This is a genomic window from Paenibacillus alkaliterrae (assembly GCF_021532375.1).
Taxonomy (GTDB): domain Bacteria; phylum Bacillota; class Bacilli; order Paenibacillales; family Paenibacillaceae; genus Pristimantibacillus; species Pristimantibacillus alkaliterrae.
In genome coordinates, this window is sequence record NZ_JAKGAP010000026.1 from 1 (window position 1) to 57,671 (window position 57,671).

Consider the following 57,671-nt stretch of genomic DNA (forward strand, 5'->3'; position numbering starts at 1 on the left):
ATCAGGTGGAGAACAATCTAGCGATTTGAACTGAATACGATTCCCTTGTCCAAGTTTTATAGATTTACACAACCCATGCTAAACTGCGAATAGCCACATTTAAGGCACTTCGCCAAAGTAAGTAAATTAATAATTTTGATCTTTGTGCTGGAGAGAATAAGTCTGGTAACAAAAGAGCTAAGGATCCGAGAAGTATATTATTCTGATGATACTCTACTAACATATGCGGCTTTATTAAATTCTTAAATAAACAAACAACTTCATGTGATAGCCTATGAGGCTTAGACAACTTTACCCAGTAACTTATCACTTTTCCTGCTATCTCAGTTGTTCTATCGGATGTAGGTTTAGTTGGATCGAGGTATTGGTTATAAAACCAAAACATGGCTTCATCACCTGCCATGAACAGGGTGCGAGCGATACATTCAGCTATATATTCGGAATCTTCACCGTAAAAAAATATAGGTCTAAATCCCGCCTTTTTAAATAGACTTAGCGCATGCAGAGCAAGTTCTGAATTCTCTGACTCAACCACTATTAATGAAGCCGCAGCAGTATTTTTATTCTTTTTCATAAGATCAGCTAAATAAGAGTTAAACCAATTCTTTATTTCATTAATTCGATTAATTCTTCTCACATATGTAGCCATAAATGAGACGATACGCCAATGAATGTTATCGCTATTTACATCTTGTTCAGCTGTCGCAAGCCTTTCAATATGATAAACAGCTAACGAACATTCCAACAATGGCTGCACTGGAAAGGAGACAAATCCATTTTCTTCAACTAGAATATGTCTTAATAAAAAAGAAACAACTTGAGAAGCCAAGATTTCGGGATTTGATCTTCTTTGTCTAGTGAATTCTTCACAAAAAAAGTGTTCTAAACTGAATCTTGTAATACAATTATCGCCATTCTCTATTACGCTTGCCGCTTTTGCTATCAGAGATAATCGACTACTCTTTATTGGAAATGTTTTTTCAAAATCTTCTTCAAGGATGTCTTGTGAACTGCGGGATGACCAACCCATTAATCGTTCATCGAGAAGATCAAACAACAGATCGCCTAAAGAATATTTTTCAAAGGTAGCCGTTCGTGATAACCTTGGGTATAGAAGTCTTAGAAATAAGGGAGTTGAGGCAGCAATAGAAAGTTGTTTTCTGCTATTAAGCACCGCTATTGCATTTTGGGAATCAGATTCAGCCTTCTCCTGTGACATACCATTGGCAATGGATTCGTTATAGAATAGCTGGAATATTTCCGATTCATTTAACCTAGCCAAACCCAGCAATTGCCATTGTTCATAATTAAATCCCACCAACTCAATTGGCCTTCCAGTAACTACAATCCGTATTTGAGCCCATTGATTTACAACATCGGATAGTCTCTCCAATATAATTCTAGCTTGCCGCGATTCAAGCTCATCAATTCCATCAACAACAACCGTCACTTCAATCCTTTGGGACATTAATTCTATTAGACTAAACTCTCCCTCAAGAAGTAGTAGGTCCTTAATCAGTTCAGAAATCTTGTTTATGGTTTCTTTAATAGTGCCAAATGTCCCCCCTTTTAATTTAGAGGCTGGCACCAAAAATGCAAGGCTATTTTCTTTTTCAATTAAGGATTGTACTAGCTGAGTCGCTTGTGTACTTTTACCTCCACCTAGCTCAGCAAGAAGAATAGTCTTAGAATTTCTTTTAACTGCAGAAATAAACGGCTCACGAATTTCAATGTGATTGGGTCTAAATTTCCCTTCATCATCGATTATAATTTGCTCCGTTTGAATAAATACAGAAACATCACGCTCTATTAGATGGGGAAGAGCCCCCATTCCTTTTATAGCTCTTGATTTCTTATCTTTCTCCTGTGCTGCATATTTAATGGACTTCTCTTTCATCTCGTTAATTGAAGTCTCTTTTACAGCCCCAGAAGGCTTGTAAAAATCTGGAGGCTTTGGTTTACTTACAAATGCATAGTATGAAGCAGTACCTTTCTGCAACCAATTCTCTCCGTCTGTAATGCTTGGATCAAATTCAAACTGCCGCGATGTAAAACCCTCTCTACTCACTTTCATTAATGAAAAACTATTAAAATGAGCTGAATTATCAAAGGCTGCTCCAGCTGTAACATGCCAGGCAGAATCAACTATTTTATTAGGTTTTTTAAGCTTTGCATGCGTATGTCCCGTAAGTATTATGTCACAACGTGCTGCCAAATAGTCAAAAGTACTAAATCTTGTTGATATTCCGTAGGGGTTGGTCTCATCCTCATGAAGCCATGAATCGGGATGATGGACTAAAGTAACCGTAGTTTCTGTCCTATTCTTTGCTTTAAGAATACCAGATGATTCAAGAGAGATAATATGTGGCCGTCCCATCCAAAGTCTGTTTTTATCTAGTTTTCCGTTGCAGAACCATGATGAGTTTAAAGATACAAAACTTATGCTATTAATAAATCGAGACCCTACTAAATAATTATCCTCCTGTTGTAATTGTAAAGGAGGTATACCAAAAGATTTACAAAATGAGGTATATTCATCAAATCTACTGACAATATGTTTAGGCACAGGTAATTTAAGTGACTCGTCAGCTTCACCCGCAGTAGATGGATAAAGGAAACCTCTCTCACTACGATCTACATCATGATTCCCAGGGCATAGAATTATTTCATTTGGTGTTAGTCCCGTAACATCCAGCAATTCTTTGAGCCATGTTGAAGCTGAATCATAATCGGACTTCTTACCAGAATATCCTATATCTCCAGAAATACAGATAATTTCTGGTTGCCATTCTGAATCTTGTGATTTTATACAATCTAATAGACCAGAAAGAACTATATTTCTATGTTCAAGTCCATAAGCATCGCTGCTTTTCTCAGAACCAAAATGTAAATCGGATAAGTGAAGTATCACCATGTATATTGACTCCCATCAATAATATAAATAAAGTACTTGAAGCCAGTTTCTCAGTAACAGAGATCAATAATATATTTTCACCATATTCAGCAATCTTACTGAAATAGATCAGTATAGCACCCCACAGGCGCTAAGTTATCTTCTCCAGGTACTTGGTAACATCTCAGCAAGTGCTCTGTCAGTAGTTACTAGTATATAATTAGGTAAGACTCTTTCATACAAATCAAGTTCAGAATTGAAGCCATGTTCAGTTTTATACTTGACTCGCCGTGGATGACCCGCTTACCGGCGATCGATTATGATACCGAAGTACTTTACAATCATGTGTTATCCACCGCCGACCATTCCAACTTTTGTCCTATTATTCGACACGAACGTACGATTACCCTGCTTTGAGCAAAAGAAAAGCGCCTCGTGGGCGCTATTCCTTCCTTGTCATCGTTACATTCGATAATGCATCGAAGAATTCCATGCTTCCCCCGTCATCGTCAACGGTAAGCAGAACATTCACACCACCTGCATCTAATTCCAGGTAGTTCTCCTCCTGATAATTTATCTTAAAATCGACACTGGTGGAAATCTGACCATCTTTGAAATAATCGATTATCCCGTTTGAGTCGACACCGAAAAAGAGTTGAATACAGAAGGTACTATTTGCATCGCACCATTTACCCTTAAATCCATCAATCAAGCTTGTTTCAGCCGCTTCATTTGTTACTTGGCTACCACCCGATCTCTCCAGGTTGTAGGTCTGACCGTTCTGTTCATAAGTAAGGCTGTCTCCTCCGAGTACTAACTTCACAGTTGTTCGATTCTGTTCATCATCACCGACTCGTAATATAACGCTATTATCAGCAGATTGAATATAGCCAAAGTTATTCGGATACTCTTGTCCCATACTGTAATGGGTAATAACACCGTTTTTTTTATCGGTAAAGGAGAGGTTGAACGCCAACTCGTCCGAACCTGGCGTACTCCACTTGCCTCCAAATGCATTCAATTCAGAAGTCGGTTTTGCATTCTCCTGAACAGTAGGGGCAAGCTCCTCATCCACCAATGATACGAACCCAAACTTGTCCTGATTGCCAATAATGTGAACCTTTGCGAGTCCTTGATGAAAGGAGCTACTCTTATTGAAGAATTCATAACCTGAAAGCAGCTCGCCCACTCTGTTGATGTAACCGAACATTGCGCCGTCCGTGGATACAAGAGCAACACCCTCAGAGAACTCGTTAGCTGCAGAATATTGAATTGGGATTATTACCTGTCCATTTCGATCAATATAACCCCATTGACCCTCTTTCTTGACTGCAGCCAGTCCATCAGTGAAGTCTAATGCTTCTTCATACTGAAAGTCTATAACAATCGATCCTGCCTGGTTTATATATCCCCATAATCCGTCTCTCATAACTGCTGCTAGCCCGTCTTCCGAGTACACGCCGAAATAACCATTAAACCCAGTATCGACTACTGTATTCCCTTCGTCATCAATGTAGACGAGAGAAAAATCACGAATTCCTCCCGCTAATCCTTTTGAAAAGTTTGTTGGAGCCGTCATGAATTGAGGAGCGATAACAACTTTACCTGACTGATCAATAAAACCATACTTGTCGTCCAACAGTATAGAAGCGCGACCTTCGTGGAATTCACCAGGATTGTCCCAATAATTGTAACCATCAAATTGCAATGGAATCAGGAGTTCAATCATATCACTTTATCTTACCTACCCTAACCTTTTGCTGAATTAACCTGTTCAGAGGAGAGGCAGTATTATGTTGTTCCTTAACATCAGTATTTGACAACTTAACATATCGTTTGGTCATGGTCATATCCACATGACCCAGCATCTGTTGCAATCCAAATGCATTACCGCCGCCGCGTAAAAACACTATAGAGAAGGCATGACGCAACGCATAGGGCCATAAATGCGTCCCCAGCTTCTTGCAGTACATTTCAACTCGGTCGCCCCATGTATGCCTGTTTAGCGACTTACCTTCATTCGTACAGAATATAGGCGCTTTCCCGCTCCACTCCTTAGGACGAACAGACAGCAGTTCTTGAATTGCCTCAACTGTCATTGGAGATAATGGTAAAGTACGAGATACACGAGTTTTAGCTTTAGCTGCATCGACACGCATTTCTCTGGCTCGCGGGTGGAAATCCCCCTCATCTAGGCTGAATGCTTCCTTGGGTCTAATTCCACAATCGAGAAAAAGCAGGAACAATGTATAATCCCTCAATCCAGCGAACGTCTCGCGGTTCGGAAGGGCTATTAGACGGGCAAGCGTGTCTTCATCAACACTAACATGCCGTCCCTCATCCTTTCGCTTCTTGAAGCCATTCAAGGGGTTATCAGATATCATGCCATGCTCCACACACCAGTTAAAGAATGTACGGAGGTACACGAGTCGATTGTTGTAGGTTGCGGGCTTGATCCCTTCTTGTCCTAGATGATCAACGACCGCCTGTTCCAGTTGATCGTAAGACTGCTTTGCATCAGGGTATCGCTTAAATAACAGGTTAACATGTGTCGTGTAGTCCAGTAGGGTCTGATCGCTAATTCCATTCGCTTTCTTCCAGGTAATGAATCGATCCAATGCCTCTTCAATTGTCGCTGGTGCCCTCTTTACCTTGTTCATTCTTACCGCCATAACTAAAAAATCCTCCTTCGCCTTCACCTGTATTTTGGATACAGATAGTGCGAAAAAGAATCTCACGCGATGAGTCCTGTGCGGCTAGCAGAGCCACAATCTGGTACACAGGATTCATCATTTTTTATGGTTTTTAGGATTGCTACTGTCAAAGGAAAACCCTTATGTAAGTAGGTATGCCGAGGACGGGAATCGAACCCGTACGGTGGTCACCCACCGCAGGATTTTAAGTCCTGTGCGTCTGCCAGTTCCGCCACCCCGGCATGTTGTGGAAGCTTTGCAAATGGTGGGCCCTGAGGGACTCGAACCCCCGACCAATCGGTTATGAGCCGACCGCTCTAACCAACTGAGCTAAGGGCCCTCGAAAAACGTATATTTCACGTATTCATCGAAAGGTTGGTTGCGGAGGCAGGATTTGAACCTGCGGCCTTCGGGTTATGAGCCCGACGAGCTACCGGGCTGCTCCACCCCGCGACGTATGTCCATTTGTTTCAAAAGCTTCTTGAAATGGCGACATAAAATAATATACTATATGGGCATGATTTAAGTCAAGCAAAATATTCTAAATTAATTTTTATGACTTCTCATCAAGGAAGATATCGTACGCCGAACCGGCCTTTTCGTGAACGAAATACCTCTACCTCGCGCGGGCACTCATAGCCGTATACCCACCAATCGTTTTCCATTCGCCTAACCAGGCACCCAGCCTGAAACTTCGTTTCGTACAGTCTTACCCAGTACACCCATTTCATTCGAATCCCCCCTAATGAATATAATGACAGCATCGAAGCTTGTTATTTCCGTGCTGCTTATACGTTTAGAATACCCAATTTCGGAAATTACAAGCCTTAATGGTTACAGCTTCTTATAATTAGGGAAAATCGGGTATACTCAAACTAGGCCATTTGAAGGAGCTGATGACAATGTTATTCGGTATCGCCATATTTCCGGAAAAGCATGTACAGGATCTCGCGAACAGCTGGCGAAGACGTCATGATCCGCATTATTGCTTAATACCTGCTCATATGACCGTGCGAGAAGAAGAGGAATGGACGGATGAGCAGCTTCAGCTTGCTGTAGAGCATCTTGAGAAGATTACATCGGCTTTCCCCCCTTTCTCCGTCCATTTTAATCGGGTGTCTTCCTTCTATCCGGTAAACAATGTGCTTTATTTAGCGCTTAAGGAAACAGCAGCCATGCAAAAGCTTCACGGGGATGTTTGCAGCGGCCCATTGACGAACGGCACATCAAAGTATGTCTATACGCCGCATCTCACCATCGGGCAAAATATGTCCGCAGAAGAGCTTCATGATCAATACGGCAATTTACGCATGCAAACCTTTGACATCACATCCAGACTTGACCGTATTCATTTGCTGTACCAGACCGATAACGGCTCTTGGACCGCCTATCAGACCTTCCTCCTTAGAGGATAACCGATATAGGAAAAAAGCTCGTAAGCGACACACGGTCGTTTACGAGCTTTCACTATATTCCTGTTCGTTATCTCGGCATCGGCATAACCTCGATGCCGCCGTTTCCGCCTTCCGGATTCGTCTTCAAGCGCTCAAGTACGGCATTGCCCTTCGTCTCCCACTCTGCGAGTGCCTCACGGGCCGACTTCTTTTCTTCAATGACTTCCTGGAACAGCTGATAGCCGAACTGCTGCGCTTCCCATATACCCGGCTTTTCGCGGTAAACCATATCGGCATCCGAACTTGCCGGAGGCAGAGGCTTGAGCGTAGTGAACGCATCAATGTTATACTGTAAACCGCCGATTGGCTTCAAAAACTCTTTGCGCGCAACCATCTCATATACGCTTCTCGATTTGAGCTTCGCCCAATCCTTGCCGTTTATAAATTTAATGAAATCCCAAGCGTCCTTGTCATTTTGCGCTTTCGCATTGATCCCCATTAACTGGCTCAAATAAATGCTGCCGCCCGTTTCCGGATCATTCGGATTAACGGGCACGGTTACTACATCCCAGTCAACCGGCACAAAATCTTTGATCTTCGATGCATGATCCGATGCTCTCTTCAGCTCGTTGATATAGCCGTAATCGCCGATTGTCATCGCAACCCTGCCTTTTATAAATAAATCGCCGTTGAACGGGTCATGGCCGCCTCCCATTTCGCTTTGCTTTTCATACATGGTCTGCATGTACTGCTGGGTCGGAACGATTTCATCCTTGTAGAAAGATGCAACGGTATTCCATACCTCTTCCCATTGATCGCTGTTCACAAGCATTTTCTCGCCTTTGTCATCCCATATCTTCAACTGCAGCGCCTGGCTGTACACCTGCGTATCGTTGAAGCCATCGGACATCCATCTGTTAAAGGAGAAACCGAAATTGCGGTCCTCTCCTTCCCCTTTAGCGGCTTGGCGGGCAAGATTGAAAACCTCCTGCCATTCCATTTTGTCGGTTGGCGGCGAAATGGCCAAATCGGCAAATATTTTTTTGTTATAAAAAAGGGCGGAGGAGCTAAAGGTTGGCGTCAATGCATACAAATTGCCGTCACCCGCAGATTTGATGCCGTCCATAACGGTCGGCACATAATCGCTTAAATCGAATTTGTCCTGCGTGACAAGCGGATCTAATGGCTGCAGCAGGTTATCCTGCGTAAGGCGGCGAAGCTGATTGTAATCGAAGACGATGACATCGACCGGATTTTGTCCGGTGAGCATTTCTTTCATTTTCTCATAAGGATCCGGTTGTTCAGACGGCTTGCCGGGTTCAGTCTGCTCAAAGCGCTGATCATCATAGTTAATCGCATTAACGATTTCAATTTCAATATTTTGGTTCATAATTTCGTACGTATCTGTGTATTGCTGTCTGTAATAGGACTCCATATCCGCGGAGCCGGATACAAATCCGATCCGCAGCACCCGTTTCTCCGCTGACTCATTTGAACCCCCGCTGCATGCGGCCAGCAAGCTGATAAGCAAGGAAAGCGTAAGGCCAAGCAAAGCAATTTTACGAATTCCCAATCCTGATAAACGTTTACTGTTCATTCGATTTAACCCCCCAATGATTTAGGCGGAGTAATAATAATCCGCTTACCGTCAAACTCCATCGTCGCTTTGTCGTTAATATTAAGAGCCGATAAATTCTCCTTAGGCACTTGCAAACGTCCGGCCCGGTCTACCACAACATAAGCTTCATGAACAGATTGCAGTCCGCCCGCCGCCGGAAGTTCTGCCTCACCTCCATCCGGATTAATATTCGGATTCCGTTTAATAAATTCCGTGCTCGTTAATCCGTCCCGTATCGCAACAACCCGGTCCACCTTGCCGGCAAGCGTCAAATCATGCGTTACGATCACGACCGTAATGCCAATTTCACGGTTAAGCTGACGAAAAATGCCCATTATTAAATCCGAGGTTGCCGTGTCGACAGACCCCGTAGGCTCATCCGCAAGCAGCAGCTTCGGCCGGTTGGATAAGGATATCGCAATGGCGACCCGCTGCTGCTCGCCGCCGGACAGCTGATGCAGCTTGTTATGCATGCGCTCCTTCAAGCCTACCCATTCAAGCAGCTGCTTCGCATAAGCGCGATCCACCTTACCGGAGAGCATCATCGGCATCTCCACATTTTCTAACGCGGATAAATACGGCAGCAGGTTGCGGGCATTATTTTGCCAAATGAAGCCTACCGTTTCACGCTTGTATTTCACGAGCTCCTCTTCGGTAATTTTGAGCAGATCCCAGGGACCAACCTTCACCTGACCGGCAGAAGGGCGGTCAAGACCGCCTAATGTATTGAGAAGCGTCGATTTTCCGCTGCCGCTATTGCCGATGATGGCCATCAGCTCGCCTTCGTCCACCTTCAAATTCAAGCCTTGCAGCGCGACCACCTCAAGGTCATCGGTTTTATAAATTTTCACCAAGCCTTCGCAATCTATCATCGCTGTCATCGCTCTTCTCCCATCTTGACCGCCTGATGCACTCTTAGCCTGCGAATATGCAGGAAGAGCAGCACCGCTCCGATCAGCATCATGAATCCGACAACGAAAAACAACTGGTTCGTATCATTCGAATCGAAAACAACCCGGAACGGCGGTACCGTCTCCGCTGCGTTCTCAGTCGTCTGCAGAAATGGCAGAAACAGCAGGCTAACCGCTTTGCCGATGAGTACACCAAGGCCAATTGCCAAACCTGCAGTGAACAGCTGCTCAAGCAGCAGCATTCCGGTGAGCTGTTTGCGGGATAATCCCATGGCCCGCAATACGCCAAATTGTACGACTCGGCCTGATAGATTGAAAAACCAATACAATACATAACCTGCAAGCGTAATGATAACGGAAACTAAGAAGCCAAGGCTTAATATACCGAATACGCCGCCCCTTGTCGGGTGCTTAGCTTGCGAGATAAGCTCGCTTCTCACATCCTCGACGGATGCCAGCTCAACGCCTGCCTTCTGCAGCTCACCAACAATGGGCGCTACCTTAGCATCAGGCTTCATCTTCAGCCACACCTCATATGGCATGAGCGGAAGCTGATCGTAAATATAATCCAAATTCGCAATGACGAATGGCGATTTGTCCGGATATTGACTAGGCCAATACGGCAATATTCCAACGACGGTGAATTCGAGCATGCCTTCCGGAAGGCCGACCGATACCGGATCGCCCAGCTTCAATTGATATTTTTCCGCCACTTTCGAAGGAATGACCGCTGCATGTTCGTATAACCCCAAATTATTCAAATAATGATGGGGATGAACAGGGTACAAATCATCTCGGAACCAGGCTACTTTAGCGAAATCGACGTTGTCGATTCCCATTATGGTCCCTTGGCCGATCGATTTCCCTGAGATTACGACATTCCCTTTCGATTGCAATACCCGCGCAGCGGCCTCTACTCCTTCAAGTGAACGGAACAGCTCGAAAGGCGGCTCGCTGTACAAAATACGCGTAGGAACGGTTTGGCCGCCTCCGGCTCCGCCGCCGCTGCCCGAGCTTCCTCCTGCTCCTCCGCCCGAGCCTCCGCTGCCAGTTGTCGTCGCCGCTTCCGCCGTGCCTTCCCATACGGATTGAATCGTGACGTCGGTACCGTATTTGTAGAGAATCCGTTCCGTCGAATTCAAATCGATCGTTCTTGCTGCGGAAGCATTGTAAACGCCAAGCCCTAACGTTAACACTAACAAAATCATAAGCGGATAATAGCCTTTGGACGAGCGCGATAGCTGCGTCAGCGTCAAATAAAGCGGCACCGGCAAAAACTTGCGTCCGAGCCAATTGAAAAGCTTAAGCAGCCAAGGAAACAGCCTTAGAAAAAATAATCCAAGCGCAAATATGGAGAGCGCCGGCACAAAAAAGAGAAACGGCTGTACGTTTAGCTGATCGGTTGTCATACCGGTTTGAAAAGTTAGCATCTGCCGCTCATTGAACATGTACCAGCCATAGCCGGCAGCTGCAATTAATAGGACATCGAGATACCAACGCTGCCAGCCCGGCTTTCGGTCGGAACGCGCAAGCTCTTGCTTGTAGTTTACAATGGATGATCTTGCATAAATGATTGCCGGAATGACGGTTGCAAGCAATGCGAGCAATACCGCCGCTCCGCCGGCGATTATCGCTTCCGTCGAGAAGCCGACCGGTATCGACTTTCGATTCACGAATGACAGAAAGCCATTGGCCGAGCCTATGCTCTTTGCCATAAACCAGCCGAGAAACGGTCCGATCGCAAGCGCGAATCCGCCTAGCACAAGGCCTTCAAGCAAGTAAATCCAAATAATTTGGCGCGTGCCGGCTCCCCGGCTTCGCAGCACCGCGATGTCGCTTCGCTGTTTATCCAACGATTGGCGGGCATTCATGGCGATAAAATAGAAGACCATCGCCAGCATTGGAGCAGCCAGCGTGAATAAAAGCGTCTGCAGCTGCAAGCTTTGCTTCTTGAATTCCGTAAGCGTTGACGCGAATGAAATTTCGATTCGCGTATCCTTAAGACGCTGATACAATTCAATATTGAGACGTTCAAGCTTCCGGCCGAGCGGCGTTAATTGGCTCGTTTGAATTTCTGTCAGATCGTAAACATAGTACCAGCTTGCATTGTGCAGCGGAATGCTTTGCTTGCCGAGCAGCGCTTTGCTGAAAGCCTCTTCGCTTATTTGGAAGGTGTTCAGAAGTCCCTCCATTCCTTGATACCAGTAAGAGCTGGTATCGCTTAGCGGCTTTACGGCACCGACGATTTTGACCCGCAATGTAAGATCAAGACCGCCGTATATCGGATATTTAAATACATCGCCGATATGTACATCATTCCGATACATCGCTTCCTCGAACATGACGGCTTCGAGCAAGCTGCCGTCTCCTTCGCTCTTCACAAACCATCGGCCCTGTGTCAGTTCTGTATTCGCTTCGAGCCCGGACATCGCCATAATCGTCAATTGACGATTGCGTCCAGCATCGACCTTCGTCGAATCCTCCGGCACAACCTCGGCGCTTCGGATGGAATAACTATTGACGTACGTATCGAATGGGAACCCGATTTCCTTCGGTATCCCTTCCGAGATGTAACGCTCAAGCCCGGTTAATGCCGCTAAGTCCGTTTTCCCGCCAGCTGGTGTCTGATATCGCATGAGAAGTGAGCCTGCAGGCAATCCGGTGCTCTTCTGCCGCAGCGAATCGGCTACCACTCTCTTGAGCGCCCCGTCCGCATACATCGGTATGCTGGTCGCGAACGCAACCGCCAAGGTCAGACCGGCCAGCGTGTTTAAGGTTAGCCAACGCGTGTTCCACATTTTGCGGAACAAAAAACGAAACAGCGGAATTCCCATCGGCTATCGACCTACAACTTTCTGCCCCGGCTTCAAACCTTGCAGGATCTCGACCTGCGTCGCGGTTTGTTGACCGACCTCTACGTCTACCTCGCGCTTGCCTTCTTCATCTATAACTTGAACATACGTGCGCGAGCCGATCGAACGAAGCGTAGAAGGAGGAATAACGATTGCATTTTCCGTGCGTTTTGTAATGATGTTAATCGATAGAGGCGTGCCCCGATTTAAGTCCTTTGGCAGATCTTTAATTTCGACGATGAGGAAATCCTCAGGACGCTCCGGTTTCGTTTCCCCCGGCTGACCGCCTGTTCCTCCGCCATTGTTTTGCTCGTCTGCCTTATTCGGCAATTGCTTCACTTTCCCCTTATAGGTTCCGGCGCTGCTAAGGTTAGCGACTGCCTCCATACCGACAGCTACCTTCTCCAGTTCGGTTTTGGTCAGCTTCGCGGCAGGTGTAAATAGACTCGTATCCGCCACGATCGCGATCGGAGCGTAAGCTTTGATCAGGTCGCCTTTTTGTACGTTTAAGGTCACGATAGTACCGGCAAAGGGGGCGGTTAAGGTTGCCTTTCCGATTTCCTCCTCCATGTCCGTCAGCTTTTGTCTGCGTTCTTCAAATGCGATCGATTTCTCCTCGAATTCGATCGGATCCATATCGTCACGCCCGCGGAGCGTTTCTTTCATCGCAATTTCTTCTTTCTTGAAAGCAAGCCGCTCCAAGCGAAGAGCCTTGACCATGTCATCCACATCCAGCTCGCCAATCACCTGACCGGCTTTCACCTTATCGCCAGCTTTCACATACAGCTCCTTCAGATGTTTCCCGTCTAACGTAAAAAACAACGTTTCCTCTTCTAATGAAATCAGCTTGCCAATGACCTGCACCTTCGTTTCAAGAGTCGCTGTCGTGACCTCGTATTCCGGCTTTTTCGATATTTGCGGCGGATTGATTTCCGGCAATACCTCTTCCTCTTCCTCTGCCGGGAGCAGCGAGCAGCCGCTTGCAAATACAATTGAAACACTCATAACAACAACCATTGAACGTTTAAATAAATTTCCCGTCCACCATTTCATAGACATGGTCGGCAACCTCCAAAATCGTAGGATCATGTGTTGTCATACATATCGAGACTTGTTCGGTGCGAATTATATTTTGAAAGACCGCCATTATTTGAGCCGACATATTGGAATCAAGCTCAGCCGTTGGTTCATCGGCTAAAAGCAGCATCGGCTTGTGCGCAATCGCTTTCGCGATAGCGACACGCTGCTGTTCACCGCCCGAGAGCTCGAAGGGCCGATGATGCATTCGTTTCTCTAATCCAACCAGCTCCAAGCAATGTGCGACTCTCTCCTTCCACAACGTGCGCGATACGCCCGCCATGCGAAGGGAAAGCTCGACATTCTCCCATGCCGATAACAATGGCATGAGCGCGAATGCCTGGAAAATAAACCCCATATCCTTGCGCCTCACCAAAGTTCGTCCATCATCGCTCATGCTATGAAAAGGTAAGCCGTTGAATAGGATCTCGCCCTTGCTCGGCGTGTCGAGGCCGCCCAAGCAATTGAGCAAGGTCGTCTTGCCGGAGCCCGATCTCCCTCTTAGCATGACAAGCTGGCTTTCCTTGAGCTCCATTCGAATGCCTTTTAATACATGCAGCGGCGAGCCGCCCACATGAAATATACGCTCTACGTTCGTCACGGTAAGCAGGCTGCGTTGCTCCACTGCCGGTTCAAGCTGCTGCTCTTCAGTATGTTTTGCTTCCTGCGGAAAGGCCATGAGCGCTCCCGATCCCTCCTCCATTTTCTTTCATAATTCTCATCTAACATGATAGACGAAGGACATGCTTAAAAGGTTACGCCGATTAGCCGAATGATGAATTCCGCATAAAAAAAGACATGCTCCCCTTTGAAAGGGAACACGCCTTCTCGTCATTCATGCTGTTTCCTATTTACCGAACGATTGCGGATCATTTCTCCACGATTGCAGCGTCGTTACATCCTCCGCCGCAACCTTTCCCAACTCGACCGCCGCTCCGATAAGCGCGCTATAGTTCGACAACGTTGCCAGCGGCATTTGTTCAGCAGCGAATGCCTGAACAGCTGTATCGAATTCATACGTGAAGATAGCAAGTACAGCCGCTACCTCCGCGCCTGCTTCACGAACCGCAAGCGCCGCTTTCAGCGAGCTGCCCCCTGTCGAAATCAGATCCTCGATCACGACCACTTTTTGTCCGGGAAGGACTTTGCCTTCGATCTGGTTCTGTTTGCCGTGGCCTTTCGCTTTGTCTCGAATATAAGCCATCGGAAGATTAAGCTTTTGTGCTACCCATGCTGCATGAGGGATGCCGGCAGTCGATGTTCCCGCAATGACCTCAGCATCCGGATAATTCTCGCGGATGATCGCAGCGAAGCCCTCCGCGATAAGATCGCGGATTTTTGGATAAGCCATCGTAAGGCGATTGTCGCAATAGATAGGCGATTTGATACCCGACGTCCACGTAAACGGCTCATTCGGACGAAGCGCAACCGCTTCGATCTCAAGCAAGTTTTTTGCAATTTCCTTTGGCAATTGTGCCAATGTTAGTTTACTCATAGGAAGTCAGCTCCTCAATAATGGATTCTAACGCGGCTCGAGGCTGAGGTGCAGCCGTAATAGGACGACCGATTACCATGTAATCCGTGCCCTGCTTTAGCGCTTCGCTTGGCGTCATAATGCGTGATTGATCGTTTACATCCGCGCCTTTAGGCCGGATTCCAGGCGTCACGGTTTGGAAAGCGGCTCCACAGGCAGCTTTAATTGCTTCAACCTCAGAAGGGGAAGCGACGACGCCGTCAAGACCGGCCGCCTTTGTCAGCTGCGCATAACGGAGAACCGCCGCTTCGACCGTTCCTTCGATTCCGATTTGCTCGTTTAGCATCAATTGGCTGGTGCTTGTCAGATGCGTCACCGCTATGACTGCCGGCCTTTTCAATCCGCTGCCGGTCATAGCCGCATCCACGCCTTCAAGCGCAGCTTCAAGCATAGCGCCGCCGCCTGCCGCATGGATGTTAAACATGTCAACACCAAGCTTTGTCACGCTATTTGCCCCGCCTTTGACGGTGTTCGGTATATCATGCATTTTCACATCGAGAAAAACGTAGTAGCCCCGCTTCTTTAAGCTTTCCACAAAGGCAGGACCCGCTGCATAAAACAATTGCATCCCAACCTTCATATAGCATGGAATCCCTTGCAGATCGGCGATTAGACGTTCCGCCGCAGCGGCATCGGGGTAATCCAAAGCAACCATAATTTTTCCAGCTGCTTGCTCGTTAGTCAGCTTCATTCGATATCTCCCCTTTTTCTCTGTTGATTTGCATAATAAACGGCCATACGTCCGCTTCGGACTAACTTCGATAAGGTTAACACCTTAGTGGAAGATAGCGGAGCGAGTGACGCTGGCCGTACTTTTTAACTGTGATTAACTTGCATGTTTTTTAGTTCTTCAGCAGCACTGGCATAGAGCGCGAGGAGAAGTTAAGCGTTTCGAGCATGACGAGCAAAGCCCGAACGGTATCAAGCGATGTCATACAAACAACGCCGTTCTCTACCGCTTCACGACGAATGCGGAAGCCGTCGCGCTCAGGAGTCTTGCCTTTTGTCAGCGTATTGACGACAAATTGCGCTTGCCCTTCCCGTACGAGATCGAGAATGTTCGGCGAGCCTTCGCTTAGCTTGTTCACCGTTGTGACGATTAAGCCGGCTTCCTCCAGCACCTTCGCCGTACCGCCTGTTGCAATGATTTTGTAACCGAGATTAAAGAAGCCGCGAAGCAATTCTGTCGCTTCTTCCTTGTCTTTGTCGGCTACCGTAGCAATAATGGCACCCGATGTCGGAATTTTCATTCCAGCGCCGATAAGACCTTTGTACAGCGCTTTTGCATATTGCACGTCGCGTCCCATAACCTCGCCGGTCGATTTCATCTCAGGCGTCAGCGTCGGGTCAACGCGGCGCAGCTTCGCGAAGGAGAATACAGGCACCTTTACGGATACGTACTCATCTTCCGGCCACAGACCGTCCGTGTAGCCCAGTTCGGCAAGCTTCGTGCCCAGTATCGCCTTCGTAGCAAGGTTCGCCATTGGCAGGTTTGTTACTTTGCTCAAGAAAGGAACCGTACGCGACGAACGCGGATTCACTTCAATGACGTACACTTTATCTTGATGGATAACGAACTGGATGTTAACAAGCCCGATTACGTTCAGAGCTTTAGAAATGTTGATCGTAATGTCGACGATTTGCTGCTTGATCTCATCGGACAGCGATTGCGGCGGGTATACCGCGATCGAGTCGCCGGAGTGAACTCCTGCGCGTTCTACGTGCTCCATGATACCCGGAATTAGAACGGTCTCGCCATCGCAAATCGCATCAACCTCTGCTTCTTTGCCAAGCATGTAGCGGTCGATCAAGACCGGATGCTCGGGATTGATCTTCACAGCTACTTCCATATAGCTCAGAAGCTCTTCATCGGAATATACAATTTCCATTGCCCTGCCGCCAAGTACATATGATGGACGAACGAGCACCGGATAGCCAAGTTTTTGAGCCGTCATTACCGCTTCATCAACCGAAATGACCGTTTTGCCTTCAGGCTGCGCAATGTTAAGGCTGCGAAGCAAAGCTTCGAATTTTTTGCGATCTTCCGCTGCATCGATGCTTTCAAGGCTGGATCCAAGAATGCGTACGCCAGCCTTCGAAAGCGGCGCTGCGAGGTTAATCGCGGTTTGGCCGCCGAATTGCACAATAACGCCGATCGGCTTCTCTTGCTCGATTACATTCATGACATCCTCGAAGAACAGCGGCTCGAAATATAGTCTGTCGGAAGTACTGAAGTCAGTCGAAACCGTTTCCGGGTTGTTGTTGATGATGACGGCTTCGTAACCGGCTTTTTGAATCGCCCATACCGCATGTACCGTCGAGTAGTCAAACTCAATCCCCTGACCGATACGAATTGGGCCCGAGCCAAGCACGAGCACCTTTTGTTTGCTCGTTTCAATCACTTCATTCTCAACTTCGTATGTCGAATAGTAATACGGTGTCGATGCTTCAAATTCAGCAGCGCAAGTGTCGACCATTTTGTATACAGGCTTTAGATTATGCTGCAAACGGAACGCGCGAACATCCGCTTCCGTCGTGTGGCTTCCGTTCGGGAAGCCCTCGCGGCGAATCTCGGCGATCGAACGGTCAGAGAAGCCTTTGCGCTTCGCTTCATAGAGCGTTTGTTGCGATAAAGTCGATTCGCTGCGAAGACGGTCCTCAAAAGCGACGATCAGTTGAATTTTATCTAGAAACCACCAGTCGATATTCGTAATATCCTGAATTTCTTGCAGCTTGTAGCCGCGGCGGAATGCTTCCGCAACTAAGAACATCCGCTCGTCGTCCGGCTTCTCAAGACGTGCGCGCAGGACAACATCCTCAAGCGAGGAAGCTTCCTTCAAGTGAAGGCGGTGCGCGCCGATTTCGAGCGAGCGTACCGCTTTATGAATCGATTCCTCGAACGTACGGCCAATTGCCATTACCTCGCCTGTCGCTTTCATTTGCGTACCGAGCTTACGGTTCGCATTGACGAATTTGTCGAAAGGCCAGCGCGGTATTTTCGATACGATGTAATCGAGCGTTGGTTCAAAGCAAGCGTAGGTTTGACCCGTAACCGGATTTACAAGCTCATCTAACGTATAGCCGATTGCAATTTTTGCCGCCATCTTTGCGATTGGGTAGCCCGTCGCTTTGGATGCAAGCGCCGAAGAACGGCTTACGCGAGGATTAACCTCAATGACATAATATTGGTAGCTCTGCGGATCGAGCGCGAACTGTACGTTACAGCCGCCTTCGATGTTCAGGGCGCGAATGATTTTGAGCGATGCCGAACGGAGCATTTGGTACTCGCGGTCGGACAACGTTTGGCTGGGCGCCACAACGATACTATCGCCGGTATGTACGCCAACCGGATCGAAGTTTTCCATGTTGCACACGACAATACAATTATCGTTCGCATCGCGCATAACCTCGTATTCGACTTCCTTCATGCCGGCGATCGATTTCTCGATCAAGCATTGGCCGATTGGGCTGTAACGAATGCCGGAAGCTACGATTTCACGAAGCTCCTCCTCGTTCGCGCATATACCGCCGCCTGTGCCGCCCAGTGTGTATGCTGGACGAACGATAATCGGGTAACCGATTTGGTTTGCGAAGTCTACGGCAGCCTCAACCGTCGTAACGATATCGCTGTCCGGTACCGGCTGCTCCAGCTCACGCATTAGCTCCCGGAACAAATCGCGGTCTTCCGCTTTTTCTATAGCCGTCAGCTGCGTACCCAGCAGCTTCACGTTTTCGCGCTCAAGCACCCCTGCGCGCGCAAGCTCAACGGCCATATTAAGGCCGGTTTGGCCGCCGAGTGTCGGAAGCAAGCCGTCCGGACGTTCTTGACGAATGATTTGTGATACGAATTCAAGGGTAATAGGTTCGATGTAGACCTTATCGGCCATGTTCGTGTCCGTCATAATCGTAGCCGGGTTGCTGTTAATAAGAACAACCTCATAGCCTTCTTCCTTCAGCGCTTGACAAGCCTGCGTTCCGGCATAATCGAATTCAGCCGCTTGTCCGATGACGATCGGACCGGACCCGATTACGAGAATTTTTTTGAGTTCATTATTTTTGGGCATATTGAAGCTCTCCTTTCAACGTCTCCGATAACACAGCTTGACGACGTTTTTGCGGGTTATTAATCTTATGCGTACGGATCATTTGCAGGAACTCATCGAATAAGTAGCTCGAATCGAAAGGACCTGGAGCAGCCTCCGGGTGATATTGAACCGAAAAAGCCGGGAATGTTTTATGTTTTAGACCTTCAATCGTACGGTCGTTGTTATTAATGTGCGTTACTGTCAAAGCTGTATTAGCAACCGATTCCTCGAGCACAGTGTAGCCATGGTTTTGTGATGTAATGTAGCAACGATTAGATGCAAGCTCTTTAACCGGATGGTTACCGCCGCGGTGACCGAACTTCAGCTTCGTCGTATCCGCTCCGCAAGCCAGCGCGAACAGCTGATGGCCTAAGCAAATGCCGAAGATCGGGAATTCGCCGAGCAGCTCGGAAATCATTTTTACAGCGTAAGGAACGTCCTTCGGATCCCCAGGTCCGTTAGACAATTGAATGCCGTCCGGGGCCAGGCGACGAATCTCATCAGCCGTTGTGTTGTGCGGAACGACGACTACGTCACAGCCCCGTTTGGTAAGCTCGCGCAGAATACCGCTCTTTGCACCGAAATCTACAAGCACGATACGCTCCCCTTCTCCAGGACTCGAGAACAGGTTAGGCGTTGAGGTCCGAGCCACTTGATCGGTCATCAGTTTCGAGATGTTCAGACGTTCAGCAAGCTCCTCAACTCTTTCGTTGCCTGTTGTAATAAGACCTTTCATGGTGCCGTAATGACGAAGTTTCCGTGTCAGCATGCGCGTGTCGATTTCGCTAATGCCCGGAATGCCGTATTCTTTAAGCAATTGGCCAAGCGAATATTGCGCGCGCCAGTTGCTTGGCACCTCTTCATGACGTCGAACGACAAATCCGTGTATGAACGGGCGAATGGCTTCAAAGTCATCGCGCGTAATGCCGTAATTGCCAATAAGCGGGTATGTCATCGTAACGATCTGTCCGCAGTAGGACGGGTCTGACAGAACCTCTTGATAACCGGTAATTCCCGTATTAAATACAACTTCACCCATCAATTGAGCTTCAGCGCCGAACGAAAGGCCTGTAAACAATGTACCGTCTTCCAATAATAATCTTGCTTGCATCCGTATCACTCCTCAGGTGTTGATTATTCCCCATCTATTGAATTAAGTAATTTAGCAGTCACTATTCCGACCAGACAACGTTGCCCTCTACAATTGTCGCTACCGGCCAGCCGCTAAGCTTCCAGCCGCCGAATGGCGTATTATTGCTCTTCGATGCAAAGGTGCTTGGATCAACCATACGCTCGCTCTTCAGGTCGACAATGGTAAGATCAGCTGGCGCTCCTTGCTCTAGCCGCCCCTCTGGAAGACGGAAGACGCGAGCAGGGTCTGTAGTCATACGCCGTAAAAGAAAGCCCAATGTCCATTGTCCGGTTTGCACAAACTTGGTGTACAAGAGCGGGAAGGCCGTTTCGAAGCCTACGATTCCGAATGGAGCAAGCTGAACGCCGCGCGCTTTCTCCTCAGCGCTATGCGGTGCATGATCGGTTACGACCATATCGATCGTTCCATCCTCAAGCCCTTCGACAACTGCTTGAACGTCGCGCGGCGTGCGGAGCGGCGGATTCATTTTCCAATTCGCATCATCCAGTCCGGGGATATCCTCGTCAGAAAGCAGCAGATGATGCGGGCAAACCTCAGCGGTTACGCGTACACCAATTTGCTTAGCGAGGCGGATAAGCCGAACCGATTGCTCCGTGCTGACATGGCACACATGATAGTGAACGCCCGTCGCTTCAGCAAGCAAAACATCTCTGCCTACATGAATCGCTTCCGATTCGTTCGGAATACCCTTCAAGACATGCTTGCGGGAAAACTCGCCCTCCGACGCCCAAGCGCCTTCAACCAAGGAGTCATCCTCGCAGTGCGCGATGATCGGCATATCCATTGATTTCGCCAACGTCATCGCATTCTTCATCATTTGAGCGTTCTGCACGCCAACTCCGTCGTCCGTAAAACCGATTGCTCCGGCTTCCTTCAAAGCGGCGAAGTCCGTCAGCTCGCGTCCAAGCTCGTTCTTGGTGATCGCTGCATAAGGAAGCACCTTCACGATGCCAACCTGCTGAGCCTTGTCTGTAATGTAGCGGACCGTTTCCGGCGTATCCGTTACCGGACGAGTATTCGGCATGCAAGCGATGGTTGTGAAGCCGCCCTTAGCCGCCGAGCGAGTGCCTGTAGCGATATCCTCTTTATATTCAAACCCTGGGTCGCGCAAATGCACATGCATATCGATAAAGCCTGCAGATACCAGCTTTCCTTGCGCATCGATGACTTCCGCGCTGCCTGTGTCCGGCGCTTCGGCACCGTCAACGATGGTTTCGATTTTGCCGTTATCGATACGAATATGTTTAGCTTCCAGACTTCCCGAAGCATCATTCCATACATTAGCGTTAATAATCCATAAAGACATTATTTGTTCACCCTCCGAATCTATTCCGTTTATGATAATTAGACTAGCTTAGTGCCCGTTCGATAACTGCCATTCGGATTGGAACTCCATTTTCCATTTGCGGGAAAATGCGTGATTGCGGATGCTCAACAAGCTCATCGTCAATTTCAACGTTCCGATTGATCGGTGCCGGGTGCATGATAATCGCATGCTCGGCTAGCTTGCTTGCACGCTGGACCGTAAGACCATAATGCTCGCGGTAGCTTTCTGCCGAGCTCAGCATGCCGCTCTCATGGCGTTCCAGCTGTACCCGGAGCATCATAACTACATCCGATTTCAAAGCCTCATCGATGGAGACATAGGAAACGTCCAGCTCTGAAGCCTGCAGGTTCGGCGGCGAACAGAAGTTGACGTTCACACCAAACTTTTGCAGCGCCCATAGGTTTGATCGGGCAACCCGGCTGTGAAGAACGTCTCCCACAATCGAAACCGTCAATCCTTTAAGATGTCCAAAATGTTTGCGCATCGTGTACAAATCGAGCAAAGCTTGTGTCGGGTGCTCATTATTGCCGTCTCCGGCATTTACTAACGGAACCTTTATTTTCGTAGCGAGCTCGGCAAGCACGCCAATCGGTTTCAAACGGATGATACCGACGTCGATCCCCATCGATTCCAACGTGCGTACTGTGTCGTAGATGGACTCGCCTTTCTGTACGCTCGATACCGCCGCCGAGAAATTCAATACTTCTGCTCCCAGCCGCTTCTCTGCGACCTCGAAGGAAAAACGCGTTCTTGTACTGTTCTCGAAAAACATGTTCGCGGCAAATTTGCCTTGCATCGCCGCGTGTACCTTAATCTGTTGATTTGCCCAATAAGCTGCGCGGTCAAGAATCGATTCGATCTCTTCTTTGCTTAAATCCTTTAATCCGAGCAAACTCCGTTGTCTGAGCTTCGTCATCGTCATCCGGCATGCCCCCTTTGATTTATAATCGTAACTTGATCGATTTGATCGATTTCCGTCAATTGCACCTCGATTTGCTCCTGCTTGGAGGTTGGTACGTTCTTACCGACGAAGTCCGGCCGAATAGGCAGCTCTCGATGCCCTCGATCTACCAAAACCGCCAGCTGAATGCTCTGCGGTCGTCCGCAGTCCATAATCGCGTCCATCGCCGCACGAATCGTGCGCCCCGTATACAGCACATCATCGAACAAAATAACTTTCTTGTCCTGGACGGTGAATGGAGCTCCTCCGGTCTCGCCCAGCGCCGCCGCAACCTCTGCATCCGCGGATGCGATTGCTTTGCGGTCATCGCGATATTGGGTAATGTCGAGCTCGTTCACAAGCACCGGCTTCCCTTCTATATCCTTGATCCGCTCTGCGATCCGATGCGCCAAATAAATCCCACGCGTTCGAATTCCCACGATCACGCAGTTATCGATGCCCTTGTTCTTCTCCACGATCTCGTGAGCAATTCGCGTTAATGCCCGGCGAATCGCCGTTTCATCCATGATGACCAAATGCTCTTCCTCCGTCATTTCCGCATACTCCTTCCATAGTCATCGAACTGTCAGGTTGCGACAAAAAAAGCTCCTTGCGTCATTCGCAAGGAGCTTGTGATCAGTCACGAAAAGATTAGGTGCACCTTTACAGCTTCCGTCTCAGAAAGCTGTTATAAAGGATGTCCTATTGCTTCTCTTCTATAGACCTGTTATTCACGCTACCTTGCCAGCCTCTCGGGACTGAGTTAAAGGTACTGCTGTTTATCATAGGAATTATCCCACGTTCGACAAAAGATGTCAAGCAAAAACGAATATTTCCGCTTGTACATAGTGTGGTTCAATTCCAATCAGCTATGCAAGGGCAGCGCTGGATACTAAAGACTTAGTTTCCGGATCCGTTCAACCGCCTTTTCGGTATTCTCGCGGCTTCCGAAAGCGGTTAAGCGGAAATAGCCTTGTCCGCTTTGACCGAACCCTACGCCTGGAGTACCAACGATATTCGCTTCAGTCAGAAGCTTATCGAAGAAAGACCAAGAATCCATGCCGTTCGGTGTTTTGAGCCAGATGTAAGGAGCGTTCACGCCCCCAAACACTTCGAGCCCAAGTGAAGCAAGACCGTCACGGATAATCGCTGCATTGGTCATGTAATAGTCAACTAATGATTTGATTTGCTCTTTGCCTTCCGCCGAATAAATGGCAGCTGCGCCGCGTTGCGTTACGTAAGATACGCCATTGAATTTCGTAGTATGACGGCGATTCCACAGGTCATTAATCAAAACTTCATTGCCTGCTGCGTCTAAACCCTTCAACTCGCGGGGGACAACTGTATAAGCACAACGAACGCCTGTGAAACCAGCCGTTTTCGAGAAGCTGCGGAATTCGATGGCAACCTCGCGGGCACCCTCGATTTCATAAATGCTGTGCGGAACATCCTCTTCTTGGATAAACGCCTCATAAGCAGAATCGTACAAAATGATGCAGTTGTTCTTTTTCGCATAATCAACCCATACTTTAAGCTCTTCCTTTGTCAGCGTCATGCCAGTCGGATTGTTCGGGTAGCAAAGGTAGATGATATCAACCTTGCGGTCAGGCAAGCTTGGCTTGAAATCATTTTCGGCCGTGCACTCTAGATAAGCGATATTCTCATAGCGCTTCGTTTCCTGATTGTATTTGCCGGAGCGGCCAGCCATTACGTTCGTATCCACATAGACCGGGTACACGGGATCTTGAACGGCAACGATGCTGTTCTCGCTGAAAATTTCTTGAATATTGCCGACATCGCATTTCGAGCCGTCGCTTACGAACACTTCATTCGTAGCGATGTTGATGCCGCGAGCTTTATAATCATTTTCGATAATCGCGTTGATCAGGAAATCGTAGCCTTGCTCCGGACCATAACCGCGGAATGAGCTTGGAGCGGCCAGCTCGTCAACCGCGCTGTGCATAGCCTTCAACACCGCATCCGGCAATCCGCGCGTAACGTCGCCGATTCCCAGGCTAATAATTTCTGCGTTCGGGTTTTCTTGAATAAACTTTGTACGGCGCTTGGCAATTTCCGAAAACAAGTAGCTGCCTTGCAGCTCCAAATAATTTTGATTAATGGAAGTCATTTGGTGTCACCTATCCTTATTTTATCATTAATTTCTGTTGTTAATGTTTAGAATAACTCACTTCTTGGCTCTAAATAATGAATAAAGTGGTGAAAAGTTTGCACTTTTACACGCCTGGGTTTACCTTATCCGCAAGCTGTTCAGAACATGCTCAAAGTCGGCCGGCAGCGGCACTTCAAATTGCAATCGTTCTCCGCTTCTCGGATGAGTAAAGCCAAGAACTGCGGCATGAAGGGCTTGTCCGTTTAAAGCGACTGTCTTGTTTCTTCCATAGACCGGATCTCCCGCAAGCGGATGGCCGATATATTTCATATGCACGCGAATTTGATGGGTACGGCCTGTTTCCAGCTGCAATTCTACAATCGTATAGTCATCTAGACGCTCTAAAACGACAAAATGAGTAACGGCATGCCGGCTATTCCGGTCCGTTACCGTGAACAGCTTGCGGTCGTTCGCATCGCGGCCGATTGGCGCATCAATCGTCCCTTGGTCATGCGGGAGATTGCCGTGCACGAGCGCAATATATTTGCGCGTCACCGTATGGTCCTTTAATTGCTCGGCTAACGAAATATGCGCAAGATCGTTTTTGGCAGCCATTAAGAGTCCCGTCGTATCTTTGTCGATACGATGAACGATCCCGGGACGAATCATTCCATTTATGCCGGAAAGATCCTTGCAGTGATGCATCAGCGCATTGACTAATGTTCCGGATGAATGTCCCGGTGCCGGGTGTACGACCATGCCCCTCGGTTTATTAATGACAATGAGGTCAGAATCCTCATAGATGACCTCCAGCGGAATCGCTTCCGGAAGGATGGCTGCATCCGCGGGCTCCGGAATTTGCAGGACGATCCGATTGCCTTCGGCCACTTTATAGTTTGCTTTTCCTATTTTTCCATCAACCTCGACGGCGCCTGATTTTATCCAATCCTGTACCTGCGTGCGTGACACGGCTGCATCATCTATGCTGTCCGTGATGAACTTATCCAACCGTTCTCCGGATTGTTCCGCAAGGGCGATCCACTCCAAAGCTTCTTCATTATACGGGTTGCTGCTCATGATTGTTAGGTTCCTTGTCCTCTCCGTTTTCCAAACGTTTTTTTTCATCCTTCGCGGACAAAAGGGTGTCGATTAAAATTAGCGCTACTCCGCAGACGATAGCGGAATCAGCTACGTTAAATATCGGGAATTGATAGCTGCCGAAGTTGAATTGAAGAAAATCGACAACCTCGCCAAAGCGCGCTCGATCCAGAAAATTGCCAAGCGCTCCGCCTAGTACAAGGCCTAATCCAATCAAGAGCCATGGCTTGGCCGATTTGCGCACAGCCTGTATGTACCATATAATACCCGTTACGATAACGATCGTAATAATAATGAAAAACAAACGCTGATCCTGCAAAATGCCGAATGCCGCCCCGCGATTGCGATGCGATGTGATAAGAAAGAAGTTGCCGATAACACTAATCTGATCACCGATTTCGAGTTGTGTCGCAATTATTTTCTTCGTTACATAATCAAGGACAAACACCAGCAATGCGACCCAATAATAATAAAAACGCATCCGATCACTCCTAAGTTTTTGGTAAAGCAGTTAAGACTAAACCTTAATTGATTGTATCACATCGAGTTAAACGAGAGCCAGCGCGCAGCTGCTTGTTCTTCCATCGATGTCCATACTGAAATGCTCCTCTTCGGCAAAAGCTAATCAAGCAATGATTACTTCTTGAAAGGACGGTGCTCTGCATGACAAGAATCACAAACGCACAGCAAGAGCTGCTCCGCGACAGACTGCTGGACGAGCAGCATGAAATCGAACGCCGGCTCGCGGAAAACGAGCATTATGGACTTGCCAGCTCGCTTCGGGACGATACCGGCGAGCTGACCCCGATAGATAATCACCCGGGGGATACAGGCACGGAACTTTATGAACGGGAGAAGGATGTGGCCCTGCTTGAGCAGGAGGATCTTCACCTGTCACGAATCGAAGCCGCTTTACAAGCAATTGATGATGGCAGCTACGGCATTTGCAAAACCTGCGGCGAGACGATTCCGCTTGAACGGCTTGAAGCTGTACCCGATACGCTGTATTGTATAGAGCATGCGCCGCGTCAACAGCTTTCTCTGCGCAGACCGGTAGAAGAGCTTGTGCTTACTCCTCCCTTCGGCAGGACAAGCATGGATGAGCATGACAACTACAACGGCTTTGACGGCGAGGATGCATGGCAAATCGTCGAGCAATGGGGAAATTCGGACTCCCCGGCAATGTCAGAAAACAGGGACGTGGCTGATTATGAGCATGTGGGTATCGAAGCTTATGAGAACAATGGCTTCGTTGAACCCCTTGAAAGCTTTCTTGCTACTGACATTACCGGCCGACACGTCTCCGTTATTCGTAACCGTGAATACATGCATTATTTGCATAGCGGCGAGGGTGATCACGGTCTTGAGGACGACGAGCAACGTAATGATTAGTTATTAAAACGTCTTCCCTTCAAGCTGAATTTGTACGATTCGTACAATGTCTGCAATATAATCGCCGATAATCGGCAGGTTTAAAGCACCTAATATCCGCAACACATAAAGAATCGTAGCCGCAAAAAAAGTAAAGCCAATCGCGATTCCGACGCCCCTTGCCGTACCGGCGAGCAAATTTCTCCAAATAAGCGTTCTCGGTCTGTTTAACAGATCTACGTACTCGGCTATTTGTGTGCGTTCCATATCTGCGGCAATACCTTGGAGACGTTGATCAAGCTTGCTTAACGAAGTTTGCAGCTCGTTTAAATCCTTCGGCTTTTCCGGATTAATTATTTTCATACGAGGCATCCCCTTTGCCAAACAATAAAACGAGGCACTACCTTCGGACTCCTGCAGTCAAGCGGCAATGTCGCCGCTTGCTGCAAGCATCCGGAAGGCTGCCGCCTCGTTTTTCGCTTGTTATTTTCTTTATACTATATCCTTAACCCCGTATGAAAATCCCAATATTTTTATCGCCGAGCGTCACGCGCTCCATATCCGCAAATGTTTCAAAGGTTACACTTTGAACGAGTACGTTATCATGAAGCACGTCAGTAAACGCTTCAAGCGCTGCCTTAAGCCCGGTATCCACATCCAGTACGAGATCAATACGCTTTTCAATTGGAAGATCGAGCTTTTTACGCGTATCCTGAACGGCGCGTATAACCTCCCGCACCCAGCCCTCCTGCTCCAGCTCCGGTGTAATATCGGTATTCAGCGCAACGGTTACGCCGCTGCCGGAAGCGGAAGCAAAGCCTGATTTCGCTTGTTTCTCAACAAGCAGCTCGTCAATCGAAATAGTCAGCTGCTCGCCTTCACTGGCAGTAAACACAAAGCTTCCGCCGTTTACGATGCCGCGCGTCTGTTCTGCAGTAAGCGTCTTAAGCTGCCCTTGTATCGGCCCTACATGCTTGCCGTATTTCTTGCCGGCAACCTTTAGATTAAGCTTTAACGTAAAATCAACGAATCCGTTGTCGGAATTTTGGACCGTAATCGCTTTTACGTTAATTTCATCCTTAATGATAGCCTCATAGGCTGCAATATCGAATTCACGATCAAGAGATACAATGAGCTCACATAGCGGCTGACGCGTCTTAATGCCCGTTTCGTTGCGAACGTTACGGGCCAGCTCGACGATCTGCTTCGCGCTTTCCATATCGCGCTCGAGCGTTTCATCGATTGCCGCATCGTCCGCCTTCGGATAATCCGCCAGATGAACGCTGCCTTCTCCGCCCATATTCCCATAAACGTCCTCTGCAAGCAATGGCGCGTATGGTGCGATAAGACGGGAGAGTGTAAGCAGTACGCTGCGCAGCGTCTGATAAGCCGCTACTTTATCGGCAGTAAGCCCGCTTCCCCAGAAACGATCGCGCGAACGGCGGATATACCAGTTGCTAAGCTCATCAACGAACGTCTCGATCGATTTGGCCGGATTAAGGAAGTCGTTGACTTCAAGCCCTTTGTTTACCGTATTAATCAAGCTGTTCAAGCGCGAAATAATCCAACGATCGAGTTTGTTATCCGATTTCGTTTCTTCATGAGCCCCGTAATCAAATCCGTCAATCGAAGCGTATAACGCGAAGAAAGCGTGCGTATTTACGATCGTATCGATAACCTTCGATTTCGCTTCGCCCACAATGCCTCGCGAGAATCGTTTACTGTTCCACGGCGCGCTGTCTGCAAGCAACGCCCAGCGGAATGCATCGGTTCCGTACTCGTTAATGATTTCCCAAGGGTCGATGACGTTCCCTTTTGACTTGGACATCTTCTGACCGTTCTCATCCAAAATATGGCCTGTGGAAATGACCGCTTTATACGGTGCTTTGCCATTGTAAAGGGTCGAAACAGCTAGCAAGCTATAGAACCAGCCCCGTGTCTGATCGATGCCTTCGCATATAATATCGGCCGGATATTGCTCGGAAAATTCCATTTCGTTCTCGAACGGATGATGATGCTGAGCGAAAGGCATCGAGCCGCTGTCGAACCACACATCAATGACTTCCGGCGTCCGAGTCATGACCGCACCTTCAGCAAACGGCGATTTCAATTTAATTTCGTCCACATAAGGCTTGTGCAGCTCAATATCGGCTGGCACGTCTCCTATAGCCATCGCACGCAAATCAGCAATGCTACTCGGCGAGTATTCCTTGCCGGTAACCTCGCAGACCCAAACGTTAAGAGGCGTTCCCCAATAGCGGTTGCGGCTGATGTTCCAATCGACCAAATCCTCAAGAAACTTGCCGAAGCGGCCTTCACGGATATGTCCAGGATACCAGTCCACGCCGTTGTTGTTCGCGATTAACTGATCCTTCACAGCCGTCGTCTTAATGAACCAGCTCTCCATGGCGTAATAAATGAGCGGCGTTTTGCAGCGCCAGCAAAACGGATAGCTGTGCTCGTAACGCTCCTTGGAGTAAAGCAAGCCGCGCTCGCTCAGCAATTTAACGATATCGATGTCTAACTCTCCGTCTTTGACGAACCGGCCTGCGAAGTCTGTTACCTCTGACGTATAACGTCCTGCTAAATCAACGATATTCAGCATGCTGATGCCATTCTCGCGTGAAACCCGGTAATCGTCCTCGCCATGGGCAGGCGCGATATGAACGATACCCGTACCGCTCGTATCGCTAACGAAATCGCCCGCGATAACAATATGCCCGTTCTCGATCGGCACGTAACGGAATGGCGGCACGTAACTGCGTCCTGCCAGCTCGGAACCCTTCACCACGGATAAGATTTCGAAGTCTTCTTTAAGCACGCTCTCTGCCAGGTTTTGCGCGACGATGTATACTTCGCCATTCTTCGATGCCCGGATATAATCGAGCTCGGGGTTAACGGCAAGCGCTACATTCGCCGGCAGCGTCCAAGGCGTAGTCGTCCAAGCCAGTATCGAATCACCCGAATCGGCGAGCTTGAATTTAACGGTCGCGCTTAAGTCCTTCACATCCTCATAGCCCTGCGCAACCTCGTGCGAGCTGAGCGTCGTTTGGCAATCCGGGCAATAAGGGCTTACGCGATGACCTCGATACAACAGCCCCTTGCTGTGAATGGTCGATAAAATATGCCATACGCTTTCGATATATTCATTTTTCAATGTGATGTACGGATGATCCAAATCGGTCCAATACGCGATAGCTTCCGTAAGCTCGCGCCATTGCTTCTCGTATACAAATACGCTGTCTTTACATTTCGTAATGAATTTCTCGACGCCGTATTCCTCGATTTCCTGTTTGCCGGAAATGCCAAGCTGTTTCTCAACACCCAACTCAACGGGCAAACCGTGCGTATCCCACCCCGCTTTACGGACGACACGATAGCCCGCCATCGTTTTGTAACGGCAAATAAAGTCTTTAATAACCCGGCCGAGCACATGTCCAATATGCGGTGCTCCATTAGCGGTTGGCGGTCCTTCATAAAAAACAAAATTCGGCTTGCCTTCACGATTGATGATTGATTTCTTAAATGTATCATTCGTCTTCCATTGCTCAAGCACACGCAGCTCGCGGCTGCGGGCACGTTCTTTTACATCTACGCGTTGCATCATTTCAGCCTCCCAAATTAAACAAAAATAAAGCCTCATCCCTATGAGAAGGGACGAGGCTTAGTCGCGTTACCACCCTTGTTCCGCGCGAGCTGCTATTATGCAACTGGCAAATGAATGCGGACAACTCCTTCGAGCTGCGCATCATGCGGCACCTTAGTCGCGAACTTCAAGTTCGCGTTCCCTGTAACGGGGGACAGCCGTCGGCACTTAATACTGCTTACGCAGGCTCTGCGCCGCTTCTCAGAGGGGATATTCCGTAATTGCTCACACGCCGGTCTTTCAGCTGCCGCCGGCTCTCTGGGGAGTGAACCTAAAACGTACTCGTTCTCATCAACGAAGTTTAGATTATCAATTGGTTACTTTTAGTTATAGCTTAACTTCAGGTGTATTGTCAAATGTCAAAACGCCCATTTGCTTGCGTATTACCCGCGCTGCAGCTCGTGCTCGGCAAGCCTCGCTTGCTGCTGAGGCTCCAGCGTATCCCAGCCGTCAACGGTAAGAAGCTCCAGCTGAGCTTCGACAAGTGTACGGAAACGCGCACGATATACCGAAGCCTGCTTCTTAAGCTCCTCGACCTCAAGTGATACTTTGCGCGACTTGGCGAGCGAATCATTAATGATGCGATCGGCATTTTTCTCCGATTCCTTAATGATCAGCTGCGCCTCCTTCTTCGCGTTGCTTCTCACTTCATCGGCCGCTTCTTGGGCGACAATAATCGTCTTGCTAAGCGTTTCCTCGATATTCGTGAAATGATTCAATCTCTCTTGCAAGCCCAGCACTTGATTTTGCAGCTCTTTATTATCACGAATGAGCGATTCGTAGTCTTTAATCACCTGATCGAGAAATTCATTGACTTCATCCTCGTCATAACCGCGCAATCTGCGGCCAAATTCTTTGTTATGTATGTCCAATGGCGATAACGGCATTGGCGCACCTCCTCAGCATATTTGTGACACTGGCAACCGTATCACACGATTCGATGTTCGATGTGAACAGATTCGACAACCGAACAAAAAATCCTGCAATCCTTTAAATAAATTTGCCGATCTTGACACGAATTCTGCCTTTTTTTGTCACACCGTCGACCTCTATCACCTTAAAGCGCCCAAGACCCTTAAATGAAACAACATCTCCTTCTCGGAGCTGCTCTGAGGGATCCTCCTCGGATTTCCAATTTACCCGGCATCTGCCGGCGCGAATCGGATCAACGATTTTGGAACGGCTGATACGATAGACATCGCTCGCAATGCCGTCAAGTCGCATAGAAGCGACCGACAAGCTCATCTCCTCCAGCTTCGGAATAACCGTCTGCAGCTCGGCTAAAGGAAGGACGTCTGTCAAAACATTCATCCGATGCACCTGCCGCAAATGTATATTCAAATAATCGGCAATTTCATCGATTACGACAATGTGGCAGAATTGATCATGAACGTGAATATCGCCAATCCGATCGCGTTTAATGCCAAGTCCCAGCAATGCGCCCAAAAAATCGCCATGATCAAGCTCCAACCGCGCTTGTCCTATTCCGTTTACGGCTAAAACGGAAATGCCGATTTCCTCATTATCCAAGCTTCGGTAATCAGGGCCGACGACAGCCCGTTTACGCTCAGCCTGCGAATAACCGCCATCCAGGCGTATGCTGACATCAGGATTGCGGTTTGCAAGCATCGTAACGATTTGAGCTTGTCTCGGGTCTAAAAAATCGGTCCGCTTCAGCTCATGCTGCTGTGCGGACCGCTCTATCCACTCCATTGCCCGATCAACGAATGGCTTCTCGTCGGGGTGGAAATGATCATATATACCTTGTTTCATGCTTGTTCATTCCTTTAATTAATAAAAAATCCGATTACCGCAATCAAACCGTACGCGACAAATTGCAGCGCGAATACAGCAAGAATCGGGGAGAGATCGAGCATGCCTCCGATTGGCGGAATAAATTTCCTGAAAATCCCTAAGTAGGGCTCTACAAGCTTTCCAAGAAATACACCGATAAAGCTTTCGCGCGCATTCGGCAACCAAGAAAGCAGAACATAACCAATAATCATAAAGGTGTATATTCTTTGTACATTCATAACCGTGCTAGCAACTATATCCATCATTTACTCAAGGTCACCTCATTTTGTTGTAATCGATATCCTCCGCCAGCATTTCCGTTATGGTACCTTGAATTTCTACAGAATCCGGCGTGCATAGAAAAATATTAGGACCAAGCTTAGAGATGCTCCCGTTTAAAGCGTACACTGTACCGCTTAAGAAATCAACAATGCGGACGGCCAGGTCTGTCCGAACCCGCTGCAGATTCACGATAACAGCGCGGCGCGAACGTAAGTGGTCGGCAATCTCTTGCGCTTCATCGTAGGAACGGGGTTCGCTAAGGACGACCCGAACATTTTTCTGTGAATGGATGCTGACGACGTTATTGCTCTTCGTATTTTTACGTGACTCGAAAGAAGAAGTTTCAGGTTCTTGCTCTTCCGGCTGTGTGATTCTTTCACGCTCTACGACTTCTTCTTCTTCCTGCAGGCCAAGAAAATTCATAAATCGGTTCATGACACTCATCCCTTATACCTCCTCTTTCCCCACTAATATCGTACCAAGTCGAATCCATGTTGCACCTTCTTCGATGGCTATCTCGAAATCATTCGACATTCCCATTGACAAATGAATGATGGACCCTGACCCTGGCGATCGTTGCAGCAGTTCATCGCGCAGCTCGCGCAACGCCCTAAATACGGATCTGGTTTGCTCAGGTTCAGATTCAAAGGGTGCCATCGTCATCAATCCAATGGGTTGTACCGATTCGTACTGCTGAAGCTGTTCTACGAATGAGTACAACTGCTCAGGCTCGATACCGTGTTTCGAATCCTCACCGGAAACGTTCACTTGAATAAAACATGGAACGACTATCCCAAGCTGAACGGCACGCTTGTTAATAGCTTCGGCAAGCGACAGCCTGTCCAGTGAATGCATGTATGTAAACTTCCCAATGACGTCCTTCACTTTATTCGTTTGGAGAGAGCCGACAAAATGCCATACTGGCTGACCTGCCGCCTCTGCCTGCGCATTGCCGCTTATCTCTTCCCATTTGGCCTGGGCATCCTGCCAACGATTTTCCCCTAGATGAAGCAAGCCATGCTCGACTGCATCCTTCGTCGCGTCAATCGACACGTATTTCGTCACCGCTATCGTTTTAACTTCTTCTCTGCTGCGTCCGGATCGTTCGCATGCTTGCTTAATTCGTTCCTCAACGAGCTGTATCCTATTCACTAATGTAGTCGTCATACTTCACCTCTCCCGAATGCCGATCCAGCTGGCCATCCGGCCGGTTGAGCCACCTTCCATGCGATGGGAATAAAATAAATCCCGTCTGCATCCAGTGCACCACTGTGTTAATTCGATATGGATCGGCAAAATTCCTGCTTTTATCATAATCTGTCGGTTTATTTCTTTCAAGTTTAAGTTTGCTCTTCCGTTATCGGATAATTCCAGCATCGTATCCGCACTATCATCACTACAGCCCAGCTTTTCAAGCAACAGCGTCACTTGACCGATAACCGGCCCGTCAACCTCGTAGCAGCAGATTCCGATCGATGGACCGATCGCTGCAACCAGCTCCTGCGGTCTCGATCCGTACGCCTCAGCCATCGCCAAAATCGTTTCTTGCGCAATTTGCTGCACCGTCCCTTTCCAGCCCGCATGGGCAAGCGCTATCGCGTGATGCACAGGATCGTAGAAATACAGCGGAACACAATCTGCATAATAAGAAACCAGCAGCACATTGGGAACGTTCGTTATGATCGCATCACAGCCTTTTATCACATTGGCGAGCGTCTCTCTGCCGCTGCCGCGTTCCTCTTCCGTCACGCGCTGAACACGATTGCCATGCACTTGCTCGGCACAGGTCCAGGCTTCAAAAGGCCAATCCAGCGCATCAGACACAAGCTGGCGATTTTTAATGACGGTTTCATCCATGTCTCCGACATGCAGTCCCATATTTAAAGAAGTGTACGGCGATTCACTGACCCCTCCGCTCCTGCCCGTAAAGCCGGCCGTCAACAAATGGCAGCGGTTTTGCCATTCCGGCAATAAAAAAAGCGAAGGACCCTTCGCTGATTGAATATGTTCAAATACATCCATCTAAAAATCACCTCTAATGTTAACATAGCATCAGTTTACCGTGTTACGTGCGGGCGTGCAAATCCTCATCCTCTGAACGAAGCGATTTCGTATCGTCCATCCGTACAAGAACGACATCCGCTCCGATCTTCACAATATTGCGCCAAGGGATGACAACCTCCGTGCCGCCTCCGCCGAACATACCCAAAAATTTTGTATATTGGGGAACCACGATTGAATCGATTCTCCCTTGACGCAAGTCAAGCTCTAAATCGGTAATTTGGCCAAGCTTTTTACCATCCACGATATTAATAACGTCCTTCGTCTGAAAATCGGATATTTTCATTAAGCTTCACCACTTTTCAAGAAGAGTGATCGTCCGTTTGCTTCTCCTATAACTATATGAATAAATCGCCTAAAATGTCCTACTTTCCTTAAAAAACGCCTTGATGATGTCCATCGCCTGGGCTTCTCCGGTTATGACAAAAAAACGGTGCCGCTAGGCACCGTTTTTTTATGTTTTTACATGCTTTTGCATTTGCTGAATGGCTGACTTCTCGAGCCGTGACACCTGTGCCTGCGAGATGCCGATTTCATCGGCCACCTCCATTTGCGTTTTACCTTCAAAAAAGCGCATCGATAAAATCATTTTTTCCCGCTCATTCAGCTTGTGCATCGCTTCCCGAAGAGCAATCTCTTCAATCCATGATACATCCTTGTTCCGATCGTCGCTAATTTGATCCATCACATAAATCGGATCTCCGCCGTCATGATAAATCGGCTCAAACAAAGAAACGGGATCTTGGATAGCATCAAGCGCAAAAACGACGTCTTCCTTCGGAACATTGAGCGCCTCCGATATTTCGAATATCGTAGGTTCGCGCGAATTGCGGTTCGTCAAGCTGTCTCTCACTTGAAGCGCCTTATAAGCGATATCCCTCAAGCTTCTCGATACGCGTATCGGGTTATTGTCTCGCAAGTAACGGCGTATTTCTCCGATAATCATCGGTACGGCATAGGTGGAAAATTTGACGTTCTGTCCAAGGTCGAAATTATCTATCGCCTTCATAAGTCCGATGCAGCCGACCTGAAATAAATCGTCTACAAACTCTCCCCTATTGTTAAACCGTTGTATAACGCTAAGTACAAGCCGTAGATTGCCGTTTACTAATTTCTCTCTTGCTGCCCACTCGTTGCGGGTTTGCAATGCCGTAAATAATTCTCTCATTTCGACATTAGTTAGGACAGGCAGTTTCGCGGTATCCACTCCACAGATCTCGACTTTATTTCGGGTCAACGTGATTACCTCCCAAGGAGAAACATTAATGTACATTATCTCCTCGGGTGGTCTTTTTATTCCTGATACGACATCGTTCGACAGGAACAAAAGATGAAAGGGCTCTAAACCATCTTATTGAATTCCTTGCGCAATCGTTTAATAATCCGCTTCTCAAGCCGGGAAATATACGATTGCGAGATACCTAAAAGATCCGCGACATCCTTTTGCGTTTTCTCTTCGCCGTCGGCCAGCCCAAAGCGCAGCTCCATAATAATGCGTTCGCGCTCCGAAAGCTTATCTAGCGCCTTGTGCAGCAGCTTGCGGTCAACCTGCTCTTCGATATTGCGATAGATCGTATCATTTTCAGTGCCAAGCACATCGGATAAAAGAAGCTCATTCCCATCCCAATCGATATTAAGCGGTTCATCAAACGACACCTCGGTTCTCGTCTTGCTGTTGCGTCGCAAATACATCAAAATTTCATTTTCGATACAGCGGGAAGCATAGGTCGCCAACTTGATCTTTTTTTCCGGATCAAATGTATTAACCGCCTTAATCAATCCGATAGCCCCGATCGATACCAAATCCTCAATATGGATGCCTGTATTTTCAAACTTGCGCGCGATATAGACAACAAGTCTTAAATTCCGTTCGATTAGCATCGCCCGAATGGCCGTATCACCGCTTGGCAGTTTTTCCAGCAAATATTCTTCTTCTTCGCGTGTTAAGGGAGGCGGAAGCGCCTCACTGCCGCCAATATAATAAATTTCTTCGCTCTTTAGTCCGAATAAAAATAAAACACGATAATAATATAACTGAAGAATCAATTTATACTTGACGAGCATCTGGCCCATCCCTCCCCGATTGTTTGAGCATACGTACTTTACTACTGTACCATTGACGGATGGATAATCGCTCGATATGCCCCATCAGACGTTAGCTTCCCGCCATCAAGCCCAATAAGGACTTTCCGCGTTTCAAAAACTTGTCCTTCCCTCGTAATTTCAACCGTATCCGGTTTCAGCGCCAGCATAAACTGGGATCCACGGTTGACGCCCCTGAAGGGGACAAGTCGCAAACGGTCTTGCCACGCGAAGGGCTGTTCATCCATTCCTGCAACAAGACGATCTACTTGAGCTTCGCGTATGCTCTTTAACCAAGATTCAGGCAAATCCTCTTGCCATAGAGAAGCTTCCATCACCATAACAGGCGTCCGGGTCAACGGATCATAAAGCTGATTACCCGTGTCGATCAAACCAACGCATGTTTGGATGCGCTCGCCAATTGTTATTTTCACTTCTGCCAAATGAGTTTGCACCAGCTCCCGTTCTCGTTTTTGCGTTAATACGGAACGGTAAACATACAGTCCGATACAAAACGCAGCAATGAAATAAAAAAGTCCCATCTTGAGCTCTACCCGCATGCTGCCGTTCACGAACGTAATCGTCCTCCATACCTCTCCGGAGCCCTGCATAAACAAATAATAAAGACCTAGCACAGCGCCGGCCGCAACAAAGTTCACCGCATAAAACGCTGCTACATTCCGCAAATAATGTTGAATCGATGCGAAGCCGAATGCAATCCAAACGATGATTAGCGAAATAACAATTTTCACGGCCAACGTGAACAAGAAAGACAATGGCGGAAACAGCATGAATACGACATAACAAGCTCCGACAGCGGAAGCCGCTAACACGCGCCAAGGCCTCGGCTTTAGGTGACGAACCCAAGCGGAAGTTAGTAGAATAGCGCCATCGACGAGCATTTCCCGCAAAAACATAACATCCACATATACAGCCAATTCGGTCACCTTCCTGCTACTCCGGCAAACGGGTTTGCAGCCGGCATCCGGGAGAACGATTGAGACTAGTATATTAAAATCCTATTTCAAAGTCTGTCTATTCATGACGGCATGACACATCTTTTTTTGTCGAGTAAGAGGATAAAAAACGCCACCTCCAATGTCGAGAAGGGTAAAGCCCAATTGCGATCAGCGAAAAAAAATCCCGCCTCACCGGTAAAGCCGGTAAGGCGGGATCGGAAATCGTATTTAACGGTCGTTGCGCGGACGGTTCCGCAGAAATGCCGGTATTTCAAGCTGGTCACTGGATGTATTGTTAGCTCCGAATGGCTTAACAGCCGACGAGCTTCCGGTTTGTCTTGGGTCAACGGCTTCTTGCTGCTGTGGTACACGACGAACCGGTGCAGATGCTTTGGACTCAAAGCCTGTCGCAATAACGGTAACTTTAATCTCGTCCTTCAAATCCTCGTCAATGATTGCGCCGAAAATCATATTAACGTCCGGATCAGAAGCAGAAATCACGATTTCGGCAGCTTCATTCACTTCGTAAAGCGAAAGGTTGCTGCCACCTGTAATATTCATAATAACACCACGAGCGCCATCGATCGACGTTTCCAGCAATGGGCTCATGATCGCTTTTCTTGCCGCTTCTGCCGCACGATTCTCACCCGTAGCGATACCGATACCCATAAGGGCGGAACCGCGCTCCGTCATGATCGTCTTTACATCGGCAAAGTCAAGATTGATTAGTCCCGGTACAGCGATAAGATCAGAAATGCCTTGTACCGCTTGACGAAGCACATTATCGGCTTCACGGAATGCTTCCAGCATCGGCGTCTTCTTATCGACGATTTCAAGCAAACGATCGTTCGGAATAACGATTAGCGTATCAACTTTCTCTTTGAGCGCTTCGATACCAAGCTCAGCTTGCCCTGAACGCTTGCGGCCTTCGAACGTAAACGGACGCGTGACGACTCCGACCGTTAGAGCGCCGCATTCGCGCGCAATTTCAGCAATGACAGGAGCTGCTCCGGTTCCCGTTCCGCCGCCCATGCCGGCTGTAACAAATACCATGTCTGAGCCTTTAAGCTGGTTCATGATGATTTCACGGGATTCCTCGGCAGCCTTGCTGCCTACCTCTGGATTGGCGCCCGCGCCCAAGCCGCGAGTCAGCTTATCCCCGATTTGCAGCTTATGCTCGGATTTCGCCAAATGAAGTGCTTGAGCATCGGTATTTACCGTAATAAAATCTACGCCTTTCACACCGTTCTCTATCATTCGGTTGACCGCGTTGCTTCCGCCGCCGCCTACACCTATTACTTTTATTTGAGCAAGCTGCTCAAGCTCAAAGTCAAATTCCAACATCCTTCATTTTCCCCCAGTCAAGCGTAAACCGCTGACGCCGTCATGTCGACGGTGCAGCAACGTTTCGCGGTGAAATATAAGTATCATAAAGAGGTGAAACTTATATTCTCTTCGTTTTCATATAAACTCATTGAACATGCTTTTTATCCGCTCGAACATACCGGGTTTGGTTGGAGCTGCTGGACTTGCTTTGCGGCTTGCCGATTTCTTCACGGCTCCGTTTCCGCGAGCCCCCATATATTTCGACACGTATTGAATCATACCCACTCCACTGCTGAATGCAGGATCTCTTACTCCGATATAATCCGGCAGGGCGATTCTTACGGAAGACTCTAGCTCTGACTGGGCCAAAGCGAGCGTTCCAGGCATCGATACGGCACCGCCGGTCAATACATAGCCGTTCACCTTATCTCCGTAACCGAGTCTGCGAACCTCCTGGCGAACCAGATGGAAAATTTCCTGCATGCGAGGCTCGATAATACTAGCTAGATCCAGCTGGGAAAATTCCTTCTCTACGTTGCTGCCCATGCGGGTCACTTTAAACTTAACGTCTTCCGCTGCGTCAGGCACATTCGCGCATCCGTACTTCAGTTTAATTTTCTCCGCTTGCTCACTCTGCGTACGCAAGCCGTATGCTATATCATTCGTTACATATTCACCGCCAATGGGCAGCGTTGAAGTGGCTACTATTCCGCCTTGATCATAAATGGCGATGGTGCATGAGCCGGCTCCGATGTCTGTCAACACCGTGCCAATCGACTTCTCATCCTTCGTAAGCGACATGACGCCGGAAGCCAATGATAACAAGATGACGCCGGATATACGAAGCCCGGCTTTCTCTACGCAGCGCATGAGATTGTGTATCGCGGTCTTCGTTCCTGTGACGATAGTCGCCTCTACCTCGAGACGGACGCCGATCATGCCGCGCGGATCAGATATGCCCTCCAAGCCGTCTACTAAATACTGCTTGGGAACAAGATTAATAATTTCGCGCTCCGGTGGAAGCGCGACTACTTTAGCTGCTTGTAGTACGCGTTCAATATCTTCTTCGCCTATTTCACGATCCTCGTTGGATACTGCAACGACGCCACGATTAGTTTGCAGTGCGATATGATTGCCCTGAATCCCAACGTATACGTCTGATATTTGAATGCCAACCATGCGCTCTGCATGCTCCACAGCATTGCGAATCGATTGCACGGTTTGGTCAATATCTACTATTGCTCCTTTGCGAATACCCTCCGAGTCGGCAGATCCAACTCCAATAATATTAATGGCTCCATTATTCATTTCACCAATAATAGCACGAACTTTGGATGTACCGATGTCCAAACTGACGATGATGTCGTTGCTGCTCAACTCGCGGCACCTCCGTTTCAACTAAAAATAAATTTACTTTTGCTTAAGGTCTTTCTACATATTCAACGCCTTTAATATTTTCCCTCTTTTTTCAACAAACTTTCGTCATTTTTTTCGGTTTTTGTCGAGCCCCGCCCCTTGCGATGCCCCATAAATCCTAAAGTTATCCAGCTATATTAAGTATGAATGCGATAAATAAAATTCTACCATTCTTTCAAGCTATTGAGTAGTCTCTTTTTGATTTGAGTCCATATTTTCTGAACTTTCCGTATGGAACGGCACATAAGTATCGGCAAGCAGCATCGTTATTTTCCCCGGCTCCTGCGTCTCGATCACGGCGTTCAATGCTTCGATCTTTTCGGGCAGCACGGAGACTGCTGTAATCACTTCAAACTTTGTCCTTGTATAAATGACGATACGGTCGGGATAAGCGGTCGAAGGTATCGGAATGATCTCCGACAGGTCGGATAACTGCTTCGTCCCCATTTTGCCTAACTGCTTCGTAAGCTCTTCCTTGACCGGGTCATCGTCGGACCAACCGGAGAGTACTGGCTTATCGACCAACAGTAATTGATCATTGTCCGCGTTAACGCTTGTGCCGTTCGACAAAAGTGCCGTCATTTCCCCGTGCGCAGACAGCTCGAATGCAACGACCGGATATTCTTTAACCGTAATTTTCACGACGCCTGGAAAGGCTTTCGTCACCGTTACCTTCTCCATTTGAGGCAGCGTCATTACCCGGCCTTCAATAGCTTGGGATGAGGTGCGGAAGAAAGCGTCACCGACCACGACGGCAGCAGCTTGTCCTATTTCCTCCCGCGCAGCAAATCGATTTCCCTCGATTTGGATTTCAGATATTTTGCTGATCGAAGAATTAAAGAATAATACGGTTAGAAGAGCCATAAATAATAGGAGGAGAATGCTAAGCAGCTTACGGCTGCCCATTCGTTTGCGGCCGGGTTCCTTTAGTACAGGCATCTGAGCGCTCATAACTTGTCCCTTCTTTCACAAAAAACTTCCGGCATTCCTCAAAGTAAAGCCTGTAAGGGCAGCCGGCAGTTTCTATCTTGCAGCAAAAGCGCATAATGCTAATTATTAGGCACCGGCAAGTATCGCGATATACGCGCTCCTAACCTTGACAGCATCGTTTCAATTCTGTCATACCCACGGTCGATGTGATGAATTTGCTCAACCACCGTTTTGCCCTGCGCTGCCAAACCCGCTATAACGAGTGCGGCTCCTGCGCGCAAATCGGTCGCCTCCACTGTAGCGCCGTACAGACGGGGCACGCCGCGAATAATAGCTGCGTTCATATCCACGCGTATGTCCGCTCCCATGCGGGACAGCTCATCGACATGTTTCAAACGGCCTTCAAAGATCGTTTCTTTCAATATGCTAACACCGTCCGCAAGCGTAAGCAGAACCATAACCTGAGATTGCAAATCGGTAGGAAAGGCCGGATACGGCGAGGTAACGATTCTTTCAACTGCCTTAGGTCTGGTTGCATTGCCGACTTTAATTATATCACCGTCAACGACAATTTGAACACCTGCGCGGCGCAGAACATGAATCAAGGAGGACAAGTGCGCGGGTTTTGTATTTTGGAGCGTCACCTGACCGCGCGTCGCGGCGGCGGCTACCATAATCGTCCCAGCGACTATGCGGTCCGGAATAACCTTATAACGACAAGGTGTTAGCGACTGTACCCCATCTATCGTTATCGTGTCCGTTCCGGCCCCCATAATTTTTGCGCCCATCGCATTTAGAAAACATTGCAAATCCTGAATTTCCGGCTCACGCGCTGCATTGCTGATCGTTGTTCGGCCTTCAGCCAAAGCAGCAGCCATCATAATGTTCTCCGTCGCTCCGACGCTTGGGAAGCTCAAATGAATATCGGCGCCCCTAAGCTTCTCTGCACGGCATATGATACGGTTACCCAATTCTTCTATTTCTGCACCAAGCGCCTGCAAACCTTGCAGATGAAGATCAATTTTTCGTTCGCCGATTGCGCAGCCGCCCGGCTGGTAAACCTGTGTTTCACCAAACCTTGCCAGCAGCGGCCCCATTAGAAAAATAGAAGAGCGCATCTGTCTCATTAACGATTCCGGCACGTGGGACGTATGTGCGGTTTCTGTATTCAGCACAACCGTTCCTCCCGTATGCTCGGCGCGGCATCCTAATTCGCGCAAAATGTTCAGCATGACATCGATATCCAGCAAGTTAGGCACATGATCGATCGTCGTTGTGCCTTCAGCTAGCAAGCTGGCCGCCAATATCGGCAAAGCGGCATTTTTCGCTCCTTGGATAACTATGGTTCCTGATAGAGGTTTCCCGCCTTCAATCACCAATTTGTCCAATGTATCACCTCCGAATTACCGCTCGCCCACCACCAATACTTCCGGCACCAGCAGGATGCCAAAGCGGTCCTGTACGGTGCTCTTGATATGTGTCATGAGGGCGAGAACGTCTTCTGCTGTCGCTTGCCCGGTGTTCACAATAAAATTGGCATGCTGCTCAGATACTTGTGCTCCTCCGATATGCCAGCCCTTTAAACCCGCCTCTTGAATAAGCCGTGCGGCGTGATCACCCGGCGGATTACGGAACACGCTCCCTGCGCATGGAAGCTGCAAAGGCTGCGTCCGTCGTCTCCTGTCTTTGAAGGAGGCCAATGTAGCGGCAATTTCTTTACGATCTCCCTCCGCAAGCTCGAAGGTCGCTTCAACAACAACCCCTTTTTGCTCTTGAAGAATCGAATGACGATAAGAAAAATGCATGTCGTCTCTTTCGTAGCGAACCAATTCTCCTGTCTCCAGTACAATGTCAGCTGACTTAAAAATACGTGACACATCCGATCCATGCGCGCCAGCGTTCATATAGACGGCTCCGCCCACCGTACCCGGAATTCCCCCTGCGAATTCAAGTCCGGTCAGTCCTTCCTTCCCCGCCATAACCGACAGCTTAATAAACGAATACGATGCGCCTGCAATGGCAAGCGACCCTTCGAAACGCACGTAATCTAACCCGCTGTGCGGTTTAATCACAACGCCGCGAACCCCTTTGTCACTCACCAACATGTTGGAGCCTCTGCCCAAATTAGTCCATGGTATCCGATGCTTTTGAAACAAGCGTACCGCCGATACCAATTCTTCTTTGCCTCGAGGGAGGATTAATATATCGGCAGGACCGCCGATTTTCCATGTTGTGTAGTTCGAGAGCGGTTCATTGTACAAAATATCGCCTACACCGGCTTGTTCCAATTCCGCTTTAAATGCTTCCATTAGTCGAACCTCCTTAAGGTTTTCCAAAGCTGAACTTGCTTCGTTAGCAGACGCTAACCTGTTGCTGACAAGCTGTTCACGATTCACCTACTCCCGATAACGTTCCAGCCAATCCTGCTTACGGGTGTATTAGTTGCGATAACCGCCCCATCCGGGCGACGGTCACGAATATAGTGTATCTTATGCCCCTGTAGGCTCTTGTGTGACAGCCGCCCATATCGCTGCTCCATGGCGCCAATGCATGCGATCGCAATCGGTCTGCCGGAAGCAGGAATGAGAATAGACGGCAAACCGATTGCCGTTATTTCCAATATTATGAATCTCTATCTCGAGTAACGGGAAATATTAAGTAAAATGCCTAACGATGTCAACAAAAGCGTCAACGAGGATCCGCCATAGCTTACAAGCGGCAGCGTAATGCCGGTTACCGGCATCATTCCGATTACGACACCGATATTGATAAGCACCTGTACCCCGACTATGCCGGTTATGCCTACGGCCAGCAGGCTGCCGAACGTATCGGGCGCAGCGATAGCCGCGCGCAAGCCGCGCCATATCACGACTAGAAATAGCATTATGAGCGTTACTCCCCCAATGAAGCCAAGCTCCTCGGCAATGATGGAGAAAATAAAATCGGTCTGCGGCTCAGGCAGGTAGCTGTATTTTTGACGGCTCATGCCAAGACCCAGGCCCACTAACCCCCCCGGACCGATCGCCAACAAAGACTGAATGATCTGATAGCCTCCATCTAGAGGATCCGCCCAAGGATCCAGGAAAGAGGTAATTCGCTTCAGACGATAAGGGGCCGCTATAATTAGTCCGACAAAGCCCGCGACTCCGATAAGCGCCAAACCGCCCAAATGAGCCATTCTAGCGCCCGCCGTGAAAATAAGCAGCAATGACGCCCCGAGCATGACGGCGCCCGTTCCAAGATCGGGCTGAAGCATGATGAAACCGAATGCCAGTCCGACGAGTCCGAGCGGCGGCATAAGCCCTTTCGTAAATTGCGTGACCGTTTGCTGCTTCTCGGATAACCACTTGGCCAAAAATAAGATCATAGCCAGCTTCATAAATTCGGATGGCTGTATGCCGAACGAGCTGATGCCAAGCCAGCTGCGCGCGCCGCCGCGAACGTCGCCGACGCCGGGAATAAGAACGAGTATGAGCAAGCCGAAGCAGACGATCAAAGCCATCGGCGCCCACCTTTTCCAAGTGGAATAATGCGTGTTCATCGTAAATATTAATGCACCTATACCAAGTCCGGCAAATAAAGCCTGCCGCTTCACAAAATAGAAACGGTCGCCGTGCTCGTGAAAAGCGAGGACGGCGCTCGCGCTGTACACCATAATTAATCCGATTGCGAGTATTAGCCCGATTGCGGAAAGCATCCAAATATCCGGGGCAGAACGCGCTTTGGCCATAGCGAACACACCTCTTAGCATGGGTAAGTAGGGACATGCCCCCTAATTACAAGGTATGCGCCGAATCTTTAAAAATGCGCCCTCTTTGCTCATAGGATGCAAACATGTCCCAGCTGGCGCAAGCAGGCGACAGAAGTACGGTATCGCCTTGCTCTGCCATAGCTGCCGCTTGCTTCACCGCTTGCTGAAGAACCGACTCGGCGTCTTCACTAGGTTCGACGATTTCCACTCTGGATAAACCTGCCAATTCAGCTGCCCGCGCAAGCTTCTCCCGGGTTTCACCGAATACGACGAGCCCCTTCAGACGATCGCGAAACAGCGGAACAAGCTCCATATAATCAGATCCGCGATCAAGTCCGCCGGCGATCAGCACGACCGGCGCCGGCAAGGAACGCACCGACATGGCCGTCGCCGCCGGATTCGTCGCTTTCGAATCGTTATAATAGTTGACTCCATTCCGCTCTCTCACAAACTCCAGCCGATGCTCGACCCCTCTAAACGTACGCAAAGGCTCTTCAAGCCGTTCGGGCTGCGCTCCCGCTGCCAAGCATGCCGCAATGGCCGCAAGCGCGTTTGCGGCGTTGTGACGCCCTGGAATACCCAATTCGTCAACCGGCAAAATTGTTTTTTTGACGCCATCGCCAAAATTATAAACAATTTGTCTGGAATCAGACGCTGTTTCGGCTTCAGATGCTTGTAAGCCTTCACTATGCCTTTCGTAAGGCGGGTCTATAAATACGCCCGTATCCAATCGCTCATAAAGTGAGAAAGGAAACAGCTGCGCCGCGAGCAAATCAGAAAGAGCTTTGCATTCGGAGTCGTCCCAATTAATGACCGCAACATCTTCAGCGGTTTGATTGTCAAATAGCTTCGCCTTGGAATTGACATAGTCATCCATATTTCCATGATAATCAAGATGCGTCTCCGCGATATTCAGCAATAAGGCAACGCGGGGCCGGAACGAATCCGTTCCCTTCAGCTGGAAGCTGCTGAGCTCGGCAACGATCCATTGGTCCTCCGCTGCTTCCAGTGCCGCCTCGCACAATGGACGGCCAATATTGCCTGCTACGATCGGCTCCTTGCCGGCCGCTTCAAGCAGCTTGCCAATCCAAGTCGTCGTCGTCGTTTTTCCATTCGAGCCCGTTATGCCTATGATCGGGGCAGGAGACAGCCAATAGGCAGCCTCTACCTCCGTTATGACTTCAACGTCAAGCTCAAGCGCTCGTTTTACAGGCGATGCCGAATAGGGAATTCCCGGATTTTTGATTAATAATGCCGTGTCCTCCGTAATGAGATCGTCCGGGTGAAAGCCGCATAGCACAGAAATGCCCAAAGCAGTCAACTCATCCGCTTCGGGGCATAATTCACGTTCCTTCTTGTCGTTCACTGTGACTTGCGCGCCTAATTGATGAAAGACCTTCGCTACGCTTACTCCGCTTCTGGCCAAACCTAGCACAACAACTTTGCGGCCCTTGTATGATGCCGGATGATTCATGTCTGACAGTCCCTTCTATGGATACATGCAGCGGCTCTGCTCAAGCAGAAGCCGCCTTCAGATTAATTTAGCGATTTAAATGACGAACAATAAACCAACAGCCGCAAGAACGAGGCCGGCCAGCCAGAATACGGCAACGACCTTCCATTCCGACCAGCCGACAAGCTCGAAATGATGATGGATCGGACTCATTTTGAAAATCCGCTTGCCCCTTAGCTTAAAGGATGCCACCTGCAAAATAACCGACAGCATCTCTAATACAAAAACACCGCCGATAATGATAAGCAGCAGCTCCGTCTTCGTCAAAATCGCCACGGCCGCGATGCCGCCGCCGATGCCAAGCGAGCCCATATCCCCCATAAATACTTTAGCCGGATGGGCGTTGAAGACAAGAAAACCGAGTACGGCACCAATCATGGCCGCAGAGAAAACGGCTGATTCATGCGCCGACGCTTGCAGCGCGACTACCGTAAATGCGCCGAATGCAATGGCGCTCGTACCGGCCAGCAGCCCATCAAGTCCATCCGTAAAGTTAACCGAGTTGCTTGCAGCGAACATAATAATAACGACTAACGGATAATAGAACCATCCAAGATCAAAGCCCCAGCCCGTTCCTGGAATGGTTATTTCCGTGCTGTGATTCATGTTGTACAGCATCGCGCATACAATAATTGAAAATAAAAGCTGTCCGAACAGCTTTTGGCGCGCCGTAAGTCCAAGCGATCTTTTGAATACGATTTTGATGTAATCATCCAGAAATCCGACGAGTCCAAAACCGAGCGATGCCGTCAGCAGCACCCAAAATTCCGGGGTCTTATCGGAAAATTTCAAAAATGCGATCATGAGCGCGATCATAATTATGATGCCGCCCATAGTCGGCGTACCGCTCTTTTTCAAATGGCTTTGCGGACCTTCCTCGCGAATTTGCTGACCAAACTTCAGACGCCTGAGCATAGGTATGAACAATGGTCCGAGCAAAACCGCTATCAGAAAAGAGGCGCCGATCGAAAATAAAATGACCATCATATCCATAACCTCACCCCACCTCTAATGCTTGGACAATCTGTTCCATCCGCATGCCGCGGGAGCCCTTAATAAGCACGATGTCCGAAGGCTGCAGCTGACCGCGGAGCCACTGGGCAAGCATATCTTTATCGTCAAAATGCAGGACAGCCTCTTCAGCCGCCGCACTTGGAAAGCGCGACCTCGTCCCCTCGGCCGTATGCACCGACAACGGGCCAAATGTCAGCACCGCATCCGCCTTGTCCGGCGTAATATAAGCACCCGCTTCGAAGTGCAGTTCCTTCTCCTCCGGCCCAAGTTCGAGCATATCCCCAAGCACGACCCATTTCCGGCGATAGCCCTCCAATTGCTCAACAAGATCAATTGCCGCACGAACCGCGGTAGGGTTCGCGTTATAAGCATCATTCAATAACATCGCTCCGTTAAAAGCACGAACCGGCTGAATCCTCATGCCCGTCAACTTCATGCTGCCGAGACCTTCCGCTATCTTCGCTGCCGGAACGCCGAAGAATCGGCCAACGGCAATAGCGGCGAGCGCATTGCTTACGTTATGCCGTCCTGGAACAGGTATGCGAACCGATCCCAGCCCGCTTGGCGTTCCATTAAAGACAGCCGTAAACGTTGCCGCTTCCGATTCGATCACAATATCGGCCGCCGACCATTCATTCCGTTCGCTTAGCCCGAAGGTCCGGCGAACGATACCGCTTGGCAGCGTCGCGCGATGCAGCTCTGCCTCGAGAAGCGGCTCATCGCCGTTGTACAACAGCAAGCCATCTTCGCTTAGCCCTAAAGCGATCTCCAGCTTCGCCCTCGCGATACCTGCTCTTGATCCCAGCTGAAGAAGATGCGCATCGCCGACATTCGTGATGATCGCTGCATCGGGCTGGGCGATTTTGGTCAACAGTTCGATTTCTCCATAGCCGCTCATGCCCATTTCAAGCACGGCAACTTCCGTTTCTTCATCGAGCTGAAGAACAGTGAGCGGCAAACCGATATGATTGTTCAGGTTCCCCTCTGTTTTGTGTACCTTATAGGATGTGCCGAGTATAGCCGCGGTCATATCCTTTGTCGTCGTTTTGCCGTTGCTGCCTGTAATTCCTACTACACGCACAACAAGTTCGCTCCGATAGGAGGAAGCTAACCGCTGCAGCGCAACCAGCGTATCTCCGACAATAAGCAGCGGAAAATCCGCAAACGCCTCCGGGACTTCGCGCCCCTTCTGCCACAATGCGGCTGCTGCGCCATTATTAACGGCTTGCTCCAAATAGTCATGCCCGTCGAACTGCTCGCCGACTAGCGGCACAAACAACTGACCCGCTTCGGCTCGCCGCGAGTCAGTTGTTACGCCCGATACAAGCAGCTCTGCCCCAATTCCATTCCATTTTGCGCCGCTCATCCCGGCTATTTGCTTGATCGTACGTTTAATCAATGTATGATTCCCCTTATCGCTTCTTTCGCTGCTATTCGATCGTCAAACGGATGCTTGACTCCGTTCATATCCTGGTAGGTTTCGTGACCTTTCCCCGCAATCAATACTACATCGCCTGGGCTTGCCATTTCAACCGCTTTTTGAATGGCTGCCCTTCGGTCGGCTATCAATTCGTATCTTAATGTATCAAAATCGTTATTTATAAGTCCGGCTTCAATGTCCTTCAAGATAAGCTCCGGCGGCTCCGTACGCGGATTATCCGAAGTAATCATAATATAATCCGCATACTTCGCTGCGATCAATCCCATCAACGGACGCTTCGTTCGGTCCCGGTCGCCGCCGCAGCCAAATACGCAAATAATTCGTTTCTCGGCGAACTGCTGTACGGCTCGCAGCACATTTTCGAGACCGTCAGGCGTATGGGCGTAATCCACGATCACCGCGAAGGATTGCCCGGCATTTACAGCCTCCACACGCCCTGGAACGCCGGGTATGGCGCTTAGGCTTGCCGTTATAGCTTCAAGCTCTACCCCTTCTATAAGGACGGCGCTTATGGCGGCTAATGCATTATAAACATTGAATTTGCCGGCCATTTGGAGTGTAACTTCCGCTTCCCCGCGAAACGTGCTGACATGAAAGGCGGTACCCTTTGCCGTGATTCGTATGTTCGACGCACGCACATCCGCTTCCTTGTCAATCGCGTAGGTCACAACCTCGGAAGCCGTCAGCTCCGCATACGTGGACGACAAGGGATCATCCGCATTAAGCACGGCGTACGAGCGTTCGCTCTCCTCGGCGGTATACACATTGCCCAATCGGGAAAAAAACAATCCCTTAACCGCCGCATAACGAGTCATTGTTTCATGGTAATCCAGATGATCCTGCGATAAATTCGTAAACACGGCCGTTCGGAAGCGGCAGCCCTTCACCCGCCCCTGCTCAAGCGAATGCGAAGATACCTCCATCGCGCAATATCGATTCCCCGCATCGCGCATCCGGCTCAAATACTGCTGCAGCTGGAGCGTTTGCGGAGTCGTGTTTGACATAGGGAATGATTGACCCGAATATCTCAGCTCTATCGTCCCTATAACGCCGGTCGGATGGTTCTGATCATTTAAAATTTGTTCAATTAAGTAGGTCGTTGTCGTCTTCCCGTTGGTTCCTGTGACCCCTATCAGCTTGATCGACTGACTCGGATAATGATAATAATAATTAGCGATAACGGCCATCGCAAGCCTTGAATCTCTAACGACTAATTGAGGCAGCTCAAGCTCAAGCTCCCGTTCCACTATGAGCGCAGCGGCACCGGCCGCCGCTGCTTGAGGCGCGAACAGATGACCATCCACCGTATGCCCTCGCAAGCAAATAAACAATTGGCCCGGCCGTATGCACCTAGAATCGTTTCCGATGCCGGTCAATTCCGTCTCCCCATCGCCAATCAACCGCGACGTTATAAGCAGCTCCGCAATTTCCTTTAAACGCATCTGCTTCAACCCCTCCCTTAAGCGCCAACAGATTCACTATATGCCGTCCGCGGCGCTCTCGTTAACTACCATTATAGTCAATGGTTGTGGGATATATTATCATCTTCGCCTAAATAGATGCGGATCGTGGATCCGCGATCAACGCGCGTGCCCGCAGCCGGAGCTTGCCGGATAACCGTTTTGCCTGAGCCGGCTGTTGTCAGGTTGAAATTCATATTCAAATCTTCGTAAATGTCTGATACCGATTTCCCCACCAGGTTCGGTACGGTAACGATCGGGATTTCACCATATTTATAGTTGCGTTCAATTTGCTTCTCGCGCGGCGGAATCTCCATGATCGACAATGCATCCTCCATAATGTTATGAACGATCGGAGCGGCTACAACGCCTCCGAACTGGATTCCCTGCGGATTATCTACCGCTACATAAATAACGATTTGCGGATCATCAGCCGGGGCGAAGCCGATAAACGAAACGATATGCTCGTTTGGCGAGTAGCGTCCGTTAATAACCTTTTGCGCCGTGCCCGTCTTGCCTCCGACCCGGTAGCCGTCGATAAACGCATTTTTGCCCGTGCCTTTGGCGACGACGCTCTCGAGCGCCTCTCTCACTTCCTTGGAGGTCTCCTCCGAAATGACCCTTCGAACCGCTTCCGGTTCTACCGTCTCCACCGTTTCTCCGGTTTCCGGGTTAATCCATGACTTGGCCACATGCGGCTTATATAACGTCCCGCCGTTAATAGCTGCAGATACGGCCGTAATTTGCTGAATCGGCGTTACCGATACGCCTTGACCGAAGGCAGTCGTAGCAAGCTCTACGGGACCGACCTGGCTAAGCTTGAACAGGATCCCGTTCTCCTCGCCGCCAATATCGATCCCCGTTTTCGTTCCGAAGCCAAAGCTTTTAATATATTCAAACAGCTTTACTTTTCCTAATCGGTTGCCGAGCGTTACAAAACCCGGGTTGCAGGAATTTTCCACGACCTCCAAGAAGGTTTGACTGCCATGGCCGCCCTTTTTCCAGCAGCGGAGCTTAGCTCCGCCCACCTCGATAAAGCCTGGATCGAAGAAGCGTTCGTTTTTCAAATCGACTTTATTTTCCTCCAAGGCGGCGGCAAGCGTTATAATTTTGAAGGTTGAACCGGGTTCGTATGTCATCCAAATCGGAAGATTCCGATTATAGACCTCCGAGGGGACTTCACGATATTTATCCGGCTCGTATGTAGGACGGCTTGCCATGCCGAGAATCTCGCCGTTATTAGGATCCATTGCAATGGCAATAATGCCGTCCGGCTGCAGCTTCGTCATCGCCTGATCCAGCTCCCGCTCCATAACCGTCTGAATCTGCTTGTCGAGCGTTAGCTGCATCGTAAGCCCGTCCTTCGGCTCGCTGTAGGTATCGGAGGAATTAGGCATTGCATTTCCCGCCGCATCCGCCAAAAACGCAACATTGCCGCCAATGCCGCTTAGCTCTTCATTGTACTTAGCCTCTATCCCCGTTAGCCCTTGATTATCAATGCCTGTGAACCCTAATACATGTGCCGCAAGACTGCCATAGGGGTAAAAACGTTTGTTGTCTTCTGCAACGACAATCCCTTTAAGCCCGAGAGCGCGTATTTGCTCAGCTTTATCCAGCGTGATTTTACGGCCGCCCGGCCCGAGCTTTACGATCATTTCTCTCGTTTTGATTTTTTTGAGTATCGTTTCCTCTGACATCTCCAGTAGCGGTGCAAGCGCAGCCGCCGTAATCTGATGATCCTTAATTTGTACCGGAATAGCAAATACAGTAGGCGCGCTGACATTATAGGCCAACTGCACCCCGTTACGATCTATGATTTCTCCCCGTTTCGCAACATATGGAATTTCGCGCCTCCATGAGTTCTCGGCCTTATCTGTCAGTTCCTTACCCTGCCATAGCTGCACATACCCGAGCCGTAAACTTAATGCCAGGAATGCTGCTCCAGCTAAAATAACAATTATGAATAAACGGCGTCTTACTGTCACATTGGATACCTTCATTACTTGTTCCCCCTCCGCTTGAACGTTTCGCGAGGAGCGTATGCTGACGCTCATTCCCAGCCTATTCGGGACAAGCGAAGGATAGAACAAGCTCTAAAGGAAGGCAACGGCATTGAGGAAGGCATGGAATGATCCCGATTTACTCTTCAGCGGCATTTCCAGCCTCATTCGCTGCTTCAACGTCTGCGACATCCGCAGCTGCATCCTGCTCTGCGCCTTCTGCCTCTTCGGCCGCAGCACCTGCGCCCGCTTCCGCTTCATTCGTCTGCCGAGGCGATCCTTGCGGCGGCGCGAGAACAACCTTCAATACCTTTACATTATTTAAGGTTTCCTCCTGCTGGGATACGACAAAGCCTTGCCCCTCCGGGATGAGGCGAATGCCGATCAGCGTCGTTAATTCCAGCGCATCCCGAAGCGATACGCCCGTTAAGTCAGGAATGGTAAGCTTATCTCTTTGCTCTGTAATTAAATAAATGCGCTGTGTCGGATGTACGGATGATCCAGAAGGTGGGATTTGCTGCAGCACCTTCCCGCCATTACCGACTAATTCGACGGTCATGCCCTTAACCTTCAACTCTGACTTCGCTTGCGCGATGCTCATTTCGGTTAAATCAGGAATCGTGACCGACACTTCCGTTTTCGTTGCATCCGTTTTAGTCTCATAGTTCGGAGTAACTCCCATTTTGCGCAAGCTCTTCAACACGATTTGTTTAAAAGCCGGAGCGGCTACCGTACCGCCCCCGACCAACGGATCGTTCGGTTCATCCACGACGATATAAACGACGATCTTCGGATTGTCCACCGGCGCATAACCGATGAAGGAGACAACGAACTTCGTTGCAGAATAATCGCCATCCACAACCTTTTGAGCGGTACCCGTTTTGCCGGCCACCCGATATCCTTCGATATAAGCGTTTTTACCGGTTCCAATTTCTTGGTCCGACACGACCTGCTCCAGATATTCGCCGACCTTGCGGGATGTCTTCTCAGAAATCACTTGCCTTACCAGCTTTGGCTCTATTTTCGTAGTCGTCTTCGTAACCGGATCGATGATTTCCTTCACGATTTGCGGCTGCAGAAGCTTTCCGCCATTCGCTACGGCCGCTACGGCTGCTACCTGTTGAATGGGAGTAACGGTTACGCCTTGTCCGAACGTAGCATTCGCTACTTCGAGAGGCCAATTCAGGTTCACGCGGCCACCCTGCTCGCCGCCAAGCTGTAAGCCAGTTTTTTGTCCGAAACCGAATTTCGCAATATAATCTTTAAATTTTGCTGCCCCCATCCATTCATAGCCGAGCTTGACGAAGGCAACGTTACTGGAATATTTTAAGCCCTCCAGAAAGGAAATCGTTCCCCAGCCCTCGCGTTTAATGTCTCGAATAGCCCTCGGTACGCCAGGAATGGAGATGCTGCCCGATTTGTACGTTTCATTCGGATTAAAGAGACCTTCCTCCACCGCTGCCGCAAGCGTTACGATTTTGAAGGTGGAGCCTGGCTCGTATAGTGATTTAATCGCATGATTGTAAGAGTTCGAGTTGTTTTTAGAATAATCATTCGGATTGAACTCCGGCACGTTCGCCATGGCCAAAATTTCCATCGTATTCGGATCGGCAGCGATGGCCGTCGCACTCTTCGGCGCATATTTGGTGACGATTTCCTCCAGCGCTTCTTCCACATAATGCTGAATGTCGCCGTCGATGGTGAGCTTAATATTTTGCCCGTCTTCCGCCGGCTGAAAATCGATTTCCCCTTCTGCAAGCTGAACGCGCTTGCCGTCCTTCTCATAGGTAATACGTCCATTTTCTCCGCTTAGCTGTTCATCGAAGAAGGCTTCGACGCCCGTCTTCGCTGCGCCGTCCATGTCCAGATAGCCAACTAATTGAGAGCTTAATTCATTTCTGGGGTAGTAACGCTTTAATTGATCAAACAGGTAAATACCAACATCAGACACCTTCTTTTCCTTCGACAGCTCTTTACTAAACTCATTGATTTGATCGGCTAGTGTTTTGTCGATTTGCCAGCCTCCATTACGCACCTCCCGATGACTAACATAGTCTCCGTTTTCCTTCTTTGCCATTACATGTTTACGAAGGTCTTCCTTCGATATACCGAGAATGTCGTTCAGACCGTCAATAATCTCTTCGGTAATTTCAGCATCATGGATAGCTTGCGGGTTGAGCGCCATATTATAGGCTAAAGTATCCATCGCAAGCACGTTTCCGTTGCGATCCATGATCGAGCCCCGCTTCGCAACAAGCTCTTCTTCTGTCGACCAACGGGTCTTCGCCAGATCATACCATTTTGCACCTTCTACGACCTGCACATAGTAGATTCGGCTTATTAAAATGAGAAAAAGGAGGGTCATTACCCCTCCAAACAACAGTGTCCGCAATCTAATTCGTTTTATCATCATCGTTCACCCTATTCACTCATGGCCGTTTTCGTCTCGCTGTCGCCCGTTCTAACCGATATGCCGCCTTCCAGCGAACTGACCATCCCTTGCGATTCGGCCATCCTGCGGATGCGTTCCGGATCGCTCAGCATTTCGACCTGCTTCTTTAAATCTTCCATTTCCACATTCATTTGTTGGTAGTCGTTATTTAACTGCTTGATATCCAAGTTCATATCATAAATTTGCGCGTAGCGGAAAATAATAACGCCGGCGACTAAAACGCACATGACTACCGTGAACAGATACAATAGCTTTTCTTGTACCGGTAATGATTTACGTGTTACAACAACACGCTTCGTCTCTTTGATAACCGTCTGCTTATCCTGCTTTCGCTTCGGCTGCAGAGCCAAATTGCCATTCACGTACGCCAATTCAATTCCCCCTCTTACAATTTTTCTGCTATTCTAAGCTTTGCCGATCGGGCGCGCGGATTGCGCTCAAGCTCTTCCTCGCTGGGAACGAACGGCTTGCGATTAATCAGTTTCACAGTCCCGCTATTTCCACATACGCAAAGCGGAAAATCCGGCGGACACGTACATTTCTCCACGAACTTGGCGAATATTTGCTTGCAAATGCGATCCTCTAATGAATGGAAAGTAATAACGGAGGCGCGTCCTCCTGGCTTCAAGCAGCGAATAGTCTGCTCAAGAGCATCCTCCTCCGCTCCAAGCTCATCATTAACGGCAATTCGTAACGCTTGAAAAGAACGTTTGGCAGGATGTCCGCCGGTTCGTCTCGTAGCAGCCGGAATAGAAATTTTAATCAGCTCCGCCAGCTCGCCCGTTTTCTCGATGGGCGCCTTTTCCCTTGCCTTCACAATATTGCGGGCGATCGAGCGCGCGAACTTCTCCTCGCCATACCGGTCCAATATGCGGGAAATATCGCGCTCCTCCCACGTATTCACAATCTCGTAGGCAGTCAGATCTCCCTCTCGATCCATACGCATGTCAAGGGGGGCATCGTGATTATAGCTGAAGCCCCGCTCCGCCTCGTCTAACTGAGGACTGGACACGCCAAGATCGAATAAAATCCCGTCCACCTGAGGAACACCTTCCAGCATAGGTACGTTGCAGCCTCTTAGCTCCTGCTCCAAATCTCGGAAGTTGCTTCTTACCAGCGTTACTTTATCCATATAAGGAGCTAGCCGTTCGCGAGCATTATCCAGCGCCCAGTCGTCCTGATCGAATGCGATTAACCGCCCTCCATCGCCTAGACGGGATGCAATAAGCTCGCTGTGTCCCGCGCCTCCAAGCGTACAATCGACGTAGATGCCGTCCGGCTTCATAGCCAAACCGTCAACCGCTTCTTCCAAAAGCACTGTAATATGCTGAAACACACTTCAGCCCTCCCATTCTCGTTGTCCATTCTAGAAGTTGAAATCGAAATCGACGAGCTTCTCGGCAATTTCGTTAAAGGTTTGTTCCGATTGCTCATAATAGCCGTCCCACGTCTGTTTGCTCCAAATCTCTACGCGGCTGGATACGCCGAGAACCATGCAGTCTTTGTCCAGCTTTGCATACTCGCGAAGGTGACTGGGTATGTTTACCCTTCCCTGTTTGTCGAGCTCGCATTCGGTTGCTCCAGAGAAGAAAAACCGGGTAAACGCCCGCGCGTCTGACTTCATCAGCGGCAGAGACTTCAGCTTTTGCTCCAGAACGCTCCACTCGCTCATGGGATATACGAATAAGCAGTTATCTAAACCTCGTGTTGCGATAAACGAAGATCCTAGAGATTCGCGAAACTTTGAAGGTATGATGATGCGGCCTTTCTCGTCAATGCTATGTTGATATTCACCCATAAACATATTTCCGCTCCACCTTCTCCCCTAAGTCCACCACTTCGCTCCACTTTTCCCCACTTAGATACAGTAGTTCGCCACCTAAAATAAAAATCCTGCTCTATGAGCAGGATTTTTTGAAAATATTTCACACTATTAATGATTGTTGTCCTTAGTGCTCTTTTCCTCATCGGCAGGCGATCGCCTGTTTGCTGCTGTGCGTTTGCGGCGCCGCGAGAGCCAAATAGCCGGAACGGCAATTACGGCAAGCACGGCAAACACCGGCAAAGCCCCGGCTATGATTACGAGCAATAGCTTTAAGCCTTCCCATACAACCTTCGCGCTTCCTTCGATAGCGTCAGACATCCTTCCCCCTAAGTGAGGGTTCTCCGAAGAAGACAGTCTGACCGTTTGATCCGTTTGGTACATACGAAGCTCGACGGTGGAGAAGGACACATTGCTGTCCAAGTATCGTATTCTGCCTTTTATCCGTTCAATATCCTCCTGAACCTCACCTAACTGCTGTGAAAACTTCAGCAAATCGTCTGCCTTCACTGCTTTATCCATCATGGCAAGCAGCCTTTCCTCCACAAGCTCTCTCGCCTTCAGCCTCGATTCCAGGTCCACGTACTCCTCGGAAACGTCCTTACCCCCGATATTGCGCTCGAAGTTTCGATGCTCGATCTGTTCCACCCGATCAATAAAAGACAT

General features: G+C 48.9%; 50 protein-coding genes, 3 tRNA genes and 1 other annotated feature (1 of these 54 running past the window's edge). Of the genes, 2 read left to right on the forward strand and 51 right to left on the reverse strand.

The window, feature by feature from the left end; genetic code table 11:
* Positions 1-64: 64 nt before the first annotated feature.
* From L1N85_RS12645 to L1N85_RS12675, 7 genes are all read right to left on the reverse strand, one after another.
* Positions 65-2,914 carry a metallophosphoesterase gene (locus tag L1N85_RS12645; protein ID WP_235238434.1) on the reverse strand — a complete coding sequence of 950 codons (2,850 nt, stop codon included), beginning with the start codon at positions 2,912-2,914 and terminating at the stop codon, positions 65-67.
* A 421-nt stretch (positions 2,915-3,335) separates the two neighbouring features.
* Positions 3,336-4,622: a WG repeat-containing protein gene (locus tag L1N85_RS12650; protein ID WP_235238436.1), complete on the reverse strand. Its 1,287-nt coding sequence runs from the start codon at positions 4,620-4,622 to the stop codon at positions 3,336-3,338.
* 1 nt (position 4,623) lies between these two features.
* Positions 4,624-5,565 carry a site-specific integrase gene (locus L1N85_RS12655; protein ID WP_235238439.1) on the reverse strand — a complete coding sequence of 314 codons (942 nt, stop codon included), beginning with the start codon at positions 5,563-5,565 and terminating at the stop codon, positions 4,624-4,626.
* Positions 5,566-5,742: 177 nt separating this feature from the next.
* Positions 5,743-5,828 (reverse strand) — tRNA-Leu (locus tag L1N85_RS12660).
* A gap of 21 nt (positions 5,829-5,849) precedes the next feature.
* Positions 5,850-5,926: transfer RNA gene (locus L1N85_RS12665), tRNA-Ile, on the reverse strand.
* A 36-nt stretch (positions 5,927-5,962) separates the two neighbouring features.
* Positions 5,963-6,039: transfer RNA gene (locus tag L1N85_RS12670), tRNA-Met, on the reverse strand.
* Between the two features lie 113 nt (positions 6,040-6,152).
* Complete coding sequence (locus L1N85_RS12675; RefSeq protein WP_235238441.1) at positions 6,153-6,317, reverse strand: hypothetical protein; 165 nt, start codon at positions 6,315-6,317, stop codon at positions 6,153-6,155.
* Between the two features lie 171 nt (positions 6,318-6,488).
* Here L1N85_RS12675 and L1N85_RS12680 point away from each other — a divergent pair, with 171 nt between their 5' ends.
* On the forward strand, positions 6,489-7,001 hold the full coding sequence (locus tag L1N85_RS12680; RefSeq protein WP_235238443.1) for a 2'-5' RNA ligase family protein: 513 nt from the start codon (positions 6,489-6,491) through the stop codon (positions 6,999-7,001).
* A 67-nt stretch (positions 7,002-7,068) separates the two neighbouring features.
* Here the strand turns inward: L1N85_RS12680 and L1N85_RS12685 are convergent, their stop codons facing one another.
* The 15 genes from L1N85_RS12685 to lspA all read right to left on the reverse strand — a co-directional run bounded on the left by L1N85_RS12685 (position 7,069) and on the right by lspA (position 26,166).
* Positions 7,069-8,577 carry an ABC transporter substrate-binding protein gene (locus tag L1N85_RS12685; protein ID WP_235238452.1) on the reverse strand — a complete coding sequence of 503 codons (1,509 nt, stop codon included), beginning with the start codon at positions 8,575-8,577 and terminating at the stop codon, positions 7,069-7,071.
* A gap of 5 nt (positions 8,578-8,582) precedes the next feature.
* Positions 8,583-9,470 (reverse strand): ABC transporter ATP-binding protein, encoded by an 888-nt coding sequence (locus L1N85_RS12690; protein ID WP_235238794.1) that lies wholly within the window; start codon positions 9,468-9,470, stop codon positions 8,583-8,585.
* A gap of 5 nt (positions 9,471-9,475) precedes the next feature.
* Positions 9,476-12,343: an ABC transporter permease gene (locus L1N85_RS12695; protein WP_235238460.1), complete on the reverse strand. Its 2,868-nt coding sequence runs from the start codon at positions 12,341-12,343 to the stop codon at positions 9,476-9,478.
* Between the two features lie 3 nt (positions 12,344-12,346).
* Positions 12,347-13,420, reverse strand: coding sequence for an efflux RND transporter periplasmic adaptor subunit (locus L1N85_RS12700; protein WP_235238464.1), 1,074 nt, complete (start codon positions 13,418-13,420; stop codon positions 12,347-12,349).
* The gene (locus L1N85_RS12705; protein WP_235238465.1) at positions 13,386-14,117 is read right to left on the reverse strand and encodes an ABC transporter ATP-binding protein; all 732 of its coding nucleotides are present in this window, start codon (positions 14,115-14,117) and stop codon (positions 13,386-13,388) included. The genes L1N85_RS12700 and L1N85_RS12705 overlap by 35 nt, the downstream gene beginning before the upstream one ends.
* 168 nt (positions 14,118-14,285) lie before the next feature.
* On the reverse strand, positions 14,286-14,933 hold the full coding sequence (gene pyrE, locus L1N85_RS12710; RefSeq protein ID WP_328285205.1) for an orotate phosphoribosyltransferase: 648 nt from the start codon (positions 14,931-14,933) through the stop codon (positions 14,286-14,288).
* Positions 14,926-15,663, reverse strand: a complete 738-nt coding sequence (gene pyrF / locus L1N85_RS12715; RefSeq protein ID WP_235238472.1) for an orotidine-5'-phosphate decarboxylase — start codon at positions 15,661-15,663, stop codon at positions 14,926-14,928. The genes pyrE and pyrF overlap by 8 nt, the downstream gene beginning before the upstream one ends.
* Before the next feature lie 151 nt (positions 15,664-15,814).
* The gene (gene carB, locus L1N85_RS12720) at positions 15,815-19,036 is read right to left on the reverse strand and encodes a carbamoyl-phosphate synthase large subunit (RefSeq protein WP_235238479.1); all 3,222 of its coding nucleotides are present in this window, start codon (positions 19,034-19,036) and stop codon (positions 15,815-15,817) included.
* Positions 19,023-20,168, reverse strand: coding sequence for a glutamine-hydrolyzing carbamoyl-phosphate synthase small subunit (gene carA / locus L1N85_RS12725; RefSeq protein WP_235238488.1), 1,146 nt, complete (start codon positions 20,166-20,168; stop codon positions 19,023-19,025). Before carA ends, carB begins: the two co-directional genes overlap by 14 nt.
* Before the next feature lie 61 nt (positions 20,169-20,229).
* Complete coding sequence (locus L1N85_RS12730) at positions 20,230-21,516, reverse strand: dihydroorotase (RefSeq protein WP_235238490.1); 1,287 nt, start codon at positions 21,514-21,516, stop codon at positions 20,230-20,232.
* A gap of 43 nt (positions 21,517-21,559) precedes the next feature.
* A complete protein-coding gene (locus tag L1N85_RS12735; protein WP_235238491.1) occupies positions 21,560-22,459 on the reverse strand; it encodes an aspartate carbamoyltransferase catalytic subunit in 900 nt (299 codons plus the stop codon).
* Positions 22,456-23,031 carry a bifunctional pyr operon transcriptional regulator/uracil phosphoribosyltransferase PyrR gene (gene pyrR / locus L1N85_RS12740; protein ID WP_235238493.1) on the reverse strand — a complete coding sequence of 192 codons (576 nt, stop codon included), beginning with the start codon at positions 23,029-23,031 and terminating at the stop codon, positions 22,456-22,458. Before pyrR ends, L1N85_RS12735 begins: the two co-directional genes overlap by 4 nt.
* A gap of 338 nt (positions 23,032-23,369) precedes the next feature.
* On the reverse strand, positions 23,370-24,605 hold the full coding sequence (locus L1N85_RS12745) for an LL-diaminopimelate aminotransferase (protein WP_235238497.1): 1,236 nt from the start codon (positions 24,603-24,605) through the stop codon (positions 23,370-23,372).
* 120 nt (positions 24,606-24,725) lie between these two features.
* Positions 24,726-25,664, reverse strand: a complete 939-nt coding sequence (locus L1N85_RS12750) for an RluA family pseudouridine synthase (RefSeq protein ID WP_235238499.1) — start codon at positions 25,662-25,664, stop codon at positions 24,726-24,728.
* Positions 25,645-26,166 carry a signal peptidase II gene (lspA, locus tag L1N85_RS12755; RefSeq protein WP_235238506.1) on the reverse strand — a complete coding sequence of 174 codons (522 nt, stop codon included), beginning with the start codon at positions 26,164-26,166 and terminating at the stop codon, positions 25,645-25,647. Before lspA ends, L1N85_RS12750 begins: the two co-directional genes overlap by 20 nt.
* A gap of 182 nt (positions 26,167-26,348) precedes the next feature.
* On the opposite strand from lspA, the gene L1N85_RS12760 reads away from it, so the two are divergent.
* Positions 26,349-27,077 (forward strand): TraR/DksA C4-type zinc finger protein, encoded by a 729-nt coding sequence (locus L1N85_RS12760; RefSeq protein WP_235238509.1) that lies wholly within the window; start codon positions 26,349-26,351, stop codon positions 27,075-27,077.
* A 3-nt stretch (positions 27,078-27,080) separates the two neighbouring features.
* Here L1N85_RS12760 and L1N85_RS12765 read toward each other — a convergent pair whose 3' ends face one another.
* The 29 genes from L1N85_RS12765 to L1N85_RS12905 all read right to left on the reverse strand — a co-directional run.
* Positions 27,081-27,428: a DUF5665 domain-containing protein gene (locus tag L1N85_RS12765; RefSeq protein ID WP_407946378.1), complete on the reverse strand. Its 348-nt coding sequence runs from the start codon at positions 27,426-27,428 to the stop codon at positions 27,081-27,083.
* A gap of 133 nt (positions 27,429-27,561) precedes the next feature.
* Entirely contained in the window at positions 27,562-30,660 is a 3,099-nt protein-coding gene (ileS, locus tag L1N85_RS12770; RefSeq protein WP_235238805.1) for an isoleucine--tRNA ligase, read from the reverse strand.
* 46 nt (positions 30,661-30,706) lie between these two features.
* Positions 30,707-31,006: a binding site (T-box leader), on the reverse strand.
* A gap of 79 nt (positions 31,007-31,085) precedes the next feature.
* Positions 31,086-31,589, reverse strand: coding sequence for a DivIVA domain-containing protein (locus L1N85_RS12775; protein ID WP_235238525.1), 504 nt, complete (start codon positions 31,587-31,589; stop codon positions 31,086-31,088).
* Positions 31,590-31,692: 103 nt separating this feature from the next.
* The gene (locus L1N85_RS12780) at positions 31,693-32,475 is read right to left on the reverse strand and encodes a YlmH family RNA-binding protein (RefSeq protein ID WP_235238530.1); all 783 of its coding nucleotides are present in this window, start codon (positions 32,473-32,475) and stop codon (positions 31,693-31,695) included.
* Between the two features lie 14 nt (positions 32,476-32,489).
* On the reverse strand, positions 32,490-32,762 hold the full coding sequence (locus tag L1N85_RS12785) for a YggT family protein (RefSeq protein WP_235238538.1): 273 nt from the start codon (positions 32,760-32,762) through the stop codon (positions 32,490-32,492).
* Positions 32,763-32,772: 10 nt separating this feature from the next.
* Positions 32,773-33,222, reverse strand: coding sequence for a cell division protein SepF (locus L1N85_RS12790; RefSeq protein WP_235238547.1), 450 nt, complete (start codon positions 33,220-33,222; stop codon positions 32,773-32,775).
* Between the two features lie 3 nt (positions 33,223-33,225).
* Positions 33,226-33,945, reverse strand: a complete 720-nt coding sequence (locus L1N85_RS12795; protein ID WP_235238550.1) for a YggS family pyridoxal phosphate-dependent enzyme — start codon at positions 33,943-33,945, stop codon at positions 33,226-33,228.
* 3 nt (positions 33,946-33,948) lie between these two features.
* Complete coding sequence (gene pgeF, locus L1N85_RS12800; RefSeq protein WP_235238558.1) at positions 33,949-34,800, reverse strand: peptidoglycan editing factor PgeF; 852 nt, start codon at positions 34,798-34,800, stop codon at positions 33,949-33,951.
* 43 nt (positions 34,801-34,843) lie between these two features.
* Positions 34,844-35,125: a YlmC/YmxH family sporulation protein gene (locus L1N85_RS12805; protein ID WP_235238566.1), complete on the reverse strand. Its 282-nt coding sequence runs from the start codon at positions 35,123-35,125 to the stop codon at positions 34,844-34,846.
* A 168-nt stretch (positions 35,126-35,293) separates the two neighbouring features.
* Positions 35,294-36,076: an RNA polymerase sporulation sigma factor SigG gene (gene sigG, locus L1N85_RS12810; RefSeq protein WP_235238575.1), complete on the reverse strand. Its 783-nt coding sequence runs from the start codon at positions 36,074-36,076 to the stop codon at positions 35,294-35,296.
* Between the two features lie 104 nt (positions 36,077-36,180).
* Positions 36,181-36,903 carry an RNA polymerase sporulation sigma factor SigE gene (gene sigE, locus L1N85_RS12815; RefSeq protein ID WP_235238584.1) on the reverse strand — a complete coding sequence of 241 codons (723 nt, stop codon included), beginning with the start codon at positions 36,901-36,903 and terminating at the stop codon, positions 36,181-36,183.
* 41 nt (positions 36,904-36,944) lie between these two features.
* On the reverse strand, positions 36,945-37,868 hold the full coding sequence (gene spoIIGA / locus L1N85_RS12820; protein ID WP_328285206.1) for a sigma-E processing peptidase SpoIIGA: 924 nt from the start codon (positions 37,866-37,868) through the stop codon (positions 36,945-36,947).
* 240 nt (positions 37,869-38,108) lie between these two features.
* Positions 38,109-39,224 carry a cell division protein FtsZ gene (gene ftsZ, locus L1N85_RS12825; protein ID WP_235238587.1) on the reverse strand — a complete coding sequence of 372 codons (1,116 nt, stop codon included), beginning with the start codon at positions 39,222-39,224 and terminating at the stop codon, positions 38,109-38,111.
* A gap of 117 nt (positions 39,225-39,341) precedes the next feature.
* Entirely contained in the window at positions 39,342-40,583 is a 1,242-nt protein-coding gene (gene ftsA, locus L1N85_RS12830; RefSeq protein ID WP_235238590.1) for a cell division protein FtsA, read from the reverse strand.
* 219 nt (positions 40,584-40,802) lie between these two features.
* The gene (locus tag L1N85_RS12835) at positions 40,803-41,573 is read right to left on the reverse strand and encodes a cell division protein FtsQ/DivIB (protein WP_235238598.1); all 771 of its coding nucleotides are present in this window, start codon (positions 41,571-41,573) and stop codon (positions 40,803-40,805) included.
* A gap of 98 nt (positions 41,574-41,671) precedes the next feature.
* Complete coding sequence (gene murA, locus L1N85_RS12840) at positions 41,672-42,940, reverse strand: UDP-N-acetylglucosamine 1-carboxyvinyltransferase (RefSeq protein WP_235238606.1); 1,269 nt, start codon at positions 42,938-42,940, stop codon at positions 41,672-41,674.
* Between the two features lie 15 nt (positions 42,941-42,955).
* Positions 42,956-43,861, reverse strand: a complete 906-nt coding sequence (gene murB / locus L1N85_RS12845; RefSeq protein ID WP_235238609.1) for a UDP-N-acetylmuramate dehydrogenase — start codon at positions 43,859-43,861, stop codon at positions 42,956-42,958.
* Positions 43,862-43,944: 83 nt separating this feature from the next.
* A complete protein-coding gene (locus L1N85_RS12850; RefSeq protein WP_235238611.1) occupies positions 43,945-44,172 on the reverse strand; it encodes a hypothetical protein in 228 nt (75 codons plus the stop codon).
* A 12-nt stretch (positions 44,173-44,184) separates the two neighbouring features.
* Positions 44,185-45,282 carry a stage V sporulation protein E gene (spoVE, locus tag L1N85_RS12855; protein WP_235238613.1) on the reverse strand — a complete coding sequence of 366 codons (1,098 nt, stop codon included), beginning with the start codon at positions 45,280-45,282 and terminating at the stop codon, positions 44,185-44,187.
* Between the two features lie 46 nt (positions 45,283-45,328).
* Positions 45,329-46,777, reverse strand: a complete 1,449-nt coding sequence (murD, locus tag L1N85_RS12860) for a UDP-N-acetylmuramoyl-L-alanine--D-glutamate ligase (protein WP_235238622.1) — start codon at positions 46,775-46,777, stop codon at positions 45,329-45,331.
* A 75-nt stretch (positions 46,778-46,852) separates the two neighbouring features.
* Complete coding sequence (gene mraY / locus L1N85_RS12865) at positions 46,853-47,809, reverse strand: phospho-N-acetylmuramoyl-pentapeptide-transferase (protein ID WP_235238625.1); 957 nt, start codon at positions 47,807-47,809, stop codon at positions 46,853-46,855.
* A 4-nt stretch (positions 47,810-47,813) separates the two neighbouring features.
* The gene (locus tag L1N85_RS12870; protein ID WP_235238628.1) at positions 47,814-49,229 is read right to left on the reverse strand and encodes a UDP-N-acetylmuramoyl-tripeptide--D-alanyl-D-alanine ligase; all 1,416 of its coding nucleotides are present in this window, start codon (positions 49,227-49,229) and stop codon (positions 47,814-47,816) included.
* A complete protein-coding gene (locus L1N85_RS12875; protein ID WP_235238629.1) occupies positions 49,226-50,713 on the reverse strand; it encodes a UDP-N-acetylmuramoyl-L-alanyl-D-glutamate--2,6-diaminopimelate ligase in 1,488 nt (495 codons plus the stop codon). The genes L1N85_RS12870 and L1N85_RS12875 overlap by 4 nt, the downstream gene beginning before the upstream one ends.
* A 77-nt stretch (positions 50,714-50,790) precedes the next feature.
* The gene (locus L1N85_RS12880; protein WP_235238630.1) at positions 50,791-52,731 is read right to left on the reverse strand and encodes a stage V sporulation protein D; all 1,941 of its coding nucleotides are present in this window, start codon (positions 52,729-52,731) and stop codon (positions 50,791-50,793) included.
* 139 nt (positions 52,732-52,870) lie between these two features.
* Entirely contained in the window at positions 52,871-55,096 is a 2,226-nt protein-coding gene (locus L1N85_RS12885; RefSeq protein WP_235238636.1) for a penicillin-binding transpeptidase domain-containing protein, read from the reverse strand.
* A 56-nt stretch (positions 55,097-55,152) separates the two neighbouring features.
* Positions 55,153-55,545, reverse strand: coding sequence for a cell division protein FtsL (gene ftsL / locus L1N85_RS12890; RefSeq protein WP_235238820.1), 393 nt, complete (start codon positions 55,543-55,545; stop codon positions 55,153-55,155).
* 23 nt (positions 55,546-55,568) lie between these two features.
* Positions 55,569-56,519, reverse strand: a complete 951-nt coding sequence (gene rsmH, locus L1N85_RS12895) for a 16S rRNA (cytosine(1402)-N(4))-methyltransferase RsmH (RefSeq protein ID WP_235238639.1) — start codon at positions 56,517-56,519, stop codon at positions 55,569-55,571.
* 30 nt (positions 56,520-56,549) lie between these two features.
* Positions 56,550-56,987 (reverse strand): division/cell wall cluster transcriptional repressor MraZ, encoded by a 438-nt coding sequence (gene mraZ, locus L1N85_RS12900; protein ID WP_235238647.1) that lies wholly within the window; start codon positions 56,985-56,987, stop codon positions 56,550-56,552.
* 129 nt (positions 56,988-57,116) lie between these two features.
* On the reverse strand, positions 57,117-57,671 hold the 3' portion of the coding sequence (locus tag L1N85_RS12905) for a DUF4349 domain-containing protein (protein WP_235238649.1). The gene runs 468 nt beyond the window's last position; the window shows 555 of its 1,023 coding nt (coding positions 469-1,023); its start codon lies off the right edge, out of view; its stop codon occupies positions 57,117-57,119.

Excerpts from the sequence above, each read along its gene's own strand:
- carB (WP_235238479.1), bottom strand. The coding sequence starts at position 19,036 with ATGCCCAAAAATAATGAACTCAAAAAAATTCTCGTAATCGGGTCCGGT.
- L1N85_RS12885 (WP_235238636.1), bottom strand. The coding sequence starts at position 55,096 with ATGACCCTCCTTTTTCTCATTTTAATAAGCCGAATCTACTATGTGCAG.
- L1N85_RS12790 (WP_235238547.1), bottom strand. The coding sequence starts at position 33,222 with ATGAGTGTCATGAACCGATTTATGAATTTTCTTGGCCTGCAGGAAGAA.
- L1N85_RS12805 (WP_235238566.1), bottom strand. The coding sequence starts at position 35,125 with ATGAAAATATCCGATTTTCAGACGAAGGACGTTATTAATATCGTGGAT.
- spoVE (WP_235238613.1), bottom strand. The coding sequence starts at position 45,282 with ATGGCCAAAGCGCGTTCTGCCCCGGATATTTGGATGCTTTCCGCAATC.
- ftsZ (WP_235238587.1), bottom strand. The coding sequence starts at position 39,224 with ATGTTGGAATTTGACTTTGAGCTTGAGCAGCTTGCTCAAATAAAAGTA.
- murB (WP_235238609.1), bottom strand. The coding sequence starts at position 43,861 with ATGGAAGCATTTAAAGCGGAATTGGAACAAGCCGGTGTAGGCGATATT.
- L1N85_RS12835 (WP_235238598.1), bottom strand. The coding sequence starts at position 41,573 with ATGAGCGCTCAGATGCCTGTACTAAAGGAACCCGGCCGCAAACGAATG.
- pyrF (WP_235238472.1), bottom strand. The coding sequence starts at position 15,663 with ATGAAGCTGACTAACGAGCAAGCAGCTGGAAAAATTATGGTTGCTTTG.
- pgeF (WP_235238558.1), bottom strand. The coding sequence starts at position 34,800 with ATGGATGTATTTGAACATATTCAATCAGCGAAGGGTCCTTCGCTTTTT.
- L1N85_RS12880 (WP_235238630.1), bottom strand. The coding sequence starts at position 52,731 with ATGAAGGTATCCAATGTGACAGTAAGACGCCGTTTATTCATAATTGTT.
- L1N85_RS12685 (WP_235238452.1), bottom strand. The coding sequence starts at position 8,577 with ATGAACAGTAAACGTTTATCAGGATTGGGAATTCGTAAAATTGCTTTG.
- L1N85_RS12705 (WP_235238465.1), bottom strand. The coding sequence starts at position 14,117 with ATGGCCTTTCCGCAGGAAGCAAAACATACTGAAGAGCAGCAGCTTGAA.
- ileS (WP_235238805.1), bottom strand. The coding sequence starts at position 30,660 with ATGCAACGCGTAGATGTAAAAGAACGTGCCCGCAGCCGCGAGCTGCGT.
- L1N85_RS12730 (WP_235238490.1), bottom strand. The coding sequence starts at position 21,516 with ATGTCTTTATGGATTATTAACGCTAATGTATGGAATGATGCTTCGGGA.
- L1N85_RS12750 (WP_235238499.1), bottom strand. The coding sequence starts at position 25,664 with ATGAGCAGCAACCCGTATAATGAAGAAGCTTTGGAGTGGATCGCCCTT.
- L1N85_RS12785 (WP_235238538.1), bottom strand. The coding sequence starts at position 32,762 with ATGATGGATATAGTTGCTAGCACGGTTATGAATGTACAAAGAATATAC.
- L1N85_RS12695 (WP_235238460.1), bottom strand. The coding sequence starts at position 12,343 with ATGGGAATTCCGCTGTTTCGTTTTTTGTTCCGCAAAATGTGGAACACG.
- L1N85_RS12765 (WP_407946378.1), bottom strand. The coding sequence starts at position 27,428 with ATGCCTCGTATGAAAATAATTAATCCGGAAAAGCCGAAGGATTTAAAC.
- L1N85_RS12690 (WP_235238794.1), bottom strand. The coding sequence starts at position 9,470 with ATGATAGATTGCGAAGGCTTGGTGAAAATTTATAAAACCGATGACCTT.
- pyrE (WP_328285205.1), bottom strand. The coding sequence starts at position 14,933 with ATGAGTAAACTAACATTGGCACAATTGCCAAAGGAAATTGCAAAAAAC.
- pyrR (WP_235238493.1), bottom strand. The coding sequence starts at position 23,031 with ATGACGGAGGAAGAGCATTTGGTCATCATGGATGAAACGGCGATTCGC.
- L1N85_RS12645 (WP_235238434.1), bottom strand. The coding sequence starts at position 2,914 with ATGGTGATACTTCACTTATCCGATTTACATTTTGGTTCTGAGAAAAGC.
- sigE (WP_235238584.1), bottom strand. The coding sequence starts at position 36,903 with ATGCTCGTCAAGTATAAATTGATTCTTCAGTTATATTATTATCGTGTT.
- L1N85_RS12680 (WP_235238443.1), top strand. The coding sequence starts at position 6,489 with ATGTTATTCGGTATCGCCATATTTCCGGAAAAGCATGTACAGGATCTC.
- carA (WP_235238488.1), bottom strand. The coding sequence starts at position 20,168 with ATGCAAGCAAGATTATTATTGGAAGACGGTACATTGTTTACAGGCCTT.
- L1N85_RS12735 (WP_235238491.1), bottom strand. The coding sequence starts at position 22,459 with ATGACGATGACGAAGCTCAGACAACGGAGTTTGCTCGGATTAAAGGAT.
- L1N85_RS12875 (WP_235238629.1), bottom strand. The coding sequence starts at position 50,713 with ATGCGTTTAAAGGAAATTGCGGAGCTGCTTATAACGTCGCGGTTGATT.
- mraZ (WP_235238647.1), bottom strand. The coding sequence starts at position 56,987 with ATGTTTATGGGTGAATATCAACATAGCATTGACGAGAAAGGCCGCATC.
- L1N85_RS12675 (WP_235238441.1), bottom strand. The coding sequence starts at position 6,317 with ATGAAATGGGTGTACTGGGTAAGACTGTACGAAACGAAGTTTCAGGCT.
- mraY (WP_235238625.1), bottom strand. The coding sequence starts at position 47,809 with ATGGATATGATGGTCATTTTATTTTCGATCGGCGCCTCTTTTCTGATA.
- L1N85_RS12650 (WP_235238436.1), bottom strand. The coding sequence starts at position 4,622 with ATGATTGAACTCCTGATTCCATTGCAATTTGATGGTTACAATTATTGG.
- L1N85_RS12780 (WP_235238530.1), bottom strand. The coding sequence starts at position 32,475 with ATGAAACAAGGTATATATGATCATTTCCACCCCGACGAGAAGCCATTC.
- murD (WP_235238622.1), bottom strand. The coding sequence starts at position 46,777 with ATGAATCATCCGGCATCATACAAGGGCCGCAAAGTTGTTGTGCTAGGT.
- L1N85_RS12775 (WP_235238525.1), bottom strand. The coding sequence starts at position 31,589 with ATGCCGTTATCGCCATTGGACATACATAACAAAGAATTTGGCCGCAGA.
- L1N85_RS12760 (WP_235238509.1), top strand. The coding sequence starts at position 26,349 with ATGACAAGAATCACAAACGCACAGCAAGAGCTGCTCCGCGACAGACTG.
- L1N85_RS12700 (WP_235238464.1), bottom strand. The coding sequence starts at position 13,420 with ATGTCTATGAAATGGTGGACGGGAAATTTATTTAAACGTTCAATGGTT.
- L1N85_RS12795 (WP_235238550.1), bottom strand. The coding sequence starts at position 33,945 with ATGACGACTACATTAGTGAATAGGATACAGCTCGTTGAGGAACGAATT.
- L1N85_RS12745 (WP_235238497.1), bottom strand. The coding sequence starts at position 24,605 with ATGACTTCCATTAATCAAAATTATTTGGAGCTGCAAGGCAGCTACTTG.
- lspA (WP_235238506.1), bottom strand. The coding sequence starts at position 26,166 with ATGCGTTTTTATTATTATTGGGTCGCATTGCTGGTGTTTGTCCTTGAT.
- L1N85_RS12655 (WP_235238439.1), bottom strand. The coding sequence starts at position 5,565 with ATGGCGGTAAGAATGAACAAGGTAAAGAGGGCACCAGCGACAATTGAA.